Origin of the sequence: Maricaulis maris, from assembly GCF_003634045.1 — a bacterium.
Classification (GTDB): domain Bacteria; phylum Pseudomonadota; class Alphaproteobacteria; order Caulobacterales; family Maricaulaceae; genus Maricaulis; species Maricaulis maris.
On record NZ_RBIM01000007.1, the window covers coordinates 55600 to 111988 of the forward strand.

The window sequence follows — 56389 nt, forward strand, 5'->3', positions numbered from 1 at the left end:
CAGTGCGCAGGGCCGACTTGATCCGCCAGCCCTCGACGATGAAGTAGAAGGGAAACCAGGACAGGACTTCGCCAATCAGTCCCAGTTTGAGCGGAAGACGGGCACCGGTCTTCTTGACGGTGACGATACCGTCCTGGAACTCGAAATCTCGCCACCACAGCGCACTGTGCATGGATTGGCCTTTCTCGGTCGCCGCCACGCCGCATCCTAGGCATTCGCCGGATACTTGCAATTCACTCCGGATCACGGGCGGCGCGGAAATTGCGTGATCGGGGTGTGTCGTCTGATCACGGGAGGGGAATGTGAACGCGGGTCGTTTCCTAGGCAAGCGCATCTTGCGGCTGGGTTGGCTTATCCTGGCACTGATGTTGGTGCAGTTTTTTGTCAGTGAGGCGACACCCAAGCACACGCTGTCGCGGACGGCCCCCTTGCCCCCACTCGTCGTGCAGGATGCTGCATTACAGCAACAGAGCCTTCATTGACATCACACGTTCCGCATTGAAACTGCGCGAACCTTGGACTGAGCCGAAGATTTCATGCTTGGATTTGTACTCAGGCGCTTCAGTGTCGCCTTCCCGACCATATTGGTGATCATCACGGTCGCCTTTTTCATGATGCGTGTCGCCCCGGGCGGGCCGTTCGATCTTGAACGTCCGATGCCGGAAGAAACGCGTCAGGTGATCCTGGCCAGCTATGGCCTCGATAAGCCGCTGATATTCCAGTATTTCGACTATATGGGGAACCTGTTCCAGGGTGATCTCGGACCGTCGCTGAAATTGCGCGACAAGGATGTTGCGGAGATCATCGCGGAGGGTTTTCCGGTCTCGGCTACCATTGGCCTGTTCTCGATGTTGCTGGCCATCGGACTTGGTACGCTGCTCGGTTCGATCGCCGCGCTGAGACAGAATTCCGGCACCGATTTCTCGGTCATGACCTTTGCCATGGTCGGGATATCGATCCCGCCCTTTGTGATGGGGCCGATTCTGGCGCTGGTCTTTGGTCTCTATCTGGGACTCGTGCCGACCGGCGGGCTGGATCCACGTTATGGCATGACGCCCGACCGGCTGATCCTGCCGGTGATCACGCTGGCCCTGCCGCAGATCGCCATTATCGCGCGGCTGATGCGGGCCTCGATGATCGAGGTGGTGCGCTCCAACTATATCCGTACAGCGCGGGCCAAGGGTCTGTCGGCACCGGCAGTGATCATCCGCCATGCGCTGCGCTCGGCCATCCTGCCGCTGGTCTCCTATCTCGGACCGGCCTCGGCTGCGGTGATTTCCGGTTCGCTGGTGATCGAACGTGTTTTCCAGCTGCCCGGTATCGGCAAGCATTTCGTCGATGCCGCCCTGCAGCGCGACTACACCGTCGTGATGGGCGTGGTCATCGTCTATGCGACGCTGATCATCCTGCTCAACCTGCTGGCTGACCTCTTGTATGGCGTTCTCAATCCGAAGGTGAAGTACGAGTCATGACGACGCTTTACACTCCCAAGGAAAAGGCCGAGCTGATCGAGAAGGCGGCGGTCCAGGGCCGTTCGCTCTGGGATGATGCCCGGGTTCGCCTGATGCGCAACAAGGCCGCGGTCACCTCGATGATCGTGCTCGCCATTCTGGTCTTCCTGGCCACGATCGGCCAGCTGCTCTGGGTGCACGATTACGACACCATTTATCGCGACCGTGTCTGGATCGCGCCGACGATGGATAACTGGCACATCCTGGGCACCGACGCCCAGGGGCGCGACATGGTGGCCCGCATCCTGGTGGGGCTGGGTGTCTCGTTGATGGTGGGCATCGTGGCGACCTTCGTGTCGCTGCTGATCGGTGTGACCTGGGGTGCGACGGCCGGCTTCATCGGCGGCAAGGTCGACCAGGTGATGATGCGTTTTGTGGATATTCTCTATTCGCTGCCCTTCATCTTCTTCGTCATCATCCTGATGGTGACTTTCGGGCGAAATATCGTGCTGATTTTCGTTGCGATCGGCGCGGTCGAGTGGCTGACCATGGCGCGTATCGTGCGTGGTCAGACCATCGCCTTGAAGGGCATGGAATTCGTCGAAGCGGCCCACGCAGCCGGCGTGTCCCGTCCCAAGATCATCCAGCGACACATCATTCCCAACGTGCTCGGCCCGGTCGTGGTCTATGTCACCTTGATGATCCCGGTCGTCATCCTGGCGGAGAGCTTCTTGAGCTTCCTCGGCCTGGGTGTCCAGGAACCCCTAACCTCGCTCGGCCGCCTGATTTCGGCCGGCGCCCAGGACATGGAGCCGGCGCCGTGGACCCTGATCGGTCCGGCGGTGACGATGATGGTGACGCTGTTCTGTCTCAACTTCATCGGTGACGGGCTGCGCGACGCGATCGATCCGAAGGACCGCTAGCGGCGTCTCGCGCTCCTTATGACAACCAAAAAGGCCGCCAGATCACCCTGGCGGCCTTTCTCGTTTCTTATTGCAATGGCGTCGATCTAGCGTTCGCGCTCGACGCGGATGGCCCGGCCTTCACCATTGATCCGCAGCAGATAGCTGGACATCGCGCCGCGGCGGATTTCCGCCGTGTGGCCGTCGCCGCGCGGAATGCGAACGCGGCCCGTGTCGGTTTGGCGCCAGACCTGACCATTGGTCATGTGGAAAACAGTGGTGTTGTAGCCGACCGTCCGGGTGCGTTCGATCATCATCTCGACCCGGAAAACATCGCCGTCATCGGTGCGTTCCACGATCGCGACCGAGGTTTCGGCTGCCGCGGTGGTCGTCGCTGCGGCAGCGGGGGCCGCCGGCGCGGGCGCCGCCGCAGCCGGGCTGGCCGGGGCGTTGGCGGTGGAGGTTGCAGCGGGGGCCGCGTCGGTCATGTCCACCGTGGCGGCGCCCTCCAGCGCATCGTGTTGCTGATCGGCCGCGGCAATGGCCAGGCGCGGCATGCGCAGGCGCGGCAGGGACGGCATGGAGAAGCCGAAACTGTCTCCTTCCACGGCGGCGACGTCGCTGCGGGTGACCGTCATCAACTCACCGCTTTCGCGGTCACCGGCGAGGCGGGCGGCCGCACTGTCGAAACAGGCGAGGCGGGCTTCCGTCTCGTCGATGCCGCGGCAGGCCAGAATGCCGTCGACGGCATCGGCGTCCGACTGCGCCAGAGCGCTGGCCGGCAAGGCGGTTGTCAGGAAAAGCGCGGCAATCGCCGCGTGGCGTGAGACTGTCATGAGACCCTCGATTGATTACTCGACACGTTCGACCCGGAAACGGCGACCGCCATTATCCAAGCGCATGAAATGGGAACCCAGTGCGCCATTGGATATGGTCGCGGTGTAGTCCGTGTCGGCGCGGCTGCGCGTCAACTGGACATAGGTATCGTCGGTCTGACGCCAAACCTGGCCGTTCGCGAGGCGGACAATGGTGTCGCCAGACCGGTTCTCTGAAATCTCGGCCACGGCCAAGCCCTCAATACTCTCGATCTGACCGTTCGTGTCACGCACGATAACACGTTGCGGTGAGGCGCTTGCTGATTCGAGTTCGGCGAGCTCGGCATCCTCGCCGCCACCGGGCAGTGACAGGCCCGGCAGGCGGAATTGCGGGATGGTGAGCCCGTAAGTCGCTTCCTCGGCAGCCTCGATCTGCTCGCGGTCAACGGCGACGACCTCACCGCTCTCGGTCTCCGAGCGGAGGGCGTCCACAGCCGCATCAAGACAGGCCAATCGGGCACCGTCGTCAGCGATGTCCCGGCAGGTGAAGAGCGGGTCCAGTGGCGAGTCGCCACCCTGGGCCAGGGCCGGTGCGGTGATCAGGCTGGCCGGCAACAGAATCAGTAATCGCGCGTTCATGGTCACTCGTGTAAATCTGATAACTTGTTCGACTATGCGCGACCGGTCGGCCAGTGTCGACCGGCCGATGATGTTCGGTTAGAACATCGGCAACCGACTTGTCGTGCCGCTTCGGAGGGGAGACCGAAATCGTGATCCGCACAAAATTTTTCAACACCATCCTCATAACCGCCTCGGCGCTGGCGCTGGCCAGTTGTGGCGGTAGCAACGGGCCCGACTCGTCAAACGTCGTGCTGCACCGGGGGAACAATGCGGAGCCGCTTTCGCTCGACCCGCACAAGGCGTCTGGCACTTGGGAAAACAACATCATCGGTGACATGTTCCTCGGTCTGTTCACCGACGATCCGGACGGTGCGCCGATCCCGGGCATGGCCGAGAGCTGGGAAGTTTCCGAGGACGGGCTGACCTGGACCTTCACCCTGCGCGAGGCCTACTGGTCTGACGGCGAACCGGTGACGGCGGGTGATTTCGTCTTCGCCTGGCAGCGAATCGCGACGCCGGCGACCGGTGCCCAATATGTCTCGCTGCTGTACCCGATTGTCGGGGTCGAGGAGGCGTCGACAGGTGCCGCTGACCCGTCGAGTATCGGTGTGCGCGCCATCGATGACCGCACGCTGGAAGTCCATCTGGTCAATCCGGCGCCCTATCTGCAGGGGCTTTTGACGCACTACACCACCTTCCCGCTGCCGCAGCACGTGGTCGAGGTCTATGGTGATGAATGGGTGCGTCCGGCCAACATGGTCTCGAACGGTGCCTATACGCTCGAGGACTGGCGGACCAATAATTACGTCCACCTGACCCGCAACGCGAATTTCTACGACAATGCCAATGTCTGCATTGACGACGTGTATTATTACCCGACTGTGGACAATTCGGCCGCTGGCCGGCGGGTGCGCAATGGCGAACTCGACCTGAACATGGAATTCCCGGGCCAGCAGATGGAATTCCTGCGCCGCGAAATCCCTGACTTTGTCCGGGTCAATCCCTTCATGGGCACGATCTATTTCTCGATCAACACCACGATCGAGCAGTTCGATGACGTCAATGTCCGCAACGCGCTGGGCATGGCGATCGACCGGGACTTCATCGCCAATGAGATCCTGCGGGCCGGCCAGCAACCGGCTTATTCGATGATCCCGCCGGGCGTTGCCAATTATCCCGGCGGTGTCGAGGCTGAATGGGCCGATATCCCGGTCGAACAGCGCCGCGCCAATGCGCGCGCCTTGCTGGAAGCCGCGGGCTACGGTCCCGACAATCCGTTCGAGTTCGAATACACCTACCGTGCGACCGGCGATAATCCGCGGATCGCGCCAGTGGTGCAGAATGACTGGTCGGCGATTGCTGACTGGGTCCAGCCGGAGCTGATCGTCAACGACACGCAGATCCACTACGACAATCTGCGTGCCTCCGATTTCCAGGTTGCCGATGGCGGCTGGATCGCCGACTACAACGATCCCTACAACTTCCTCTTCCTCGGCGAATACCGTTCAGTGCCGATGAATTATGCCCGCTACAACAATCCGGAATTCGACGCGCTGGTCACCGAGGCCAATCGCGAGCTTGATCTGGAACTGCGCGGCGAGATGATGGCCGAGGCCGAGCAGATTCTGATCGACGACATGCCGATCATCCCGCTCGTCTTTTACGTCAACAAGAGCCTGGTGAACCCCCGGGTTACCGGCTGGGAAGACAATCTCACCAATATCCACCGCACACGCTATCTCTGCTTTGCGGATCTGGAAGAAAGCGACAGCGCAGCCGAATAGGCCCGTTGCGCTTGTCAGAAGCAGCCCTGCCGACCTAGCTTGTGTTCGCGCAACGCCAGGGGGCAGGGCTTTTTCATGACCGGAAGTGACCCAATCAGTGAAGCGGTGGTGGCAGGAAGTGCCGCCGGTGAGCTTGGCGACGCGATCCAGGCTTCCAGGCGCAAGAAGCGTGAGCGCTATTCCGCCTTCGAGGCACCGACGCCAGCGGGTGTCTGCTCCAATTGCGCGACCCAGCTGTCCGGTCCGGTCTGCCACAGCTGTGGCCAGACCGCCGACACCTACCACCGGCCGATCTGGGAATTGCTGACCGATATCCTCGATGGCCTCTTCGGTCTTGAGGGGCGTTTGTGGCGCACGCTTCCGGCGCTCATGTTCAAGCCCGGCAAGATCACCCAGAATTATCTCAGCGGCGTGCGCGCCCGCTATGTCATGCCCTTCCGTCTTTATCTGACGGCCAGCGTGCTCTTCTTCCTGCTTGTCTTTGCCTTTGACGGGATCGGCGGCGGAAGCGATGCACCGGAAACCCTTGACCCCGATGAGGTCGCTGACCTGGAAACCGGCCTGTCCGAACTGGATGCGCAGCTGGCCGCAACGGGACTGTCTGAGGAACAGCGTGCGGCGGTCACACGGAATGTCGAAGCCGGCCTTGAGCAGGCCCAGACCCCGCCGGACGTTCCGCCGGAGGTTCTTGCCATGCAGGAGCAGGCCAGCCGGGATGATATCAAGCTGACCTTCCGCCGCGCGCTCCTGCCGGAGGAATATCCGCTGGAACCGGGCGAAGTCGTCGCGACGGAGGACGGTCCCATTGCGATCGGCGATGGCATGATGGTCGACACGAACGGGTTGGAAGACTTGCCATTGTCGGTTCGCCGGGAACTGGCAGAGCGGACCGACCGCATCATAGATAGCGAGGGCGCCACCCTGGCGGCGGAGATGCAGCGCTGGGCGCCGACCATGATGTTCTTCATGCTGCCGCTCTACGCGCTGATGCTGGCCGGCATGCACTTCTACAAGAAGGGCTATTTCTTCTACGACCACCTTGTCGTGTCGCTGCACTTTCACGCCTTCATGTTCTTCCTGATCACCGGCCTGTCGCTCGCCGCGAACATCATTCCGGGCTGGATCGCGGTCTTCGTCGGCCTGGGTTGGTCGAACTGGTATCTCTACCGGCTGCACCGGACGGTCTATTCACACGGGCGTTTCACCTCGCTCCTGCGTGTGGGCATCCTGGATTTTGCCTATCTGGTCCTGCTCAGTTTCGGCCTGCTCGGCCTGCTGATCGTGGCCGTCATGATGTCCTGAGCAAACGGGGACGCAAAAAAAGGGCCCGCCGAAGCGGGCCCTTTTCATTTGTATCCGCTGTGCGGGTCAGCGCGGCAGGGCCGCATCCGAGCGCATCTGCACACCGGTCCGGGTCGCGGCCTCGCGGGCTTCCAGCGCGGCGCGGACTTCCGGCAGTTCCATCAGCGCGTTGAGGCGGGCTGCGGACTGCGCCGTGTCGGCAGAGACACCGAACAATTCCTGGAACACCTCGACCGGCGTTCTCTGCGCCGGGAAACGGCGCAGTCGAATCGCCTGGTCCGGATCAATGCCGGCAAACTCGCGTGCCGCATCAACGGCATCACGCAGGCCGCCGATCTCGTCGACCAGACCGAGGTCCAGCGCCTGGGCGCCGGTCCAGACGCGGCCACGGGCAATCTCCAGCACGCGTTCCAGCGGCAGGTCGCGGCCATCGGCGACGCGCTGGGTGAAGTCGTCATAGATGTCCGACATCTGGGCACGATAGGCGGCGCGCTGTGTTTCGCTCCATTCCTCCGACGCGGCGAAGGCGGTGGCGTATTCGCCGCCGACCGAGACCGTTTCGGCGTTGAGGCCAACCAGGCCGAACGTGCCGTCGAGCACGATCTTGCCGCCGAGCACGCCGATCGAACCGGTCAGTGTCGTTTCATGGGCCAGCACATAGTCGGCCGGAGCGGCGATATAATAGCCGCCGGATGCCGCGTAGGACGCCATGGACACAATGACCGGCTTGCCGGCTTCCCGGGCGCGGGTGACTGCATGCCAGACCTGGTCCGAGGCAATGGCAGACCCGCCGGGCGAATCGACGCGGATCACGATCGCACGCACCGACGGATCATCGGCGGCATCAAGGATGGCTTCCGACATGACGTCGCCACCGATCATGTCCTCGCCGCCAAACGGGCTGGCGGTCGGCGTGCCGGTGACAATGGCGCCCTGGCCCTCGATCAGCGCAATGACCGGGCCATTGTTCCAGGCCGGCACGGCCTGGGCGTGATACTGGCCGATTTCGACAAAGCTGCCGCCTGCGCCGACACGGGCGAGCGTCGCCTCACGGGCCTCGATGACATGACCGAGCTGATCGACCAGGCCAAGGGCCTCGGCCTCTTCAGCGGTGTGCGGCGCGGTTTCGAACACGTCGCGCAGGGCGGCCTCATCAAGGCTGCGATCGGTCGCGATACGGCGCACCGCCGTGTCGTAGATCGATCCCATATAGGACAGGGTTGCTTCGCGATGGGCTTCGGTGAAATCCGATTGCGTGTAGGTGTTGGCGGCGTTCTTGTATTCGTGGAACTGCTCGAATTGCGGCACCGCATCGAAATGTTCGAACAGGCCACCCAGGAAAGTCACTTCCGAAGCCAGGCCGGCCGGGGTGAAATTGGCGGTGTCCTGCAGCCAGATCTGGTCCGAACCGGAGACGGCGAAATAGCCGGTGACGCTGGTCCCCTCAAAACCCTGCGCATGGGTGACGACAAACTTGCCGGCGGCGCGGAAATCCGCAATGGCGTCGCGGATTTCTTCCGCCGCGCCCGGCGACATGCCGAATTCATTGGCGCGGATAAAGAGGCCGGCGACGCGGTTGTCGGTCTCGGCCTGTTCCAGGGTGCGAACCACATCGACCACCGCCAGTGGCTCGGCAAAGCCGAAGGGCGTGCGCGACGGGCTGTCGAGGCGACCGTCACGCAGGTCGAGTTCCAGCACCATGGCGGTCTGGGGCAGGGCGGTTTCGGTCCGGGCCCCTTCCATCATGGCCCCGATCATGGCGCCGATGAGAAAGACGCCGAGTACGACGGTCAGAAGTGATCCGACGACCACACCGACAATCGAGCCGAAGAATGTAATCCAGAACTGTTTCATAAGAGCCCTTTCGCCCCGCGCTTTCATGATGAGCTGCAGGTCCTGCAAGAAGCGGTCCTGTCCGGGCCATTATGTAGGCGTTCAATGCGATTGGGTCGAGGGACAGGACGTCGCGCGATCCCGCAACGTCCGGCAGGCAGACGCAGTGCGCCTGCGGGCGGACACCCTCAAGGGGCAAAGGGTCTGAAACGAGGCGGGAAATGAATGGTCGGAGTAGCAAGATTCGAACTTGCGACCCCCGCCTCCCGAAGACGGTGCTCTACCAGGCTGAGCTATACTCCGAACCGAGGCGCGGCTTATAGCCAACTCTTCTGCCCCGTGCAACGCGGCAAAGACAGGCTTGCACAGTGATCTGCACAAGGGCTGGTTTTACAGCCTGTCCGGGCAGGCGGGGGCGGCCTGGCCGGCGGTCGGGAACTGCAAAATTTGCGGGTTGAACTGAGATGAACCGCACAGGGCCGTTGCATCCCTCTCAGGGGTTATGTATTTACGCCGCTCGCCGTCTTAGACGGCTCCGGTTGGGGCGTCGCCAAGTGGTAAGGCACCGGTTTTTGGTATCGGCATTCCCAGGTTCGAATCCTGGCGCCCCAGCCATCTCTTCCAAATCCATTTGTCCTGAATCAGGAATTCGGGCGACGGTCATCACCGCAAGTCGGGTGGCTGCGCGCGAGCCTTGATGTCGGGCAGCCGCGATCGGCTCACCCTGTTGACCGATGGATGGTGCCGGCAAGATCCGGGCTGCGAGCCTGGTCACTATGCGCAGGGTCCCAATTCGTCGCGTATTCAGCGCCCGCACCGCACCGGATGCCGGATTCCAACCGACCCGTTGCATGCGGCAGGTATTTTCGGACCGGGAATGTCGAAATGGGCGCGAAAATCACCTAAGGGGTGTTCTGACGCCGCTATCACCGAAATGTGAGTATGTGTTTTTGCTGCGCGACAATTGTCAGCCATGGGGTCCGGCGATGCAACCGGATGGCGCCATCTGTGCTATCTTTGGGCGAACTGTCACACGCAGGTGATCCTGATAGGCGAATCTTGCCTTATTGTGCGCAGTTCGGGCCGCATTGCAGCCACAAAGATGTATTGATCGTAGTGTAACGCTGGTGTTAGCGTTCAACGGATTTTCAAGCGGCGCGCCTGCGCCGACGAGATGGCGGGGAAACCGTCACGGACCGGGTGGCCTGCAGTTGCGGTAACCACTCATGCAGACTTGGGAGGCTAAGCCGCTGTTTCAGTGGCTTGGCCAGGCCGCTTGAACCGAGGGTAGGGGCCAAGTCAGCTGGTTAGCTGACTCAGCATCGAAGTTTAATTGGGGCGGGGAGTCTTCCGGGACGAACCCGCATTGACCATTGTGAGGCGAGAAATGGTGAACTTGAAGAATTTGGTTCGCGCGTCGCTTATGGCGACAGTGGCGGCGGGCGCCTTTGGGGGGGCCGCCGTTGCGCAGCTGAACCAAACGCTCGAAGTCGCGCGTGGCGATACGGCGAACGGGGCTCAGACCCAGTCGCGTATCGAGCAGCTGGACGACCAGCGGACCGACATCGAACTGGAATATCGTGCGCTGCTCGAGCAGATCGAGTCGCAGCGTCTGTTCGTCGAGCAGCAGCAGGTCTTCCTCCGCTCGCAGGAGAATGAAATCGCCTCGCTCGAGCAGCAGATCGGTCGCGTGGACAATATCGAGCGCGACCTCGCGCCGATGATGCGCGAAATGGTCGTGCTTCTGGAGGAGTTCGTCACGCTTGACCTTCCCTTCCGTCTTGAAGGCGAAGCCGGCCGTCTGGCCCGCATCGAACGTCTCTACGAGTATATTGACGATCCGAACATCACGCCGGCCGAGCGCTATCGCCTGATCCTGAATGCCTACGACATCGAAGCCTCCTACGGTCGCGGTGTGAACACCTATGAAGAGGAAGTCCTCGAAGACGGTGTTCCGGTCCAGGTGACGGTTTTGCAGATCGGTCGCGTCGCGATGATCCGCCGCTATCCCGACAACAGCCTGACGATGCTGCACAACGACTCGTCTGACTGGGAAGCCCTTCCGGGCAGCTATCTTGCCAACGTGACCCGCGCCATTCGCATCGCCCAGGAAGTGACGACGCCGTCGATCTTCCTCGCGCCGCTGCCTGGCCCGACGGTCGCCCAGTAACGGCTTGGAACGGAGAGTTAAAATGAAGACCACCATGAAGATGCTCGCCGCTGCCGTTTCGCTTGGCGTGGCTCTTACCGCCGGTGCTGTGGCCCAGACCCAGCCGGCCGGTTCCCTCAATGAACTCCTCAACCGCGTGCGTTCCGACGCCCGTGAAGCGAGCGCTGAAAATGCCGCTCGCCTGCGTGAGTTCCAGTCCTCCACCAACACCCAGCAGGCCCAGCTCAACACGGCTCGCAGTGAACTGGCTGCTCTCGAGCGTCAGGCGACCCAGTTGTCGGCCGACTTCGAAGCCAACCAGGTGCGTATCGACGAACTCGACGCCGAGCTTCGCCAGCGCCAGGGTGCTTTCGGTGAAATGTTCGGTGCGGCCCGTCAGGCCGCCGGCGAATTCGCTGCGATCCTGAACCAGTCCGTCATCTCGGCCCAGTTCCCGGGCCGCGCCGATGCGCTGGAAACCCTGTCCAACAGCCGGACCCTGCCGACCCGTGCGGAACTCGATTTCATTCCGCGTCGCGTCATTGAAGAAATGATCCAGCAACAGCAGGTCGTCACCTTCAATGGTCGTGTCACCGGTCTTGGCGAAGGTGCGGCGGTTCCGATCACCCGTGTCGGTCCCTTCCTGGCCTTCACCAACTACAACAACAATCAGCGCTTCGCCCTCTGGGGTCAGAACGAGAATACCGGTGCCTACTCGCTGACGGACATGCCGGCCCAGCCGCCGGCAAACTTCATCAGCGCGGCGTCGGCCCTGTTCAATGCGGATCCGAACGAGATCGTCGAAGGTGTCGTCGACCCGTCGCGCGGCGCCCTGCTGGACATCTACAAGAATGTTCCGGACATCAATGAGCGCATCCAACAGTCGGGTAATGTCGGCCTGGTCATCATCGGCCTGCTCGTCATCTCCGCCCTGTTCGGTATCTTCCGCATGATCACCCTGCTGCTGACGCAGGCAGCGGTCTCCGGCCAGAAGCGCAAGTCTTCCGGTTCCAAGGGCAACCCGCTGGGCCGTGTCATGCTGGCCTATGAAGGTGCCAAGGACAAAGACGTCGAGACGATGGAACTCAAGCTCGACGAAGCCATCCTGCAGGAGACGCCGAAGCTCGAATTCGGTCTCAACTTCCTGAAGCTGGCTGCCGGTATCGCACCGCTGCTGGGTCTTCTGGGTACCGTCACCGGTATGATCAAGACCTTCACCCAAATCACCCTGTTCGGTACGGGTGACCCGCGCATCATGGCTGGTGGTATCTCCGAAGCCCTGATGACCACGGTTCTGGGTCTCATCGCGGCGATCCCGCTTCTGTTCATCCACAGCTTCGCGCAAAGCTTTGCGCGCGGCGTTCAGCAAGTGCTCGAAGAGCAGGCGGCTGGCATGATTGCCCGTCACGCTGAAGAACGCGCACAAGGCTAACCGGAGGAAGCGTTATGGATTTCCAGGCCGTACAAACCGGCCTTCAGGAGTTCCTCGAGCGCGGGGGCCCCGTCCTGGTTGTCATCATGGCAACAACATTTGTGATGTGGGCCTTTATCCTCGAGCGCTTTGCCTATTTCTACATGGCCCATGAGGGCTTTGCGAAATCGGCAAAGAGGGAGTGGAATGCGCGGGCAGACCGGCAAAGCTGGTATGCCCACGCCATCCGCGACCAACTCATCTCGGAGGTCAAATCGCGTTGCGATCAGAATGTCGAGCTGGTGAAAACCCTCGTCGCTGTCGCTCCGCTCTTCGGACTGTTGGGAACAGTGACCGGCATGGTCTCGGTTTTCGACGTCATGTCGATTTCGGGTTCTTCGGACGCCCAGGCCATGTCGGCCGGTGTTTCGCGGGCCACGATCCCGACCATGGCTGGCATGGTGGCGTCCCTTTCGGGGCTCATCTTCGCCAACCAGATCGAACTCCTTGCCAAGCGTCGCGTGTCGAAGCTGGCGGACGAGCTCGAGATTGGTGAGGGGGCTGTGACATGAGACGCCGTCAAAAGCATCAGGATGACCAGGCCGAAGTGAACATGACGCCGATGCTCGACATCGTGTTCATCCTGCTCATCTTCTTCATCGTCACCGCCACCTTCCTGTCGGAAGAAGGCATCGACATGCGTCCGCCTGCGGACAATCCGAACGATCCGCCGCCGGATGCGGCACCGCCGATCGTGATCCAGGTCGACGGGGACAATGAGATCTTCGTCAACCAGGTTCGGACCGATGTCGATCGCGTGCTGTCAGCCGTCAACCGCTTCCGGGCGGAAGAGCCGAGCTCGGCAGTGCTTCTCGAGGTCTATGACGAAGCTGATCACGGCATCATCGTTCAGATCTGGGACGAAATGGGCGCCAATGGCGTGCCGGTTTCGATCCAGCGTCAGACCGACGGATAGGGGAGGTTTTCATGGCTAGACGTGCAAGCCGCGTGAATACCGAAGAGGAAGATGTCGAGCTGAACATGACGCCCATGCTGGACGTTGTTTTCATCCTCCTGATCTTCTTCATCGTGACCTCCGTCTTCATCAAGGAGCCGGGTGTGGACACTGTCCGCCCCGACGCCGTGACCGAAGGGCGCGAGAACCCCTCCATGCTCGTTGCCGTGACTGCGGACAACGAGGTGTGGGTCAATCGCCGGGTCTATGAGATGAATGAGCTCCGCGGGGTTATCGAGCAGTTGCTGCAAGAAAATCCCAAGGGTGAAGCCATGATCCAGGGTGATGAAGGTGCCAATATCGGTCTGATCCTCGACGTCCAGGAGCTCCTCATGGAGATGGAAGTCGATGTGAAGATTTCGACGTTGCAGTAGCGAGAGGAAAGAAAATGGGAAGTTTCATTCGTCTCGTTATCGGCGTCCCGCTTGCGGCGATCATCACGGTGTTCCTGTTCTATGTGATGCAGGACCTGATCAAGACCGATGCCGTCGAGCAGGAGCAGGAAGCCGAGGACATCGTCTTCTCGATCAATGATGAAGTGGCCGAGGTGGAAGCCCGCCGCCGCGACACCACGATCGAGGATGTCCAGCAGGTCGATCCGCCACCCCCGCCGCCGCAGATCGAGCGGCAGCGTGCGGAACAGCCGTCGGAAGGTCTCGCCACCGTCATGGGTGCGATTCCGGACTTCGAGGCCCCGCAGCTCAACTCGGACAGCGTCAATTTCTCGGTCTCCGACCGTGATGCACAGCCGCTGGTCCGGATCGAGCCGCAATACCCGCTTCGCGCTGCGGAGCGCGGGATTGAGGGCAGCTGCTGGGTTCGCTTCGATGTGACGCCGGACGGAACGCCGACCAATATCGACATCTATCGCTGCGACAGCTCCTTCTTCGAGCGCGCATCGACCCGGGCTGTCGAGCGTTGGCGGTACAATCCGAAAGTTGAAAATGGTGTTCCTGTCGCCCGCCGTGGCGTGGAGACCCGCTTCGACTTCCGCTTGGCCGAATAGTGATCCGGGCGCGGCGGGCCTTGGCCTGCCGCGCCCCACTGGCCACCTGGGATGAACCAAGGACCAAGGCGGTCCGCATCCCGTGAGATTTTGGAAAGCCGACCCGGGGAGTTGGGGTCGGTATGAAGGAGCCATCGATGATCCGTTTCAACGGTTTCGATACATCGGGCCTGTTGCGCTCTGTCGCGACCCTTGCCCTCGCCGTTTCGCTGGCCGGGGTCATGATCTCCGACGCCGATGCCCAGCGCCGGCGGAATAATAACGAGGAAGACTCCGAGCAAAACCAGGCTGAGCGGGTTTTCTCGGCGGCGATCGGCCAGATTGTGCTGGAAGCCCAGGAATTCCAGGCCAATGACCAGTTTCAGGAATCGATCACAGCCCTGACGCGGGCCTTGGGCAATTCCGGGATTAACCCGTATGAGCGGATGATTTCGCTGCAGATGCGGGGGCGTGGATATTATGAGCTGGAACAGGTTTCACGCGCCATCCAGGACTGGGAAGCAGCCATCGCCACCGGCGCCATGCTGCCCCAGGAAGTCGCTGACCTGCGCATCAATATCGGCCAGCTTTACATTGCCGAGGGTCAATATTCGCAGGGCATCCAGGCACTCGAAGCTGCGGTCGCCGTGCTCGGCAATGAGGGCATCAATCCGCGCGTGATGCGGATGCTGGCGCAAGCCTATGCCCAGGCCGAGCGTTATCGCGAAGGTGTGGTGTGGGCCGAGCGTTTCTGGAACGCCCAACCGGCGTCCGAGCGGGTACGCGGTGACTATTCGCTGATGCTGTTCTTCTATCAGCAGCTCGAGCGCGTCCCGGATCAGTTCCGCATCATTGAAGAGATGGTGCAGCGCTGGCCGACCGAAAAGAGCAATTGGCGCTCCTATGCGTCGCTGCTGGCACAGACCGGTCGCGAGCAGGACGCGTTCGAAGCCAACAAGATCATGTATATCAACGGCATGCTCACCGAGAGCCGTGAGATCGTGGCGTTGGCCCAATACTATTCCTTCTATGAATACCCCTATCGCGGTGCCGTCATCCTTGAGCGCGAGCTCAATTCCGGCGCTGTCGAGCGGACCCGTAACAATCTCAACCTCTTGGCCAATATGTGGCGTCAGGCGCGCGAGTGGGAGCGGGCCATTCCGGTGTTGCGCCAGCTGGCTCAGCTGACCGGTGACGGGGATGACTTCCTCAAGTTGGCCGAAGCCCTGTGGCAGCGCCGCCAGCTGGATGAAGCTGAAGATGCCTTCACGGAAGCGCTCAACCGCGGCGGTCTCGACCGTCCGGGCGACGCATGGACCTTGCTGGGCAATGTGCGGGCCGAGCTGGGCCGCGAGGAATCGGCACTGGCGGCCTTCCGCGAAGGTGCGCGCTACCCGTATTCCCGCCGCACCGCCAATGGCTGGGCGACCTTCATCACCAACCGTCAGCGGGCGGCACGCGACCGCGTGCGGATTCGCGAGCAGGTCCGTCAGGACGAGTGCCGTTTCTCGATCAGCGATTTGCTCGAAACCGCCACCCTGCTGGGTGATGTCGACGAGAATGGTCGCATCGTGGTCGATGTACCGGAGCGTTGTTCCGACCTCTACAACGTCCATGGCGAGCAATTGAGTGAAGTGGCTGAAGCGGAAGCTTCGGAGGCCGACGCTGGCTGATCCCGACGTCCAAAACCAAAAATGATTGACGCCCCGGCTGCTGCAGCCGGGGCGTTTTTCATTGTGCGAAGAACGGTCCGGTCGCGCATTTCGCGCTTCGGGCCTTCAAAACAACCCCAAATAGCCACATTCCCGCCGTCTTGGCCGCCGAAGCTTTCATTACATGACGGTAATGACGGGCTGGGGAGTTCGCGTCATGACTTGGGGAGAAGCACATGGACAGATCGGATCGCCCGGCGTTTGACGCCGGATGGCCCCGCCTTGCAGTGGCGGCGCTCATTCTCGTTCTCACACTCACAACGACAGGCCTGCCGACCGCACTTGCGCAAGATGATGACCGACCGGCCGGCGTGTTGTCGCCGGGCGTGGGGAGCCGGTTGCTCGAACTGATCGAACTCGAGGGGCAGGAAGCCTGGAGTGAGGCCGTGGCGGGTTATACAGCCCTGATCGATGGCCGGGCGCTGAGCGCCTATGAACGTGCCGTCCTGCTGCGCCAGCGCGGCCGCGCCCGCTACGAACTGGACGACATGTCCGGCGCGATCAGTGATTGGCGCACCGTCATCTCGCTGGCTGTGCTGCCTGACGAGGAGGTCAATGCCCTGCGCATCAATACCGGCCAGCTGCTGATGGTCGATGGCCAATACCGGGCCGGGATCAACCAGATCGAGGCGGCGTTGGCGCGTGGTGTCACCCTGAATGCCGACCTCGCCATGCGGTTGGCCCAGGCCTATGCCCAGGACGAGGATCATGATGGCGGTCTGCCGCATGCCCGCAACTATTATCGCCTGGCCGAAGCTGAAGGCGCGGACGGGCGGCAGCATTTCTCGGTCCTGCTCTACTATTTCCAACAGCTCGGGCTCGTGACCGAGCAGTTATCACTGATGGAGGAGATGGTGGCCCGCTGGCCGGCCGAGAAAGCCAATTGGACCAGCTATGCCTCCTTGCTGGCCCAGACCGGCCGCGAGAGCGATGCCTTCGAGGTCAATCGCATCATGTATCTGGGCGGCATGCTGACCTCGAGCGAGGAGCTCGTGCGGCTGGCGCAGTATTATTCCTATTACGACTATCCCTATGGCGGTGCGGTGATGCTGGAGCGCGAGCTCAATGCCGGCCGTGTCGAGGCGTCGGTCCGCAATATGCAGCTTCTGGCCAATCTCTGGCGTCATGCCCGCGAGTGGGAGCGTGCCCTGCCGGTGCTGGAACGTGTGGCCACGACGTCCGGTATCGGGCGCGACTATGAGGCCTATGGCGAAGCACTCTACCGGGCGGCGCGGTTTTCCGATGCCGAGGCGATGTTCGTCCAGGCGATCAATCGCGGCGGCCTCGTCCGGCCCGGCGATACCTGGACCTATGTCGGCAATGCCCGCATGGAGCAGGATGACCTGACCGGCGCCACCCGCGCCTTCCGGCGCGCGCTGGAGTGGGAGTATTCCCGCGCCGCAGCGCAAGGCTGGCTGGAATTCATCGCCTCGAAACGGGAGATTCTCGCGGCCGGGGAGCGACTGGAAAGGCTGACCACGATCGAGACCTGCGAAATCGCGATCGAACGCGCCCGTCGGCAAGTGGTGGTGTCCGAAGATGAGTATGACAGCGAAGGGCGCCGCGTGCTCGATATACCGGCCATGTGCGAGCCCTGGTTCGACACTTATGGCAATCGCCTGCCGGCGTCTGAACGGATCTGACCGGCCGGACTTGCGGTCGGCGCGACGCCCGCGCATGACCCCGCAATCGCCCCAATTGACCGCGATTGCGCCCCGCTTCTGCCCCGACCGGGGGCGAGGCTGACAGTGCGGCGAGGCCTCGTGTTGTGAGGCCGACCCGCACCGGCCAACCCGACGCCGGTGGACGGCGCCGGGCCCCTGGCCGGGTCTTGGGGCATACCTCTGTGAGGCCATGCAGAACACGCCCGTGGGGAGGCTTGTTCAATGACAGCCATGATCCAGAATCTTCGTACCCCGATGGTCTTGCCGGTTGCGGCCGCGATCACCGTCGGACTTTTCCTGCTGATGCGCGATTTGATCGCCGTTCCGATGGTGGAGCGGGTGCAGCAAAGCGAGACGCCGCGCTTCGTGATCAACGACGTTCCCGACGACACCGAGCTGGATGTCCGCATCGACATCACCGAAATCCCGCCGGTCGAACCGCCGCCGCCGATTGAACGCCTGCCGGTGGATCGCGCGGTGCCGACCGATCCGGGCGATGGTGTCACCTACGCCCTGCCGCCGGTGGCGCCGACGGAGATCAGCCATACAGGTGGCCTGGTCACGCCGGATCGTTCGCCCATGCCCATTGTCCGTATCGAGCCGGTCTTCCCGGCGCGCGAGGCCTCCCGGGGCAATTCCGGCAGCTGCACCGTGATCTTCGACATCACGCCGCAAGGTCAGACCACCAATATCCGGTCCCTGGCCTGCGACAGCCGCGCCTTTGAACAGGCGACACTGAACGCCGTCAGCCGCTGGCGCTACAACCCGCAGATTGAAAATGGTCAACCCATCTATTTCCGCGGTGCGACGACAAGGCTCGACTATCGTCTTGATGGATAGGTAAGGGGCGTGGGGGGGCTGTGCCCCCCACGCAACCCATCCAATGTTTGTCATCCCCGCGCGATGTCCGGCGAAGGCCGGACGCACGGCGGGGATGACAAGGGTAGATGGCGTGGCAACGAAAAAGGCCCGGATCGATTGATCCGGGCCTTGCTCATTCACTCACACGCGCCGCTACTCCGCCGCGATCGCGTCCACTTCATCATCGGCGAGGCCGACGACCATCAGCGCAAACGCCCAGTTGAGGGCGGTTTCGCGCAGGCTGTCGAAGCGGCCGGAGGCGCCGCCATGGCCGGCCCCCATATTCATCTTCAGCAGGGTCAGGCCGTCATCGGTGCGGCGGTCGCGCAGCCGGGCGACGAATTTGGTCGGTTCCCAATAGGTGACGCGCGGATCGGTCAGCCCGCCCGTGGCCAGGACATGGGGATAGGCCATTTCCTGGATCTGGTCGTAGGGCGAGTATTCGATCATCGTCTGATAATCCTCGGCGCTTTCGATCGGATTGCCCCATTCCGGCCATTCCGGCGGCGTCAGCGGCAATTCCGGATCCGACATGGTGTTGATCACGTCGACGAAGGGAACCGCGGCAATGGCACCGGCAAACAGGTCGGGCTGCAGGTTGATCGCCGCACCGACCAAGAGGCCACCGGCCGAGCCGCCATAGGCGACGATATTGCCGCGGCTGGTATAGCCCAGCTCGGACAGAGCTTCACCGGCCGAGACAAAGTCGCGGAAGGTATTGATCTTCTGCTCGAGCTTGCCGTCCAGATACCATTGATAGCCATTCGCCATGCCGCCACGGATATGGGCGGTGGCATAGACCATGCCGCGATCCACCAGCGATAGCGGCGTGACGCGGAAAGCGGCCGGAATGGTGATGCCGTAGGAGCCGTAGCCATAGAGCATCAGCGGCGCGCTGCCGTCGATCGGCGTGTCGCGGTGGTAAAGGATGGTGACCGGGATCTGGGCCCCGTCATGACCCGGCGCCATGATGCGACGGACGACATAGTCTTCCGGATTGTGACCCGAGGGGACTTCCTGGCGTTTCAGCAGCGTGCGCTCCTGGCTGCGCAGGTTGAAATCATAGGTCTCTTCCGGCGTTGACGGGCTCTCATAGGAGAAACGCAGAATGTCGGTGGCGAACTCGTATCCGGCTGAGGCGCCCAGCGAATAAGCCTCCTCGTCGAAGTCGATATTGTATTCTTCACCGGTGGCGTATTCGTGGACGACGATACGCGGCAGGGCGTTCTCACGCTCGACGCGAACCTGCCAGTCGGCAAAGCCGATGACGCCATTGATCAGCGTGCCGGGGCGGTGCGGGACAAAGTCTTCCCAGTTTTCGCGGCCGGGATTGTCGAGCGGGGCCGACATGATCTTGTAGTCGACCGCGCCGTCGATATTGGTGCGGAAATAGAAGCGGTCACTGGCTTCGGTGAGATAGTATTCGACATCGTCCTCGCGTGCCGCGATCAGGACCGGCTCGGCGGCCGGATCATTGGCGTCGATCAGCCGCATCTCGTTGGAGGTGTGACCGCCGGCATTGATGATGATGTGGTTGTTGTTGTCGCTCAGGCCGACCGAGACGAAGAAGCCGTCATCGGGTTCTTCATAGACCAGTTCCGACGGGCCGCCATTGGCGGGCTGGCGATAGACGCGCTTGGAGCGGCCATTATCGTCGCGCCAGACCCAATACAGGGTGGCGCTGTCATTGGCCCAGGTGAAATCGCCCGAGCTTTCATCCGTCAGGGTCGCGACGATGGCGCCGGTGGCGACATCCTTGACCCGGATCTCGTAATACTCCGAACCGCGCACATCGACGCCGAAGGCGACATAGCGATGGTCGGGCGAGTGTTCCATGTCGGAAAAGTCGAGATAGTCGAAATCGGCCGCTTCGGCATCGCCATCGACCAGGACTTCTTCCTCACCCATCGGCTCGCCGGTTTCCGGATTGACCGGACGGCGGGCGAAGACCGGATACTGGCCACCTTCGCGGTAGCGCGTGTAGTAGGCAAAGTCGCCATCGCGCTCGGGCACCGAGCTGTCATCTTCCTTGATGCGGCCACGGATCTCCTGGAAAATCCGCTCCTGCAGCGCCTCGGTCGGTGCCATGACATTGTCGAGATAGGCGTTTTCCGCGTCGAGGAGTTCGCGGACATCGCTGTCCAGCACCTCCGGCTCGCGCATCACCTGCTGCCAGTTGTCATCCTTGATCCACTGATACTCGTCGACGCGGGTAAAGCCGACCTGTTCGATGGTGACCGGGCGTTGTTCGGCGCGCGGCGCCTCAAGGCCCTGGGCGCGGGTGATCAGGGCGCCATGGGTGTTGACGGCGGCGGTGGTCGCGGCCGGATTGTCGGACGTCATGTCAGTCTCCTGGCTGCAGGCGACGAGTGCGAGACCGGCAAGTCCCACGCCCATCCGCCTGGCAAGCGGCAAATAACGCATCTGTTTCCCCTCAAGTGTGTGGCCTACTTCTCGCCATCGCCGGGCTTAAAGTCCAGCACGCCGCCATTGGTGCAATAACGCTGGCCGGTCGGCTGTGGCCCGTCGGGAAAGACATGGCCGAGATGGGCGCCGCAATTGGCGCAATGGATTTCGGTCCGCGGCAGGCGCAGTTTGAAATCGGTCTTGGTCTCGACATTGTCGCCCTCGACGGGCTGCCAGAAGGATGGCCAGCCCGAGCCGCTGTCATATTTGTGGTCCGAGGCGAAGAGCGGGATGTCGCAGACCTTGCAGTGATAGCTTCCGTCGCGCTTTTCGGCGTTGAACGGGTGGGTGAAGGCGCGTTCGGTGCCTTCCTGGAAGGCGATGGCATGGGTGTCGGCATCGAGCTTGGCCTTGAGGGCCTCGATCTCGGCAGCACTCAGTCGTGGCATGGTTTACTCCGGCGTGGCAGGGGGCGTGGCAGCGGTATCGGGCGCCGGCAGGCCATGGGCCTCGCCGCGCTTCACCGACAATATGGGCGTGGTCAGGCAGATGACCAACAGCACCGCACCCAGCCCGACCATCGGGATCAGGGCTGACAGGTTCGGACCGAGCTGGCCGACCACGACGCCCATCAACACGGCACCGGCCGGCATGCCGCCGAACAGGCCGAGCTGGTAGACCGACATGACACGGGCCAGCTTGTCCGGCGGGGCCTGTTCCTGGACCACTGAACGCGACAGCGAGATGGCCACACCGGCACCCAGCCCCCAGCCGAACACCAGCAAATAGAGCGACCAGAAGGGCAGGTGGAAATAGAAGGCCCCGGTCGCCATCACGGTCACCGCCTGGGCCAGGATCAGCGCCCGTCCGGGCCGCTCGATCTGGCCGAATTTCACCAGCGCCACATTGGCGACCAGGGCGCCGACCCAGAAGGCGACCATCAGGCTGGCAATCTCCGGAAATCCGCCGCCATAGCTCTCGCGGATGATCAGCGGGATCAGCACCAGGAAGGAGCCGCCCACGACCAGAACGCCGAGCGCGATCATGATCAGCGTCATCGGCATCAGCACCGGAGAGGTGAAAACGGCCTTCACCCCGTCGGCCAGGTCTTCCATCGGGTGGGCGGTGGACTTGTCACGCTTGGAGCCCAAGCGCGGCAGGAAGGCGGCGGAAACGCCACCAATGCACAGGCCGGCGGCCTGCATCAGGAAGAGCGCGCCGGGGCCGGTGTAGGCGGCGAAATAGCCGACCGCCATGCCGGCGATCTGGGCCCCGAACTGGACCGCCGAGGCCATCACGACCGCCCGTTGCAGTTCGATCCCGCCATGGCGGGTGCGGGCCGAGATGCGGACCACCGGATTGATGGCGCTGTCGCGGGCCGGCATGACAAAGCCGCCGGCGACCCCGATCAGCAGGGCGAAACACACCATCACCCAATAGGTCAGATGGCCGGTCAGCAGCATCAGGCCCAGCGCGCCCGCCGACAGGCCGGCGAAGATGTAGAAGTAGAAGACAATGCCGCGCCGGTCCTTGCGCTCGGCTAGCACGCCGGCAAAGGGCAGCAGCAGCATCATCGGTGCCGTCAGCGCGGCCTGCGCCAGTCCGAGCCGTTCCGGGCTTTCCTGCAGGGTGAAGGTGATGACACCGGGAAACAGGGTGGTCTGCAGGCCGAATCCGAAAAACCAGCCGGCCACGAGGACCAGATAGGCGCCGAAGGGCGGCATGCGCAGTTTGCGATTGCCGGCGAGGGGACGAAAAACGGGCAAGGGGTGATCGGGTCTCGTGCGGACTGGGGATCGCCGTTTCTGTGATCCGGCGTGATTTGTATTGCGCCTTGTCTAGCAACATGTTGGCCTTAAGCAAATCGGACTGGTCCGAAACAGAGCCAAATGGGGCGAATAATGAAATTCATCAAACCCGGCCTCGGCCTCCTTCTCGCGGCCTTCCTGATCTTCATGGGGTTGCAGAAATTCGGTGATGCCAATCCCGTTTTCCAGTACATCGCGGAGCAGTCGGGCCTGGCCTTCTTTGAGCCACAGGTTCGGGTGCTGACCGGTGTGTTGGAGATTCTTGCCGCCGCGCTCCTGTTGGCCGGGGTTTTCCTCAAACGCTTCGAGGGTTTCGGCGCGGCCCTGTCGCTGGCTGTGATCGGCGGTGCGATCGTCTTCCACCTCTCGCCCTGGCTCGGCATCAATGCCCCGGTCGCCTTCACGGCAGATGGCGGCTATGAGCGCTCGCCCATGTTGTTTGGCATGGCGATTGTCTTTGCGGCTGTCGCGGCGGTGGTGACCTGGATGGACCGGGACAAGTTGCCGCTTGTCGGCAAGGGGTGACCGCGACGGCGCGATTGCGCCGTGCATCCCTACCATTCATTAACGCGCAGGCGTCATCCTGTCCGGCAGACTGGATCTGACAGGCACCCCCATGGCGAATGCCGAACCCTTTGAGCTCAACGAGCCCGTTGCATCTCGCACGCGTGCGATCCTGGCCAAGCGCCTCGCCGACATTGTCGGTCTGCCGTCGAGCCGGATCACGCCGCGCGAGCGCTGGATCGTGGGCGATCTCCTGTTTGATGTGATCCGCGCCAGCGATGTCGATCTGCGCAAGCGCTGCGCCAAGCGCCTGTCCGGTTTGAGCGATGCGCCGCACCGCCTGTTGCGCACGCTCGCCTGTGACGAATACGAGGTCGCCGCGCCGATCCTGGAAGATTGCCTCGCCCTGTCCGATTTCGACATGATGGAGGTCGCCCGGGTCGGCAAGCTGCAGCACCGCCTGGCCCTGGCCAAGCGCGAGAACCTGTCGGCGACCGTCTCGGCGGCCCTGGCCGCCGGTAGCGAAACACCGGTGATTGAACGCATCCTGCGCAACAAGACGGCCGTCCTCGCCATGCCCACGGTTGACCATCTGGTCGGCATGGCGGCGGATGAGAGCAATTTCGCGCATTTGCTGATCCGCCGCGAGGAATTGCGTCCGACCCAGGCCTTCCGCCTGTTCTGGACCTGCGAACATGTCGACCGCTACCAGATCCTCGAGCGCTTCGCCGTTGATCGCACCATTCTCATCGACGCCTCCGAAGACATCTTCCCGATGGCTGCCGAGGAGGGTTGGTCCGATCCGATGGTGAGCCGGATCCTGCGCTATATTGATCGCCGTCAACGCAATCGCGACGCCGCCGAGCTGAGCCCCTATGGCTCGCTGGAAGGCACGATGGAAGCGATGTCGATGGACGGGGCGCTGCCGGAAATCATCACCGAAATTTCGACCCTCGCCAATGTCGACCGCCGTCTGGTGTTGCAAATGGTCGACGACATGGCCGGCGAACCGGCCGCCATCCTGTGCAAGGCGACGGGCATGAAATGGGCCAGCTTTGAGCATTTCTGGCGCGGCCTCGGCCGTTCCTTGACCAGCGAACCGGTGGCCCAGGCCCGCAAGGTCTATGACAGTCTCTCTGTTGAAAAAGCCCAGACGGTGCTGCGCTACTGGAACCTGTCCATGGAAGACAAGGGCGGGAAATAGGGGGCTTCTTTGGGGCCTTCCCCTTGATGGGGAAGGTGGGCCGAGGCGGAGCCTCCGGTCGGAAGGGGTGAAGCGCGAGCGTGTTCTGTCACCGACCGCCTATCACCCACACCGTCTTGTCGCTGGCGCGACAATCCACCTCGCCCATCAAGGGCGAGGACCTTGTGACTATCGCCTAGCTCTGCCGCCGCTCCAGCTCCCAGACCTGCCCGGCCGCAAAGCTGCCGTCCGGCGCACTTTCCTGCCGGGTCATCCGGATCCCGTCCGCATTGATATCGATCAGGTTGAAGCTGGCCGTCTCCTGTCTTGTCCGGCGCGAGAAGGTGGTGCCGGTGCCGATGAACCAGCAGGTCTGATCCGGATCGGGCGCGGGCAGGACGAAGGTTTCGTGCAGATGACCGGTCAGGACCAGATCGCAGGCGGCTGACAGGCGCCGGGCGGCGGCAAGTCCGTTGCGGGTGGCCGCGCGTGGATCGTCGGGACGCGGCGCGATCAGCGGGTGGTGACAGGCCAGGACACGGACCCGGTCGCCGGCTTGGGCGAAACCATCGAGCGCTTGGGCGATATCTCGGTCGGCGGCGCGGCCCAGAGACCAGTCGGGGCGCCATTGTGCGCGGCGGGCGGTGTGCAGCGTCTCGGCCTGCAGGGCTTCGTTCCGCCAGGCAGGTTTGATCTGGTGACCCAGGGCACGCTCAAAGCGCCGCCAGGGCCGCAAGGCCCGTTCGACCGGGGCGTAGACCGGGACGTCATGATTGCCCGGCCGGCCCACGACCGGTTTGCCAATGCGTTCAAACATTGCCGCTGCCGCATTCAGTTCACGCCAGCGCGCCGCCTGGGTGAAGTCGCCGGCCGCGACGATCAGATCGGGCTCAAGCGCCGCGCAGGCCGCCTCGAAACCGGCCACCAGTTCCGCGTCCTCGGCGCCAAAATGCAGATCGGCGATATGGATGATACGGGTCATTCGGACGGCTTCAGCACGGTAACGGGGTCGGGAAGGCGGGCGATGCGGGCGTGGCGCCCGAGCGTCAACGGTTCGCCGTCAATCATGGCGGCAAGCGGTTTGCGCGAGCGTATCTCCGCGACATTGAATGCGATCGGTCGGGTCCGGGCATCAGGATTTTCGGTCCGGGTCAGCGTGTCGACGGGCGCAGCGGCCATGTCGCCGATATGCCGCCAGCGGGTCAACACCGCCGCGAAACTCGTGGCTTCACCCTGCTGGTCGGCCGTTTCCGGATCCGGCGCGATGGTCTCGTGCAGCGGATCGGTGGCGAGGGTGACATAGAGGCCGGAGGCGCGACCTTTCGCCGGGCGATCGTCAAAGCGGCAGGTCAGACGCGGCCGGAAAGCCTGTCCCAGCGAAGCGATGGCATTGCGCATGGCGCCGGCCAGCTTGTGGCGCCTGTCTTCATCACGCAGGCTTTCGCGGGCCCGGGCGAGGGCGGTCGGGAAACCGATCGCGGCGGCGATCAGGAAGAGATGGCCGTCCAGCGCGCCGGCGGTGAGGTCATGCCGCTCAAACCCGTCGGCCTCATCAAGCAGGCTCAGCGCATCGCGATCGCCGTAGAGCGCTCGCGGCAGGAGATTGGCGGTGCCCAGCGGCAGTGGGAGAAGGGGGAGCGGGCAGCGCGCCTCCATCGCCGCCGCCGTGACAGCGCGAATCGTCCCGTCCCCACCGGCGATGGCGAGCGCGTCGACACGGTCGAGCTTGATGGCGGACAGGGCCTTTGCCGCGTCGCCCTCCAGTGTTTCCACCTGCTGCACGCTGTCATGCGCCTTGAGCGCGTCCAGCAGCGGCGCGCCCTCACGGGCCAGCGTGCCGCCGCGCGGATTGATGATGATGGCAAGGCGAGGCATCGGGGCCTTTGTGTCTGCGTGGGTCTGACTCTGGGGCGATTGAGCCGTGGCGTCCAGTGCGGCGGCTGGACGGAGGCTTTGGTCCACAGGAGCCGACATTTGGATGGTGTCGTGGTGGTCTTGCCATTCGGGGTCGCGCCAGTGACGCCAGTCGCGGTCGGTACGCGCCACCAACCCGAATATCCCTACTGCAAGTGCGTCTGCATCTTCCCGGCCGCTTCGTCTGGTCAAGACTCGTCTGAGAAGCTAATTACCGGGGAAGCAGCGTTATCGCGCGGGGAGTTTCCATGTTCTATGGCATCAGCCTGACCGCCATTCTGGTGGCGCTCTGGCTCACCTTGTCCGGCCCGTTCACCCTGTCCGGGGATTATCCCATCGTGATGGGATTGGGCTTGCTCAGCATCATCGGCACGGTCGCCTTGACCTACCGTATGCGCATTGTTGATCGCGAGACCGTTCCGATCGGTCCGGCATTGGCGCTGTTCACCTATTGGGGCTGGCTGGGCGGCGAGATCGTCAAGGCCAACCTGGCGGTACTGCGTCTGGTGATGAAGCCGGAAATCGAAGTCGAACCGCGCCTGATCCGGGTGTCGGCAGAGCAACGCTCCGATCTGGGTCGCAGCGTGTTCGCCAACTCGATCACGCTGACGCCGGGCACGGTGACGGTGGATGTCGAGGATGATGGTTTCCTGGTCCACGCGCTGGACAATTCCTTCACCGACCCGGCCGGATTCGCGGAAATGGGCGCCCGCGCGGACGTCGCTTCCGACGGCCGCAAGACGGGTATGGCAACGGGAGAGGCGAACTGATGACCTTCCTGACGTTCCTTGTCGCCATCGGGATGGCCGTGGCGATGGCCATCATGCTGGCCCGACTGTTTGCCGGTCCGACGCTTTATGATCGCGTGCTGGCGGCCAATTCCTTCGGCACCAAGACGGTGCTCTTCCTGCTGGTCTTTTCGGCGCTGGTCGGGCGCCAGGATGCCATCGATATCGCGCTGCTCTACGCGCTGATCAATTTCGTCGCGACCATCGCGATCCTGAAATTCTTCCGCTATCGCTCGCTGGAAATCGCCCTGGCGCAAATGTCGCTGCGCCGGGCCCTGGACGGGGATTACGAGAAATGAGCGCCGCCGAGATCTTCCAGCATGCCCGCGACGTCTTTTCGATCGGAGCCCTGGCCGTCGGCCTGGTCTTCGTGATCGCCGGTGCGACGGGCGTGATGCGTCTGCCTGATTTCTACACCCGCATGCATGCGGCCGGCGTGACCGACACGCTGGGCGCCGAGCTGATCATTCTCGGCCTGATCGCCCAGGCCGGTGACTGGCAGACTGCCGCCAAGCTGGCCCTGGTCGGTCTTCTGCTCTTCCTGACCAGCCCGACCGCAACCCACGCGATCGCCAATGCCGCGCACCGGGCCGGACAGAAGCCGGACCTGTCGCATTTCAAGCCGAAACATCCGGCTGATACCGCCACGTCGGAGGGTCCGAAATGAACCATGCCGATCTGACCCAGTATCTGGATTATTTGCTGATCGCCATGTTGCTGGCGGTCGGTTTTGCGATCGTCCGCCTGCGCAACCTGTTCGCCGTGGTGATGCTGACGGGCGTCTACTCGCTGCTGTGCGCCGCCTGGTTCGTGTCGCTGGATGCGGTCGACGTCGCCTTCACCGAAGCCGCGGTCGGTGCCGGTATCTCGACCGTGCTGATGCTGGGCGCGATGCTGCTGACCGCCCGCGAGAGCGAGCCGGCCGGGGCGGGGCGTCACTGGGCCGCCTTTGCGGTGGTCGCCGCTGCCGGTGCGGCGCTGTTCTTCGCCATCCCGGACATGCCGGTCTATGGCGATGCCGAGAGCCCGGCCAACGCCTATCTCGGCCGTGACTTCATGGAGCGCACGCCGCAGGACATTCAAATCCCCAATGTGGTCACCGCCGTGCTGGCCAGCTATCGCGGCTATGACACGTTCGGCGAGACGGTCGTCGTCTTCACTGCGGCTTTGGGCGTGATGTTGCTGCTGGGCTTTGGCTCCGGCGCGCGTCGCAAGGATGAGGAGGAGGATTGATATGTCACCGCACCTGATCCTTCGGGTCATTTCCAAACTCCTGATCCCGCTCATCGTGGTGTTCGGGCTGTATGTTCAGTTTCATGGTGATTTCGGTCCCGGTGGCGGCTTCCAGGCCGGTGTCATCATCGCCGTCGCCGTCATCCTCTACGCGCTGATTTTCGGCATGGACGAGGCCCGCCGCGCGGTGCCGCCGACCGTCGTGCGTTACGGCGCCGCTGCCGGTGTGCTGATCTATGCCGGTGTCGGGATTGCGACCCTGCTCATGAACGGGGCCGGCGAGCCGCTGAACTTTCTTGATTATGACGCGCTGCACCCCGACCAGGGCCACCATACCGGCCAGCATTACGGTATTCTTCTGGTTGAGCTCGGCGTTCTGACCACGGTGTCGTCGGTCATGCTGGCGATCTTCTATGCCTTTGCCGGCCGGGTGCCGGATATCCCGGACGAGGAGTGGTAGCGATGCTGGAAATCCTCGCCGAACGTTTCAACTATATCCCCATTATCATCCTGATGATGATCGGGCTTTATGTGGTCATCGCCACCGGCAATCTGGTCAAGCGCCTGGTCGGCCTGTCGCTGTTTCAGACCTCGGTCTTCCTGCTCTACATCACCATCGGCAAGGTGTTTGGCGGCGGGCCGCCGATCATCGTCGATGACGGGCATCACGGCGAAGATGCCGGTCATGGTGCCGAGGCTGCGGCGTCGCATGGCGCCGAAACCGCTGATCATGCGGCGGCCGCCACCGACCACGCCGCCGAGGCGGCCGATCATGCCGTTGACGCGGCCCATCAGGCCGCAGAAGTCCTTTACTCGAACCCGCTGCCGCACGTGCTGATCCTGACCGCGATCGTGGTCGGTGTGGCGACGCTGGCGGTGGGCCTGGCACTGGTCGTGCGTATCCGCGAGGCCTACGGGACCATCGAGGATGATGCGCTGAACGCCGCCGACTATTCGCTTGAATCCGGGAGCGCCGAATAATGCAGTTTCTGGCTGACTTCCTGCCGGCGGGCCTCGCCGTGCACGCGCCTGCGCTGATTGTCGTCATCCCGCTGATCATGGCGGCTGTCGCAGCGCTGATGCCAAACGGGCGACTGGGCTGGCTGGTGACGCTGATCACCGCCGCCATCGTTGCCCTCTTCGCCCTCAACCTGCTCGGTCAGGTCGTCGAAAGCGGCGTGATTTCCTATCATCTGGGCGGTTGGGCGCCGCCGATCGGTATCGAATACCGCGTCGACATGCTCAACATTCCGCTCCTGCTTGTGGTCGGCATTGTCGGGCTTTTGTGCGTGATCTACGCCCTGCCGAGCGTGGGCGACGAGATCGCCGAGAACAAGCAGGCGCTGTTCTATTCCGCCTTCCTGGTGTGCTTTGCCGGCCTGTTGGGCGTGACCATCACCGGCGATGCCTTCAACGTTTTCGTCTTCCTCGAAATCTCCTCGATCGCCACCTACACCATCATTGCGATGGGGGCGGGCAAGGATCGGCGGGCGCTGACGGCGAGCTACAATTATCTCGTCCTCGGCACGATCGGGGCGACCTTCTTCGTGATCGGCGTCGGCTTCCTCTACATGGCCACCGGCACGCTCAACATGGCCGACATGGCGGCGATCCTGGAAGAGACCGGCCATAACCGGGTCACCCAGGCCGCTTTTGCCTTCATCGTGGTCGGGCTGGGCCTCAAGGCGGCGATGTTCCCGCTGCATGTCTGGTTGCCGAATGCCTATGCCTTCGCGCCGAATTTCGTCACCGCCTTCCTCGCCTCGACGGCGACCAAGGTGGCGTTTTATGCGCTGATCCGCTTCCTGTTCTCGGTCTTCCACCCCGATGTCAGCTTCGTGTCGATGTCCTTCACCTGGCTGTTTGCGGTCGTCGGCACCATCGCCATGGTGGTCGCCTCCCTGCAGGCCGTCTTCCAGACCGACGCACGGCGTTTGCTGGCCTATTCCTCGGTCGCCCAGGTCGGCTACATGATGCTGGGTCTGGGCATGGGGACGGCGGCGGGCCTGTCGGCCGGTATTCTTCACCTGATGAACCACGCCCTGATGAAAGGCGCCCTGTTCATGGCGCTGGGGGCGTTTGCGCTCAATTTCGGCGTTCGCCGGATCAAGGATCTGGCCGGGATGAGCAAGACCATGCCGGCGTCCGCCATGGCCTTCACCATTGCCGGCCTGTCGCTGGTCGGCGTGCCGCTGACCGTCGGCTTCACCTCGAAATGGTATCTCGTCACGGCTGCGCTGGAGCGCGGCTGGTGGTGGGCGGTGGCGGCGCTGATGCTGTCCTCGCTGCTGGCGCTTGCCTATGTCGCCCGGCTCCTGTCGGCGATCTGGATGGACGCTCCGCCCAGCCATCATGGCGAGCTGAGCCAGCGCCGCCTGGCGCCGTGGATGGTGCTGGTGCCGATGTCGGTGCTGGCCCTGGCCAATATCTACTTCTTCTTCCACGCCGACCCGCTGGTCTGGCTGGCCCGTGCGGCGGCGGATGCCGTGATGGGGGGGAATTGATCTGATGTGGACGCCTGAACTCTCCCTCGCACTCGCCCTTGCCATCCCGGCAATTGGCGGCGTTTTTGTCGCGCTGCTGGGCTCGCGCCCGAATTTGCGCGAAGCGGCGACCCTGATCGCTGCCGTGCTGCTGGCCTTCAATGTTGCCTATCTGGTGGAGGTGGCCCAGGGCCATCCGACGCTGAACCTGGCGACGCTGGCGCCGGGCCTGCACCTGGTCTTCAAGCTGGAGCCGCTGGGCGCCATCTTTGCGGCCGTTGCCTCGGGCCTGTGGATCGTCAATTCGCTGTATTCGATCGGATACATGCGCGGCAATAACGAGAAGAACCAGACCCGTTTCTATGTCTGTTTCTGTATCGCCATTGCCGGTGCCATGGGCGTGGCCCTGTCGGGCAATTTGCTGACCATGTTCCTCTTTTACGAGGTGCTCACCCTGTCGACCTATCCGCTGGTCACGCACAAGGGTGATGCCAAGGCCAAGCGCGGCGGGGCGATCTATCTCTCCATCCTGCTGGGCACCTCGATCGGCCTGCTTCTGCCGGCCGTGATCGCCACGCATTTCCTCGCCGGATCGACCGACTTCGTGGCCGGTGGCCTGCTGGCCATCAACGAGATCACGCCGGCGATCTCCAGTGTGCTGCTGGTCCTGTTCGCCTTTGGTATCGGCAAGGCGGCGCTGATGCCGGTCCATCCCTGGCTGCCCAATGCCATGGTTGCACCGACCCCGGTCTCGGCCCTGTTGCACGCCGTGGCCGTGGTGAAGGCCGGTGTCTTCGCGATGCTGAAAGTGGGCACCTATATCTTCGGACCGGGGCTGATCGCCATCACTCCCGCCGCCGACGCGCTGGCCTGGATTGCCGGTATCTCGATCGTGCTGGCCTCCGTGGTCGCCATGACCAAGGATGATCTGAAAGCCCGGCTCGCCTTCTCGACCGTGTCGCAGCTGTCCTATGTGACGCTGGGTGTGATGCTCGGTTCGCCGCTGGCCATGCTCGGCGGGGCGCTGCAGATTGTCATGCACGCCTGGGGCAAGATCACGCTCTTCATGAGTGCCGGCGCGATCTATACCGCCACCGGCAAGACCGAGATTTCGCAGATGGACGGGCTGGGTCGCTACATGCCCTGGCTGTTCATCGCCTATACGGTCGGTGCGCTGTCGATCATCGGCCTGCCGCCGCTGGGCGGCTCCTGGCCGAAATTCTTCCTGCTGCAGGGCGCCTGGGATAGCGGACATGGCTGGCTGATGGTGGCGCTGATTGCCTCCTCCATCCTCAATGTCGCTTACCTGCTGCCCTTGTCGGCGCGCGGTTTCTTCTCGCCGCCGGCCGAGGCCAAGCTGAAGAAACAGCCGCCCATGCTGGTCATCCTGCCGCCGGTCATCACGGCCGCCGGGGTGATCGTGCTCTTCTTCCTGATCGGACCGCTGCGTGACTATCTGGCGCCGGTCTTCCTGTCGTCGAACCTTGCTGCGGAGGCCGCACTGTGAGCGATCAAAACGGCAAACATGATGAATTGATCCACCCGGTCGCACGGCCCTTCCTGTGGCTCGACGCGGCGTGGCTGAAATCCTCGATGATCTGGATTTTCCTGGTCGCGACGCTTGGTTTCGTGGCCGTCGACTTTTTCCATCACCGCCATGAATACGTCCACCTGGCCGAGTTCTACGGCTTTTACGCCATGTGGGGGTTTGGTGCCTTCGTGCTGGCGGTCATGGTCGGCTGGTTCGCCATTCGCGGCCTGCTGGGCCGGGACGAGGATTATTGGGACGGCGATGACACAGATGAGGAGGGCCAGTCATGATTGAAGCCTTCTACGACGTCTCACCGGCCTGGCCTGTCATCATTGCCGGCCTGCTGGCCGCGGCTTTTCCGCTTTACCAGGTCCGCAAGGGCCTCGCCCTGTTGGCGCCAATCCTGGCGCTGGGCCTGTGGTTCAATGCCCCGTCCGGCGATCATCTGGGCGGTATCATCGAGCTGGGCGGGTTCAGGCTGGAAACCTTCCGCTTCGATGGATTGTCGCGGATCTGGGGCCTGATCTTCATCATCGCCGCCTTCATCAACGGGCTCTACGGCCTGCATGAGAAGGATCGCGTCGCCGATGCGTCCGGCCTGATCTATGCCGGTGCTGGCCTCGGTGCCGTCTTCGCCGGTGACCTCCTCTCGCTCTTCTTCTTCTGGGAGCTGACGGCGATCTCCTCGGTCTTCCTGATCTGGGGCGCGCGCAACCAGGCCGCCTACAAGGCCGGCCTGCGCTATCTGGCGATCCATGTCCTGTCCGGCGTGCTTCTGCTCACCGGTGCGGTGATCCGGGCCAGCGAGACCGGTAGCTGGGCCTTTGACGAGACCCTGTCGATCGAGACGCTGGGCGGTTTCCTGATCTTCATCGCCTTTGGCATCAAATGCGCCTTCCCCTTCCTGCACAACTGGCTGCAGGACGCCTATCCCAAGGCCACCATTACCGGCGCCGTCGTGCTCTCGGCCTTCACCACCAAGCTGGCGGTTTACGCGCTGGCACGGGGCTATGCCGGCACCGAGCAGCTGATCTGGATCGGCGCGATCATGACCGCCTTCCCGGTCTTCTTCGCCGTGGTCGAAAACGATCTGCGCAAGGTCTTGTCCTATTCGCTCAACAACCAGCTCGGCTTCATGGTTGTCGGCATCGGTGTCGGCACCGAGCTGGCGATCAATGGCGCCGCGGCGCATGCCTTCGTGCACATCATCTACAAGGCGCTCCTGTTCATGAGCATGGGCGCGGTTCTGATGCGGGTCGGGACGGTGAAAGCGTCCGAGCTGGGCGGGCTGTTCAAGTCGATGCCGGCGACGACCGTCTTCTGCCTGATCGGGGCGGCGTCGATCTCGGCCTTCCCGCTCTTCTCCGGCTTTGTCGCCAAGGCGCTGACCCTGGCGGCCGTCGCCCAGGACGGGCATTGGTTGGTGTGGCTGGTCCTCGTCTTTGCCTCCGCCGGTGTGCTCGAGCATTCGGGCATCAAGATCCCGTATTTTGCCTTCTTCAGCCATGATCGCGGTCATCGTGTCCGCGAGGCTCCGGCCAACATGCTGATGGCGATGGGGATCGCGGCCCTGATCTGCGTCTATCTCGGGGTGAATTACGGTGTGCTCTACGAGCTGGTGCCCTTCCCGGAGGCGGCGCTGCATTATGAGCCCTACACATTCGACCATATCGTCGGGCAGATGCAGCTCTTGCTCGGGGCCATGTTTGCCTTTGCCTTCCTGGTCCGGATGAAATGGTATCCGGACGAGAAGCGGGGCGTGAATATCGACACCGACTGGTTCTACCGCCGCTTCCTGGCCGACACGGTCAATTGGGGCCACGCCATGTTCGGCCGTTTGTGGGCCTCGCTGGGCAATCTGGTCACCGGATTCCGGACCCGGACAGGTGGAAAACTGTTCGAGGTATTCAGTCCTATCGGTGCCCTGAGCCGGGATATCCCCAGTGGATTGCTCGCCATCTGGACCAGCGCGCTGCTGGCGATCGTCCTGCTGATTGCCTATCTCGCACCTTAAGTCTCAAAGGCTTGCATGAAACAAGAGGGCGCAACTCGCAAGGGTTGTGCCCTCTTTCTTTGCAACAAAAATAGGAATATTATCCCCACCTGGGTGTAGCCATCTTAGCATCACGTCGGTCGCGGCCATCGGGGCGCCGCGTCAGAACGGGAGTGCACGGATGAGCCGTATCATGTGCAAATTGGAAGAGGATGTCGCCCGGGCCCGCCTTGCCCAGAGTGCCGTCGCCTACGCCTTCGGGATCTCGCAACGCGAGCTGGAAGCACCGACACGACGATCACGCGAGACCGCGCTGGCCCGCCAGGCCGCCATGTATCTCGCCCATGTTGCCTTTGAATTGCCGATCAGCCGGGTGGCGCTGGCTTTCGGGCGTGACCGCTCGACGGCGGCCCATGCTTGCCATCGCATCGAGGACCGGCGCGATGACCGGGCCTTTGACGACTATATGGACGCGCTGGAAGCGGCCTTGCGCACGGCACCGCGCTTGAGCGCCCTGCAACGCCTGGCCGGTCTGGAACGCTTCGAGCGCCCGGAGCGACTGACATGAGCGCGCCGCGCTGGATGCGGGCCCTGGCCCGTCCGGGTGCCCGGATGCTGCCGCCGGGAGAGGTCGAGGCGCGGGCGGTGGTGTTGCCGAAAGGCGACCGGCGACGTCGGCCGACGACATACCTGTCCGCCAGCCGTTTCGAAGAGGCGATGCGCTGTGGCTGGCTGGCGCGTCGCGAGAATGGTCTGGGCCTGTCGGCGGACGGCCAGGCGGCGCTGAAAGCCGGCACGCGCGGTGAGGACCCGGACCCGGCGGCACGTCATCGCGAGATGGAGGACCGGTCGCTGATCACGCCGGACGGTTCACTCAGGACCGCCCGCGCCAATCGCCGTGAAGGCCCGCTCGGCCCTTGGCTCGATGGTCTCGAACCGCACCAGCGCCAGGCCGGCGAACGTTTCATCAGCGATTATCACCAATCCACCCTGATGAGCCCGGTCACCCGCAACTGGTCTCCCACCGCCCAGCGCCGCAGCGAGGGCCGCCGCAAGGGTCCGGAAGACGCGGCCGTCTCGGCGCTTGCCGCCAAGGACAGGGTCATGGACGCTCTCGACACCCTCGGCCCCACCTTTGCCCGCGTCATCGAGGCCGCGCTCGTCCATGAAGACAGTGCCGCCGCGCTGGAGCGCCGTTTTGGCTGGGCGGCGCGGTCGGGCCGCACAGTGCTTGGCCTGGCGCTGACGCGGCTGGCAGAGATCTATCGGCTGGTTTGAGGGAGGCTTCACCCTGTTGCCTCTCCACTTGATTTTTCCCGGGCGTAGACCCGGGACCCACGAAACGATCCGGCAAGCGATAAGTTTCCCGTAGGTCCCGGATCGCGCCAGGGCGCGTCCCGGAAAAATGGAGTGTGGGGTTAAGGTGTGGCGCTCGTGCGCTCACCCCGTCATTCATCCCTTGCCGAGATGCGGCCTGCTTGCCGACAAGTGATGTATGGATGCTTGCGAGCGACGGCTCGGCTGTTGGAAATCTCACCTTCCCTGGTACGCCCGCGGGACATCGCGCGCCGGCAGCAAGAAGAGCGCTCTGGCCTTTTCTTCCCCGCAATGCGGGGAAGTGGGCCGACGCGGGAGCGTCGGGTCGATGGGGCTGAGCGAAGCGAGGGGAAGTCCATGCCGCCTGCGGCGTCACCCCTCCGCCACGCCCTCGCGGGGCGTGGCACCTCCCCACGGGATGGGGAGGAAAAATCATCGAGCCCCTAAAGCGCTTCCGCTTCACCCCGTATCCGCCCGATCATCGAGGCCAGGCCATTCGAGCGTTGCGGGGAGAGGTGTTCGGCGAGGCCGATTTTGGCCAGCACGTCGCGGGCATCGACGGACAGGATTTCTTCGCCTGTGCGACCGGAATAGAGGCGGACCATCAGGGCGGCCAAGCCGCGGACGATATGGGCGTCGCTGTCGGCCCGGAAGGTGAGCGTGTTGCCGGCGGTCTCGGTGACCAGCCAGACCTGGCTGACACAACCTTTGACGCGATTGCCCTCGGTGCGTTCGTCCCCGGGCATGTCCGGCAACGCCTTGCCCATGTCGATGAGATAGCGGTAGCGCTGCTCCCAGTCGTCCAGAAGGTCGAACTCGTCCACGAGGTCGTCGATTTCAGTTTGGATATCTTGTGCCGTCATGTCAGCGCCGACGTAGTGCGGGCGGGGCGGCGTGGCAAGCCGGAGGTGCGGTTTGCAGTCAGTTCGGGCCGGTTGGCGCGGTGATCACGGGGAAACGGTCAGGATTTGGCCCGGGCCGGGGTGGGCGCATGGGGCGTCGGAGACGTCGACGAGGCCGTCTGGCGTTCCTGATGGTCCTCGATGGCGTCACCAATGCGCGACACGGCCATCTCACCGAGGAAGCTGCCAAGTCGGGCGGCTTCGGAACCGGCTTCACAGATCACTTCGTTTTCGGCGCACCAATCCGAGACCTTGGCGGTTGCGTCAAGGCGGGTCTCGGCGGTGTTGAACGGCAAGTCGATCGCGTCGCCCGCAAAATCCTGCGGTACGAAGAAACTCACGACTGCCAGCCAAAACGCGGCGCGCAGTAAAAACATCATGTTCGACCTCACTCATGACCGAAACCGGGTGTACCGATCTCAATGCAGGATAGAGGCTAGGGAGAATTCTCAGTAATAGCGAGCGATTACGGGCTTTACCGAAAACGGTGTGCGAATTCGATCCGCGAATTTTGTGTAAAATTGTCGATAAATTCGATCTTGTCTCTGATCGGGACACGTTTCGTTAACATTTGGCGGGATTCAGCGAAAACCAACGTTCAAATTTGACTCAATTCGCGCTGCTTCCCAGACACCGGCTGACGTCCATCAGGGCATGTTCGGCGATGCAGAAACTGTCTTCATACATGAAATGCCCGGCGGCGACGCATTGCTGCAGGTCAAGACGGACCCAGGCGAGGCAGCGTTCGACCACCGGATCGGCCAGCAGGGCGTCAACCACCTGGTCGGTACGGGCCGGGTCGCCATTGTTCAGTGATTGCAGGGCCGCGACCGAGAGAATGCGGCCGATCCGGCTGCGGTCCGGGTCGGGCACGGCTTCACCGACGGTCAGCGTCAGCTGCGGCGCCACCGAGGCGCGGTCGGACAGGGGCGCGGCATCCATGTGTTCAAACAGGGCGGAGGCCGGCAGGCCATTGTCGAAACCGCCGGACAGCGTCATCAGGACTTCGTCCGTCATGTTGATCGGCTGGCTGCCCATCACCGACAGCTCGGCCAGACGGTCAGACCGGTCGCCATAGCTGCGATTGGCCCAGCGTTCACTCTGCAGGTCGTAGGCGGCGGCGCGATAGCGTTCGGAGACTTCGCGGATCTCGGCATTGTCGGCGGCCATGGCGTCGACGACCGAGGCCTGGGCATCCTCCGACGACGCGAAACTGGTGGCATAGGTCGGGTCGTACATCAGGCCGGTCATGGCCGCTTCCGGACCGTAATAGTCGGCCAGCTCGCGGACCTCGTCGAGATATTCCGGGTGGCGGGCGGCAATGATGGCAGCATAGGCGATCCAGGCCCGTACCAGGCGTTCCTCGCCATAAAAGGCGGTCAGCCGGTTCATGGCGGTATCGAGATCCTGGCTCGAGGCGATGGGAGCCGAATGCAGGTCTGCGATCACACCGTGATAGGCGGCGTATTCGCCGGCCGAGCGTTCCACCAGTGTCGGATTGCGCGGTTCAACCTGGCCAAGCTGCAGCACGGGCGCGGCCGGTGCAGCGCTGGTCGCATCGGCCGGCGTCTCCGGCACGGTCGACGCAGATGGCGCCGTGCCGGACGGTTCACTGGCAGGCGGTGTGGCGTCTTGGAGTGTCAGACTCATGCTCATGCTCAGCGCGCCAATGGCGAGGAGAGACGTCAACATTACACAATACTCCTTTGAACCCGGCTCATACTGCCTTGCCTTGAACCCGCATCCAAGGGGGGTAGCGTGATGAATTATCACGACGCTTACCGCATGGGATGCGTAAACGAACAAAGTTTAAGATTCAGTATTTGTTAACGTCGAAGGCGAAGATTCCATTCAGCAATAAAAGCGAGTCGCACCGGTTCGACATGAAGCCGAAAACGCCTGCCATAGCAGCCTGGTTCGCACGCCAAGGCGGAACGCTTGTCAGCCTGATCTGGCTTGGCACGCTGGCGGCTGCCTTGCCGCGGCTCTGGCCAATCCTTGACGGCGGACCGCTGGAGAAAACACTGCTGGTCGCCGGCATCGCCGCGCCTGCCCTTGTCTCCTTCCTGCTGATACCCCGCATGGAGCGCGCGTTCGAGCGTTTCCTGCTGGCCTTGGTGTGGACCGGCTTCGCCGTCGGCGTCACCCTGACCGGCGGCGGCGTGACCGGTATAGGCGTGCTGGCCTTCCTGCTGGCACCGGCGATCGCGTCGGCCTGCGGTGAGCGTGATGGGGTCGTCAAAGCCGCGGCCCAGTCGGGGCTGGCGGCGCTGGTCGTGGCCGGGCTGCAGTTGACGGGTTTCGTTGCGCCGGCCCCGATGTCGGTCGAACTCCATCTGCCCTTCGTGCTCGGTTGCGTGCTCACCCTGTCGACCGGTTTTGCCTTTGGCGCCCTGCGCGCCGTGCATGATGCCGACAAGGCCCGGGCCGAGGCCGAGCGTGGCCGGGTTCGCGCCAAGGCGTTTGATGCCTCGCCGGTACCACTCATTGCCTGCGATGCCGACGGCCATATCCTGGCCGCGTCGAAAGGTCTGCGCGACCTGTCACCCGGCCTGCCGCGCGAGCTCAAGGGCCTGCCGCTGGCCGATCTCGGTTTTGACGAGGATGACCGCGCCCAATTGGCCGCCTCCGGTCGCCGTGCCGCCCTGCGTGATATTGACGGCCAGCTGGTGGTGCGGGGGACTCGGGGGTACAGCGAAGATGTCCGCGTCCAGTCGCATCCGATCCATGGCGGTTCGGTCATCGCGCTGGCCAAGGATAGCGGCCCGGCGCTGGAAGCCGCGCTCAGCCAGGCCCGTCGCGATCGCGAAGCGGCCGAAGAAGACGCCCGCGCCAAGTCACAATTCCTGGCCTCGGTCAGTCATGAGCTGCGCACGCCGCTCAATGCCATTATCGGCTTCTCCGACGTCATGAAGGCGCGCCTGTTCGGGCCGCTGCCGGCGCGCTACGCCGAATATGCCGACCTGATCCATGAAAGCGGCCAGCACCTGATGGAGCTGATCGGCGACGTGCTCGACATGTCCAAGATCGAGGCCGACCGCTATGAACTGGTGCGCGAGACCTTCGATATCAGCGAAGTGGTCAACCTGTCGGCCAAGATGATGCGCCTGCAGGCAGAAGAGGCCGGCATCAATCTCAAGATCAAGCGCCATGACGGCCCGGTCCTGGTCGATGGCGACCGCAAGGCGCTGCGCCAGATCCTGCTGAACCTGTTGTCCAATGCCGTGAAATTCACGCCCAAGGGCGGCGCGATCGTGGTCATGGCCCGCCCGTCCGGCGGCCAGCTTGTGCTGGCGGTCGGTGATAGCGGTGTCGGCATTGACCCGGCCGAAGCCGGCCGTCTCGGCCAGCCCTATCAGCAGGCGGCCAATGCCCGTGACATCGACAAGCGCGGCACCGGTCTTGGCTTGTCACTGGTGCGCGCCTTGTCGGAACTGCATGGCGGCTCGATGAATATCGCCAGCCGCAAGGGCGAGGGCACCACGGTGACCATCTCCCTGCCCATCCTCGCCGAGGACACGGCCGATGTGGAACCCCTGCCGGGCCTCGACGTCCGCCAGCAAATCCAGCGCGCCCAGGAAGCCAGCCAGGACATGACGGTGGCGAAAGCGGACGTGGCTTAGGGGCTGAGGCGGCAGTAGATGATTTAACGCGTCTGCCCCTTTCCAAGTTCTACTCGGTTTGCCGCGCGCCGATCCCGTTCTCTTTTAGTTTTGCGCAATCACTCAACTTAGGGTAATGTGTGTCAAGTCAAGCAGCCTAGGGGGTGGGTGTGTCACTCGACTTGGACGTTCTGATTGGGACACTCGCCGTAGGGGCATTCGGCTGGTTCGTGTGCCTGATGGCCGCCCGAATCTATGGCGTCCGCTTGTCTGCCCTCATCGATCGGATACCCCAGGTAGCGGGAAGCCGAATCGCGGCGGCCTTGCTGGCCTCATACGCGGTGGGTTTGGGATTCGAGAATCTCTCTAACTACGTGTTTTCTCACGATAAATTAATGGTTACCGTGAATCTGGACACGGATGCGTCGCTGCGCGCGAAGGCTTTGTTTGGTCGCGAGGTAGTTCCGTTTTCCAGCGCGTCGGTGGTCACGCATGGCTGGGATGATATGGCTCGGAGTTATGTGCGCCTTGATTTAACGGAAGCGCTTGGCGACGAGCAGGCGGTCTGTTTGCGCCGGCTTTTAGAGGCAGTGGTGATCTGCGGTGCCGAGAGTGGCGTATCAAACATGGATCAGGTGCTGGAACGGATTGCCTCCAACCTTTACTATCACGCCAAGAACATTGTGTTTCTCTCAGAAGGTTATCGCGAAGAACTTGTTAATCTACAGCATCGATCGGACTTGGCGCGCTCGATCGCTTTCCTGTCCGCTATTCTCTTTGTTGGGGTCGCGCTGCACTTCGTCGCGTATATGGCATCGATGATGGTGGCCAAATCGGTCACGATGGCTGGATGGTTGCCACTTGCCTTGCTTTTGGCACTCTTGGCGCTCGTCGCATTTTCTGGATACCTGACTTATACGCAGGAGGAGTGGGAGATAAACAGGCGCGTGTTCGGCTATTTCCGGTCGCTGCGGTTGATTGGCGAATACCCATCCGCACACTAGGAGGTAAGCCCTTGGTTGGGTACCGATCTTGGAAAGTGCGCGGATCAATCCATGTATTACGTGTCTGCCAGCGGGCCGTATCGGGTTCTTGAGGTCAAGGGCGGCGCAGCCGCCGCTTCGCGGTTTCACCGTTGAGCTGAAGACCCGGATACGGCTTACTCTTGGCAAGCGCTATAGGGATGGGCGCGCGCCGGGGGCGCCGCCCCAGGAGAATCCACAACGGGGTCATCCCGGACATATGCCCGGCCTCGAGCCGGGCGGAGATCTGGGACCCATTGTTGCGAATGCTGGCAGCATTGGGCGTATGGGGCCCTGACTTTCGCCCGGCCTTCGCCGGGCGTCCATCAGGGATGACGAGCGGCCCGGATCAGCCTTTCGGCTTGCGCTTCAGCGTTGCGCCCTTCTCAAACGGTTTGGCGCCGTCCTTCTTGAAGCCGGGCTTCTTGCCGGCCGGCTTGTCATAGCCGCCGGCCTTTTTCTTGAAACCGCCCGGCGCCGGTTTGCGCTTGCGGGCCCAGGAGCTGTCCTCGCCCTTGTCGGGGCGGGCATTGGGATTGGTCAGGTCGCCAGCGGGGCGAGCCTTGGCGGCCGGACGGTCATCGCGGGATGCAGCCGGCTTGTCGGCCCGCGGACGGCGGGGCTTGTCGTCCTTTTTCCAATCGGACTTGTCGGCCCGGGGCTTCTTTTCCCAAGGCTTGTCGTCACCGCCGACCGGTGTGTCAGCGCGGTCAAAATCCGGCTTCGGCTTGCCCTTGAAGGGGCGGTCACCATCAGCCTTCTTGCCGTAGGGCTTCTTGTCGCCGAACGGTTTCTTCTCGTACGGCTTTTTGTCGCCATAGGGTTTCTTGTCCCAATAGGCCTTCTTCGCATACGGTTTTTTCTCGTAGCGCGGCTTGTCGCCGGAGGTCTCGCCATCACGCTCGCGCTGGTCATGCGGCTTGCGGTCCTCATAGGAGCGCGGCGCGCTGTCATCGCGATTGCGGCTGACCGGATAACCGTCGCTGTCGGTCTCACGATGGCGGGACTTTTCGCGGTGACGCATTTTCGGCGTGCGGGCATCGGTCGGCCCGTCATTCGGTCCGGCGCGCTCCATCTGCGAGCCGTCATCCGGGGTGACACGAATATTGTTCTCGCCGCCGCCGTTTTCAGCCAGGGCCTTGGCGAAGCGGTCGGCATGTTCGGCGTCGATCTCGAAACGGGTCTCGCTCTCGCCAATCTGGATCGAGCCGATCTCGCGCTTGGTGACATGACCGAGGCGGCAGATCAGTGGCAGCAGCCAGCGCGGCTCGGCCTTGGCCTTGCGGCCGGCCGACATGCGGAACCAGACGCTGGCCTTGAAGTTCTCGCGCGGCTTGCGCTCGGGACGCTCATTCTGCGCCGCCGGGCCGGACAGCAAGTCTTCGGCTGAAGGCAGGGTCGCCAGACGGGCGCGCAGGAAGGCGGCGGCCAGTTGCTCGGCGGTGAATTTTTCCAGCAGGGCGTCGGTGTCGACCTTCATCGCCTCGTCGACCTCCTCGGTGAGGATCGGATCGGCCATCAGGCGTTCGCGGTCTCGGGCGCGGACATCGTCCGAGCTCGGCGCCTCGGCCCATTCGGCCTGCAGCTTGGCATCGCGCAGGAGGCGATTGGCGCGGCCGCGGCGGGTGTGCGGCACGATGATCGCGCAGACGCCCTTGGCGCCGGCGCGGCCGGTGCGGCCTGAGCGGTGCAGCAGCACGTCGGAATTGGTCGGCAGGTCGGCATGGATGACCAGTTCTAGACCCGGCAGGTCGATACCGCGGGCGGCGACATCGGTGGCCACACAGACACGGGCACGGCCATCGCGCAGGGCCTGCAGGGCGTGGGTGCGTTCCTTCTGGGTCAGCTCGCCGGACAGGGCCACGGCGGCAAAACCACGATTGCCGAAGCGGGCGGCCAGACGGTTCACCGCCTCACGCGTGGCGCAGAAGATGATGGCGCGCTCGGCGTCGTAATAGCGCAGCACATTGATGATCGCATTCTCGCGATCCGACGGCGCCACCGACAGGGCGCGGTATTCGATATCGGCGTGCTGACCGCGCTCGGAGACTGTCGAGATGCGCAGCGCGTCCTTCTGGAAGCGGCGCGCGATGTCGGCAATGGCGCGTGGCACGGTGGCCGAGAAGAGGAGGGTGCGACGGCTCGCAGGCGCGGCGTCGAGGATGTATTCGAGGTCCTCGCGGAAGCCGAAATCGAGCATCTCGTCGGCTTCGTCCAGAACCACGGCCTTCAGCTGCGACATGTCCAGCGCGCCACGCTCGATATGGTCGCGCAGGCGGCCCGGCGTGCCGACCACGATGTGACAGCCGCGCTCCAGCGCCCGGCGTTCGGTGCGCGGATCCATGCCGCCGACGCAGGAGGCGATGCGGCCGCCAGCCTCGCCATAGAGCCAGGACAGTTCACGCTCGACCTGCAGCGCCAGTTCGCGTGTCGGGGCCACCACCAGCGCCATCGGCAGGTCGGGCATGTTGAAATTGGTGTCGTCGCCCAAAAGCGTCGGAGCCATCGCCATGCCGAAAGCGGCGGTCTTGCCGGAGCCGGTCTGGGCCGAGACCAGCAGGTCGCGCCCGTCAGCATCTTCCGCGATCACAGCGGACTGGACTTCGGTGAGGGCGGCATAGCCCTTCTTTTCAAGCGCAGCAGCAAGGGCCGGCGCAATGCGCGGATTCAGAGTCATATGGTGCTTTTCCAGTGCCAAAATGCCGGCCACACCCATCAGCGGCCGGGTTCCATCAGTGTCCCGGTAAGGACGCCGAGAGGGCGACTGGCCGGAATATGCGGGGCTTTAGCACAGGATAGGCGGCAAAGGCCAATGGTGTGGCAGCAGGGCGGGCATGCAGATGTGGGGGTGAGGCGCGAACGGGTGATCGGCAGGTCATGAGAGCGGGGCACAGGTCCTCGGATGAGTGTGCCAGGTGTCGTCCGATGTTTCGGAACCGTGTCCGGTCAGCTTGCCGCCTATCATGGCGAATCTGCGCATTGGCTGATTTATTGTTTTGCGACAGGACCGTTCTGTGGTGGACTATCAATTCGCATGACATTTTTGCTGTGTCGGTTCGACTGCGTGATCGGCCCCGCAACCGGAGCATTCGCGTTGGAGAGACAACCCGCCGGCTCGGAGCCCAGACGCTTCCTGATCATCGATGATGACGATCTCGATCGGATGGTGATCGAGCGCAAGCTGGGTCAGCTGGAGCCGGGTGCAGTGTGTTGCCACGCGGCGACCGCCGAAGATGCGCTTCGCCAGGTGGCCCGGGGTCCGGCCTTTGACGCTGCATTCGTTGATTTTGCCATGCCGGACGAGGACGGGCTGAGCACCATTCGCGCGCTGCGGCGGCAAAAATCGCTTGAGCTGGTGCCGGTGATCATGGTCACCGGGAGCGCAGACCCGGTGCTGGCCGCGTCGGCCATCATCGAGGGCGCGGATGCCTATCTTGGCAAGGAGGACATGACCGACTCGCGGTTTGCCTGGGCGCTCGTCAGTGCGACCGAGCGGGCGAGATTGCGCCGCGAGGCCCGGGCCAAGGAGGTCGCGATGCGTGAATTTGCGTTCAACGCGGCCCATGATCTCAAATCACCGCTGAACGGGATTACCGGATTTGCCACGCTGCTGGCGAAAGCCGTCGACGGTGTCTCGCCCCAGGCCCGGGAGTTTGCGGCAAAGATCCGGACACAGGGTTTCAAGATGGCGGAATTGATCGACTCGATGCTGGACTACGCGATTGCCGGTGAAGCGATCGGCGAGACCCCGGTCGTCGCCCTGCAGGATGTTGTCGACGATGCCGTCGCATCAACCCGGGCCGCGTTGGACGCGGTCGACGCGACCGTGCATGTCAGCGCGGCCGGACGGGCGCCCATGGATCGCCTGCAGGTCGAGCGGGTCGTGCGCAACCTCATCCTCAACGCGGTCAAATACCGCTCGTCCGCACCTCTTGAGATAACGATCCGGACCCGCGAAGAGGCCGGTGGCGTGGCGGTCGAAATTACCGATAACGGGCTGGGCGTTCCGGCTGATCTCCAGGACCGGATTTTCGAGCCCATGCAGCGCGCGCACCAAGAATCGGCAGACGGTCACGGTCTGGGCCTGGCGATTTCCCGCAAGATCATCAATGCCCATGGCGGCCGGATCTGGTGCGAGCCACGATCTGCCGGCGGCAGCCTGTTCACTTTCACCCTGCCGGAGGCCTGACCGAATGGCGCAGACCCCGCCCACACGCCTCGCTGCCCTCGTCGCCCGGGCCGGACCCCATCGCGGGCATATTGCGCTGGCGCTGGTGTCGATCGCGATCTGCGTCACCGTCATGATCGGCTGGAAGCTGGGTCTGGAAACGGTGGTGCGGTTGTCGCCGACCCTGTCTCCGATGCAGTTCAACACAGCCCTGGCGCTGGCGCTGGTGGGCATCGGGGCGATTGCCGGGAGCCTGCGGTATCGCCTCGTAGCGGGCGTGCTGGCAGGAGCGGGGGCAGGCATTGCCGCCCTTAACCTGCTTGAAATCGCGACCGGTGTCCGACTGCCGCTGGATGAGTTGTTCCACGCCCATCAATTTGTCGAACCCGGCGCCATTGCCGGCCGGATGTCGCCCAATTCTGCATTGGCGATCCTGTTGATGGGGCTGACCGTCTTCGTGCCCCAGATCCGATTGTCGGGTCGACCAATACGAGGCGCGGCCATTGCCGCCTTCATGTTCAGTGCGGCGGCGATCGGCGCGATCGCGGCGTCGGTGATCGGCTATTTGATCGGCGCCGCGGAAGTCTTCGGGTTCGTGCCGGAAACGCGGATGGGTGTGCTGACGACAATCGCCGCAACCTGTCTGGCGGTTCCGATCTGCGAGTCGATGCTGGCGGCCCTTCTGCGTCGGCGCCGTTTGCCCGTGGCGGGCCTGCTGGCCGGTTTCGGCCTCGCACTGGGGATTGTGCTCGCGTCCGCGCATGGTGCCATTCGCGAAGATGCCCAGAATGCACGACGCGCCCAGCTCGACCTGGAACTGGGATATGTCGCGCGCCAGCTTTCGGGCAGCATTGCCGACCGGGTCCTGGCGATGGAACGCATGGCGCAGAGATGGGGGCGGGTCGGCGGCCTGTCAGAGGAGAATTGGCGTGCCGACGCGCTGCGCTACGCCTCAGACTATCGGATGATTCAGGCTGTCAGCTGGGCCGGGACCGATGGCATTCTGGCCTGGGTGGAACCCCTTGCCGGCAATGAGGAGGCGGTCGGCCTTGATCTGTTCAGTTTTCCGGACCGGCGCGCCGTCTATGAGCGTGCCCGCGACAGCGGCCGCACGGTTGCAACGCCCGTTCTCGATTTCGTGCAGGGCGGCAGGGGCTTCATCACCATGTCACCGGTTTACGTGCGCAATGGTGAGTTCGACGGCGTCATGAATGCCGTTTTCGTATTGTCTGAGGTGGTCTCGGCCATGCCGGTTTCGCCGGTATTGGGTGAGGCGGAGCTTCTGCTGGCCGACACCACAACCGAGATGATTATGTGGGACCAGGTCCAAGTCTTGGATGGGACTTTCTTTGTCGGCATCGGGCAGGACGCCGCAGCCGTGCTCCAGCCCCGACAGGTGATCGCTGACCTGGTGCTTGTCCTCGGTCTCATTTCCGGCGGACTGGCCCTGCTGGCCTCGGCTGCCCTGCTTCGCTCGCTGGCGCAGAACCGGCAGATCGCGCAGACCAATCGGGACCTCGAACAAGCCAATTCCGAACTCGACAGCTTTGCCTATCTGGCCTCGCACGACCTGAAATCGCCGATGCGTGGCATCCGGCAATTGGCCGACTGGCTCGAACAGGACATGGCGGCGAACCTGTCAGAGGAGGCGCGGCGCTATCTTGGCCTGATCCATTCGCGGATCGGTCGCTTGCAGGACTTGTTGGATGCCCTGCTTGAATTTTCCAGGGTCGGGCGGAATGCGATGGTGCTGCAGAGCGTCGACGTGCTGGAGGAGGTCCGGCGCGCCGTTGCCCTGCAGGATCTTCCCGAGACGTGGACGGTCGATATCCGCGGCGACCGGCTGGAGGCGAGGGTCGACAAAAATCTGCTTCTCGTGATCGTCGCCAATCTTGTCCGCAATGCCGTCAAGCACCATGATCGGGAGGCCGGGCATTTGCAGGTGGTTTTGACCTGTGATGTGGATGACTGGACACTGGCCGTGATTGATGACGGGCCGGGCATACCTCGTGAGAAGCAGGAACGGGTGTTCGAAATGTTCCAGACTCTCAAGGCCAAGGATGTTGTTGAGGGCAGCGGCATGGGATTGGCGATTGTGTCCAAGGCCGTTGCGCGTTTGGATGGCGATGTCCATGTCGAGTCGGATCCATCCGCAGGGCGCGGGTCCCGTTTTATTGTTCGCTGTCCGCTTGTGGTGAGGGAAGCTGATGCATCTCAATCGTGAAGTTTCCATCCTGTTGGTCGAGGATGATGATATCGACGCCGAGGCTGTTTCGCGGGGCCTGCAACAGGCCCGGGTTGCCAATCCGGTTGTACGGGCCCGCAATGGCGAGGAAGCGCTCGCGATTTTGCGGCGGGAGGACGGGGCGTCGGGCATCCGGCCTCCCTATCTCGTGCTTCTCGATCTCAACATGCCGGTGATGAACGGGATTGAGTTCCTGGGCGAGCTGCGCGCCGATCCGGCGCTGACCCGGGCCGTGGTCATGGTGTTGACCACCTCGAACGCCGACAGGGACCGGCTTGCGGCGTTTGATCACCATGTCGCCGCCTATATCCTCAAAGCCCGGGCCGGGGCCGAGTTCGAGGCCGCGATCAAGCTGATCGGGCATTATTGGCGCTACGTCGAATTTCCCGACTGATGCCGGCCACTGGCGGGCTTGCGGCCGTCGGTCAGGCCTTCGCCTTGGCCTTGTCGGCCTGCAGGATCAGCTTCCGGTAGTCATTGAGATCGCCATCATAGCGCGTCGCGCGGCCATCCTTGACCAGCCAGAGCTGGTCGGCCGTGCCTTCGGCGAGATAGACGTCGTGGGTGATCAGGACGACGGCGCCATTATAGTCGTTGAGGGCGTAGATCAGGGCTTCGCGGCTGTCGATATCAAGGTGCGAGGTCGGCTCGTCGAGGATCAGGATGTGCGGCTTTTCCAGCGCCATCAGGCCGAGCAGCAAGCGCACCTTCTCGCCGCCGGACAGTTTCTCGATATTGGTTTCGACCTTCTCGTAGGGAAAGCCCATCCCCGCCGCCACGGCGCGGCAGCGTGACGGGATTGTGCCCTCGGGCAGGGCGTCGCGGACATGGTCGAGCACGGTTTCGCCGGGGCGCAGCTCATCCATCTGGTCCTGCGAGAAATAGCCGATGCGCAGGGAGCGCGCCGCGGTGCGTTCGCCGGACATCAGCGGCAGGCGGCGAGCGATGGATTTGACCAGCGTCGTCTTGCCCTGGCCATTGGCCCCGACAATGGCGATGCGGTCATCGGGATCCAGCCGCAGTTCGACACCTTTGAGAATTTCCGCGTCCTTGCCGTAGCCGACCGAGGCGCCGCGCAATTGCAGCAGCGGGGCGGCCAGCTTGTCGGTCGAGGTGGGGAATGAAAACGGCGTCGTGCGTTCGGCGATCGGGATGGAGATGTCCTGCATCTTCTGCAGCCGTTTCACGCGTGACTGGGCCTGGCTCGCCTTGGAGGCCTTGGCCCCGAAACGATCGACGAAGGATTGCAGGTGGGCGCGGTCGGCTTCCTGCTTGGCGCGCTGGCTTTCCAGCAGCGCGGTCTTGGCGGCGCGCAGTTTCAGCCAGTCATCATAACCGCCCGGCGAGATGGAGAGCTGCTTGTGTTCCAGCGCCAGCGTGTGGGTGACGCAGCGGTTCAGCATTTCCCGGTCATGCGAGACGATCAGCACGGTGTGGGGGTATTTCTTGAGATAGGTCTCCAGCCAGGCGGCGCCTTCAAGGTCGAGATAATTGGTCGGCTCATCCAGCAGCAGAAGGTCGGGCTGTGAGAACAGCACGCCGGCAATCGCCGCCCGCATCCGCCAGCCGCCGGAGAACTCGCGTGTCGGACGCGACAGGTCGGCATCGGTGAAGCCCAGACCCATCAAGACTTCCGCCGCCCGCGATTCCGCCGACCAGGCGTCGATATCGGCCAAGCGCATGAAGATCTCGGAGATGCGGTCCGGATCGGTCGCGGTTTCCGACTCCTGCATCAGGGCATGCCGTTCGGCATCGGTAGCCAGCACCACGTCCAGGATGGTCTCGTCGGACGGTGCGACCTCCTGCGCCACCCAGCCCATGCGGGCACCGCGATTGAGGCGGATCGAGGCGTCGGAGGAGGGCTGGTCGATCTCCTCGCGGATCAGCTTCAACAGGGTCGACTTGCCGGTCCCGTTGCGCCCCACCAGCCCGACCTTCCAGCCGGAAAAGATCTGTGCCGAGGCATTCTCGAACAGCGAGCGTTCGCCGATGCGATAATCGAGGTTTGAAATCGTCAGCATTGACGGGGTCCAACGGGCGTTGAAGTGGCCGGAAAAAGGGGTGGTGAGGGCCGGACTTCAACCGCGCCGCATCACCCGCCGGACATCACGCCCGTACTCTTGGCCGGGGTCATAGCGGCTGAAGGGCGATCCGGCCAGTGCTGGCTGCGGTGAGGGGAAATTCGAACCCTTGTCATCCCCGCTGGATGTCCGGCGAAGGCCGGACGCAAGGCGGGGACCAACATGTTGCTATCAGCTGGGTCCCTGACTTTCGCCCCGCCTTCGCGGGGCGTCCATCAGGGATGACAACAGGGGAGAGCCCCGTGCCCTAACTCCGCACCTCACCGCGGTCAGCCCCGCGCAGAAACGCCAGCGCAGCAGCGAAGTCGCCGATTTCGATGTGGTGGCGGGCGACGATATGGCCGTGGCGGTCCATCAGTTCGATGCGGGCGGTTTCGCGCGGGTCTCGTGCAGCCAGCGCGTCGGCGGCCGAGATCGGGAAGTCGAACAGGGTGGCGCGGTCTTCACCGGCCAGGGTGGCGGCGGTACGACCGGCATCGCGGGCGCTGGCCCAGACGCGTGTCTCGGCAAAGCGGGGCGGGGTCCAGCGAGCCCAGGGGGCGTCGGTCGGGCCGGTATAGGTGCCGCCCATCGTGGCATCATACAGCGTCGGCTGGCGCTCCATGTCGCGCAGGACGAGAATGGCCGAGGTGGCCCGCTCATTGCCGGGCAGGGTGAGGCTGAGCTGGCGCTGACCGCTGCGGGTCGAGACCCCGATCTTCAGATCGCCCTGGTCCTGCACGATCGACCAGACCGGCATGTCCGGCATGACACCGCGGCTGGAGGTCCAGGTGAAATGGGTGCCGGGGAAATCCATCGCCGGAATGCGGACCCAGCCGGCAAAGGCGTCGACGACGCGGTTTTGCAGATCACCGACGGCGGGGTCGTTGCAGGCAATGCCGGACGCTTGTTGTTGCAGCTCACGGGCATAATCGTCGAGGGCGTGCAGCGAGATGCCTTCACGCAACAACAGGCCGCGGGCTTGCAGGCGGGCAGCGTCAAGGGCGTTGCGCTGACCGGCCGTGAAGAGGTCGCAGCGGGCATCGACCGCGAGGGCGAGTTGACGCTCGCCATAAATGGCGGCGGTCGCATCGTCGGCCAGGGCCGGTGCGGCCAGACTGGTCAGTCCCAATCCGAGGCAGATCGTTTTGATGATCGCGTGCATGACAGATCCCGCTTGCATGGGACCTGTCTAGCAGGCGGGCTTTGATGCCACGTGAAGAAGGGTGGTTAATGCTTAGCGAATTCAATCACTAAGTTTTGCCACACTAGGCTTGGGCCCGGGCCTGTTTGCGGCGACCGAAGAAACCGCGCACCAGCAGGAGGAACGCCGCTCCGAACAGCAGGAAGGCGGCGTCGCGGGTATGGTCGACGGCGAATTCCTGGACCCGTTCGACCAGGCTTGGTGCGACCACGGTGTAATCCAGTGCGGTGACCCCGCGGGCACTCCAGACCGCAGCCCGGCCTTCCAGTGCCGTCCACAGGTCGGACCGGGCCAGCGAGCGACCGGCGGCCTCGAAGGAGGCAATGTCCGGTGCGGTCAGCGTGCCGATCCAGCGACCATTATTGGCCTGGTCGCGGAACAGGGAGGCGACACCGATCCCCACTTCATTACCGGCTTCCGCATCCGCGGCGTCGGCATAGGCGGCGGCGGCGAGGCGCATCAGGCCGCGTTGTCCGCGCGAGCGTTCGGCAGCGCGCAAGGCGGCGCGCAGCTCGGGCGGGGCATTGCGGTCAACGGCGGCGATCTCGGTCGAGCCGGGGCCGATGACCAACAGGTTGTGATTGGCCGGGGCGGTCTCGCTGGCATCGCCATACCAGGCATAGAGCCAGGCCTCGCCGGAGATCAGCGCGGCGCGGGCGAGGACGGACAGGGCACCATGGCGGTCGGCGTCGAACTGGGTCGAGAATTGTACCGCAGTGCGAGACCCCTGATCGGCACTGAAGGGCAGGCCGCTGTCGGCAAAGGTGCGCAGGTCGGCATTGGCGTGCAGCGTGCGGGCATCGCGGATCTGACGTGTGCCGAGACGGGTTGCCGTCATCGCATCGGCGGCGAGGAAGCCGCGGCGATAGCCGATGAAGGAGCGCGCTGCCATCAGGCGGGCCGCGGCGGTCGCCTCGTCGAGATTGCGGCCGGTAACGACCAGATGCGGCAGGCCGCGTTCATTGCGGAAGGCGATCTCCGGACCGGTCGAGCGATCACCCGAGCGCAGGGCGGCGCGGTCGTCGGCGGCGAGACGGTCATTGTCGGCGATGCGGACAATCAGGTCGGCCTCGTCGGCATTGGCGGTGAAGAGCGGGACCTGGCCGGCGCGCAGGGCGAGACCTTGGGCGACCAAGGCTTCCAGCGTCACTCGTTCACGACTGGCATCGGTGATGAGGGCGATCCGGCGCGGCGCGGCAAAATCGGCAGCCAGCGCCTGTTCCAGGCTTTCCAGCGTGTCGATCGGTGCCACCGGCTCCAGCGTCAGCCGCATTTGCGAGCGACGGGCATCGACAATCCAGCCGGCGGCCGAGGTGTCGGTGGAATAGGCGATCTCGAGCGTGTTGCTGCCGGGACGGAAATCAGCGGAGAAGAGCGCGAAACGGGCTTCCATCGGCCGTGCCTGCGGCCGGATGGTGATCGCTTCACCGCCATTGACCGAGACATGGATCAGGCCGGCCGTGCTGTCGCTGGCCGGGCGGGCTGCCAGGCGCAGCCAGGCTTCCGAGGTCTGGACATGCGGCGGCAGGGTGAAATCGATCCGGGCCAGCCGGCGCGTGGTGGAGAGGATGAAGGCATCGGCGCCGCCATCGAGATCCGACAGGCTGCGCTCTTCCGTGTTGACCGGAATTGTATCAACCTCTGCCGCAGGCGTTTGTCCCGCCGCCGCGTCGGTCGATCCTGTACTCTGGCCCCAAACGGCAAATGTGCCGGACGCAACGATAGCCAAAGCGGCAACCGCAGACGACAATACTCGTACCAACATAGAACGCTCCCTCACCCGTTTACAGATTATTAAGCAATTGGGCGGCCAGCAACGAAAATGAGTGCTCTGAAATCAAAATTCTGGGTCGACGCCTTGATTCGCAGGGCTGAATTGGGGTTGGCGGCGATTTATGTGATTCGCCGGGGAGACGAAGATGCCGGGGCAGTGCTCGTGAAGGTGGTAAGTGGGCCGTCGCTGGCACAGCTTTATGTGCCGTCGCGGGACGAGGAGGGCAGTCGTATCTGGACCTGCCGGCGCGAAACCGACGAGGCCGAGCTCGACGCCTGGTGCCGCAAGCGCATCGACCAGGACCCGGATCTCTGGCTGATCGAGATCGAGGACCGGCAGGGGCGGCATTTCCTGACCGAGCCGGTAGACAATCCTTAACGTCACCGCGCTAGGGTCAGTGCGGTTCCAACAGCTCAACAAGGTTCGAGTTTGCGATGTTGTTTCTTTTCAACGATGTCGTCTTCGACCTGGGTGATCTGAAGAGCGTTTTGCGCTCCGGCAAAATTCCGCTTTCGACCGCCCAGATCGAGACTTTGACGGCCGCCCAGCTGAATTCCCTGGTGCGCGAGGCCGTGTTTGCTGACCCGCATATCGCCCATAACAAGCCGGAACATGTCCGCCATCTGGTGGCGCTGATCAGCTTTGTCGCGCCCGGCGCGAATGCGCTGCTGGCGGTCCGGCCGGACGACGCCACCGGCTTTCAGGAGGTCGGCCTGCGCTATGCCAATGTCTCGATCACGACGCTGGCTTCGCTGTGGCGCGATCAGACCAATGGCGATCTCACGGCGCACCAGATCAATGACCAGGTCTGGCTGGCCGCTTGAGGTGGCTTGCCTAGCGGCCCGGTAACAGGGTAACCGAACGCCCTGCATCACCTGTGAGTCCATCATGACGACCCCGACTTCAGACGCTCCGGAATGGGCGCGCCGCCGCTCTTTCGCGATCATCTCCCACCCGGATGCCGGTAAGACCACGCTGACCGAGACCCTGCTCCTGTCAGCCGGTGCCATCCGGCTGGCTGGTCAGGTGCGCGCCCGCGGCGAAAACCGCCGGACCCAGTCGGACTGGATGAAGATCGAGCAGGAACGCGGGATTTCGGTCTCGGCCTCGGTGATGACCTTCGAACACCGCGCCTTGCTGTTCAACCTGCTCGACACGCCGGGCCACGAAGACTTCTCCGAAGACACCTATCGAACGCTGACTGCGGCTGATAGTGCGATCATGGTGCTTGATGCGGCCAAGGGCGTTGAGCCGCGGACCTTGAAGCTGGTCGAGGTCTGCCGCCTGCGCGACATTCCGATTGTCACCTTCATCAACAAGATGGACCGCGAAGCGCTCGATCCGGTCGACCTGCTGGAAGACATCCAGGACAAGCTGGCGCTGGACACGGTACCGATGCAATGGCCATCCGGTTCCGGCAATCGTTTCAAGGGTGTGCTTGATCTGCGGACCAAGAATTTCGTCGGCTATCAAAAGCCTGGCGATGATCGCGACGACACCGCCGCCAGCCCGCGCTGGGCGCTCGATGGCGACGAGATCCGCGCGCATGTGTCCCAGGACGAGTTGGCCGAGCTGGAAGAGGGCGCGGAAGTCGCGGCCGAGCTGTGCCCGGCCTTCAAGATGCAGAGCTTCCTGGAAGGCCATATGACGCCGGTCTTCTTCGGCTCGGCCCTGCGCGGCTTCGGCGTGCGCGAGTTACTGGATGGTCTCGCCGACATCATTCCCGGACCGGGGCCGATGGCGGCGATCAAGGGCGGCCAGGCAGTGGAACTCGAGCCGGGTGGCAAGGAAGTCGCCGGCTTCGTGTTCAAGGTGCAGGCCAATATGGACCCCAATCACCGCGACCGGGTCGCTTTTGTGCGCCTGTGTTCCGGCACGTTCAAACGCGGCATGAAACTCAAGACCGAGGCCGGTAAGCAGCTCACCGTGTCATCGCCCATCCTGTTCTTCGCCCAGGATCGCGAAATCGCCGACGAGGCTTTCGCTGGTGACGTGATGGGTGTGCCCAACCACGGCACGCTGCGGGTTGGTGACAGCCTGTCCGAGAGCGGCAAGCTGCGCTTCTCGGGCATCCCGAACTTCGCGCCGGAAATCCTGCGCCGGGCCCGCTTGGCTGATCCGCTGAAAGCGAAACACCTCAAGAAGGCCCTCGAGAGCCTCGCCGAAGAAGGCGTGACCCAGCTCTTCCGGCCGACGCTTGGCGGTGATTTCATCGTCGGTGCGGTCGGCGCGCTGCAGATTGATGTGATGCGTGAACGGGTCGCGGCGGAATACGGTCTCGAGGTCGATTTCGAGCCGGCCCCCTATGATACCGCGCGCTGGTTGTCGGGCGATCGGGACAAGATCGAAGCCTTTGCCGACCGCCACAAATCGGCCATGGCCGAGGACATCAATGGCGATGCGGTCTTCCTCGCCAAATCCGCTTGGGAAGTTTCCTATTCGGAGGAGAAATTCCCCGACCTCACCTTCCATCGCGCCAAGGAGCGTTCGGCATGATGACAGCCGCACCGGCAGTGACGCCGGCCAGCCCGACGATAGACGACAGCCTGCCCGAACAGGCGCAGGAGCTGTGGGGCATCGCGATCGAGGTCTGGAATACCTCCTTTCTTGGCGTCAGTGTCGGACAGGGTCTGGCCGCGCTTTTGATCGTGGTGATCGGCCTGGTCGCCCGCGGGCTGATCGCGCGCTGGCTGATCGCCGCACTCAAGCGCCTTGCCGAACGCACGGAGACCACCTTCGACGATGCCGTCGTCGATGCCTTGAGCGGCCCGATGAAACTGGTGCCGGTGATTGTCAGCCTCTTCTTCGCGCTGAACATTCTCCAGATCGGCGCCGAGGGCGCCCTGCGGGGCCATCAATTCGTCCAGTCGCTGGTCGTGATTGCCCTGTTCTGGTCGCTGCATAATGCGGTCGGCCCGCTGGCCCATGCCCTGCAGGGCCTGCGCAATGCGCTGACCCCGGTCATGGTCGATTGGATGACCAAGGCGCTGCGCATTGTTTTCATCATCGTCGGCGCGGCCGCCGTTCTGCAGGTGTGGGACATTCCGGTGGCGGGCATAGTCGCCGGTCTCGGCCTGTTCGGCGTTGCCATCGGTCTGGGCGCCCAGGACCTGTTCAAGAACCTGATCGCCGGCATTCTCATCCTGACCGAAAAGCGCTTTCTGCCGGGCGACTGGGTGAAGGTGGATGGCGTTGTCGAAGGCACGGTGGAGGAAATCAATTTCCGCTCCACCGTGGTGCGCCGCTTCGACAAGGGGCCGGTCTATGTCCCCAATTCGAAACTCTCCGACAATGCGGTCACCAATTTCACCCGCATGACCCATCGCCGCACCTATTGGATCATCGGCGTGCGCTATGACACCACCGCTGAGCAATTGCGCGAGATCCGCGACAAGGTGCTCGGTTATGTCGAGAGCCATCCCGAATACGCCCAGGCGCCGGAGGTTTCGACCTTCATGCGGGTCGACAGTTTCGGCCCGTCCTCGATCGACTTCATGCTGTATTGCTTCACCAAGACCACCAATTGGGGCGAATGGCTGCGCCTGAAGGAAGAGCTCGCCTTTTTCATCAAGGAGACGGTTGAAGCCGCCGGCACCGAATTCGCCTTCCCCTCGACCAGCATCTATGTCGAAAGCGGCGCGGAAGTGTTTTCGCCGCCGGGCGATGACGCGGCGAAGGCCGTGCTTGCGGGTGAGGCCGGCAAGGGCTGAGGCGGACTTTTCCTCCCCACAAAGTGGGGAGGTGGAT

52 protein-coding genes and 2 tRNA genes (1 of these 54 cut by a window edge) are annotated in these 56389 nt (G+C 63.4%); 37 read left to right on the plus strand and 17 right to left on the minus strand.

What is annotated here, in order from left to right; translation table 11 throughout:
• Nucleotides 1–199 carry the start of an ATP-grasp domain-containing protein gene (locus tag C7435_RS14200; protein WP_233350789.1) on the minus strand. The gene continues 779 nt to the left of window position 1, outside the view, so the window shows 199 of its 978 coding nt (coding positions 1–199); the start codon lies at nt 197–199; the stop codon falls past the left edge of the window.
• A gap of 337 nt (nt 200–536) precedes the next feature.
• Here C7435_RS14200 and C7435_RS14210 point away from each other — a divergent pair, with 337 nt between their 5' ends.
• Together C7435_RS14210 and C7435_RS14215 are read left to right on the plus strand one after the other, a co-directional pair.
• Nucleotides 537–1472 carry an ABC transporter permease gene (locus C7435_RS14210; protein ID WP_121212208.1) on the plus strand — a complete coding sequence of 312 codons (936 nt, stop codon included), beginning with the start codon at nt 537–539 and terminating at the stop codon, nt 1470–1472.
• Nucleotides 1469–2374 (plus strand): ABC transporter permease subunit, encoded by a 906-nt coding sequence (locus tag C7435_RS14215; protein WP_121212209.1) that lies wholly within the window; start codon nt 1469–1471, stop codon nt 2372–2374. The genes C7435_RS14210 and C7435_RS14215 overlap by 4 nt, the downstream gene beginning before the upstream one ends.
• A gap of 86 nt (nt 2375–2460) precedes the next feature.
• Here the strand turns inward: C7435_RS14215 and C7435_RS14220 are convergent, their stop codons facing one another.
• Together C7435_RS14220 and C7435_RS14225 are read right to left on the minus strand one after the other, a co-directional pair.
• Nucleotides 2461–3189: a hypothetical protein gene (locus C7435_RS14220; protein WP_075191079.1), complete on the minus strand. Its 729-nt coding sequence runs from the start codon at nt 3187–3189 to the stop codon at nt 2461–2463.
• A 15-nt stretch (nt 3190–3204) separates the two neighbouring features.
• Nucleotides 3205–3807 carry a hypothetical protein gene (locus tag C7435_RS14225; RefSeq protein ID WP_121212210.1) on the minus strand — a complete coding sequence of 201 codons (603 nt, stop codon included), beginning with the start codon at nt 3805–3807 and terminating at the stop codon, nt 3205–3207.
• A 131-nt stretch (nt 3808–3938) separates the two neighbouring features.
• On the opposite strand from C7435_RS14225, the gene C7435_RS14230 reads away from it, so the two are divergent.
• On the plus strand, nt 3939–5573 hold the full coding sequence (locus C7435_RS14230; protein ID WP_075191077.1) for a peptide ABC transporter substrate-binding protein: 1635 nt from the start codon (nt 3939–3941) through the stop codon (nt 5571–5573).
• Nucleotides 5574–5648: 75 nt separating this feature from the next.
• Nucleotides 5649–6875, plus strand: coding sequence for a DUF3667 domain-containing protein (locus tag C7435_RS14235; RefSeq protein ID WP_075191076.1), 1227 nt, complete (start codon nt 5649–5651; stop codon nt 6873–6875).
• Nucleotides 6876–6941: 66 nt separating this feature from the next.
• On the opposite strand, the gene sppA is transcribed toward C7435_RS14235, so the two are convergent.
• A complete protein-coding gene (gene sppA, locus C7435_RS14240; protein ID WP_075191075.1) occupies nt 6942–8729 on the minus strand; it encodes a signal peptide peptidase SppA in 1788 nt (595 codons plus the stop codon).
• Nucleotides 8730–8934: 205 nt separating this feature from the next.
• Nucleotides 8935–9011, minus strand: a tRNA-Pro gene (locus tag C7435_RS14245).
• 237 nt (nt 9012–9248) lie between these two features.
• Here C7435_RS14245 and C7435_RS14250 point away from each other — a divergent pair.
• The 10 genes from C7435_RS14250 to C7435_RS14295 all read left to right on the plus strand — a co-directional run bounded on the left by C7435_RS14250 (nt 9249) and on the right by C7435_RS14295 (nt 18484).
• Nucleotides 9249–9323: transfer RNA gene (locus C7435_RS14250), tRNA-Gln, on the plus strand.
• Between the two features lie 772 nt (nt 9324–10095).
• Nucleotides 10096–10878, plus strand: coding sequence for a DUF3450 domain-containing protein (locus tag C7435_RS14255; RefSeq protein ID WP_083635208.1), 783 nt, complete (start codon nt 10096–10098; stop codon nt 10876–10878).
• A 22-nt stretch (nt 10879–10900) separates the two neighbouring features.
• Nucleotides 10901–12289, plus strand: a complete 1389-nt coding sequence (locus tag C7435_RS14260; RefSeq protein WP_075191074.1) for a MotA/TolQ/ExbB proton channel family protein — start codon at nt 10901–10903, stop codon at nt 12287–12289.
• Nucleotides 12290–12303: 14 nt separating this feature from the next.
• Entirely contained in the window at nt 12304–12840 is a 537-nt protein-coding gene (locus C7435_RS14265) for a MotA/TolQ/ExbB proton channel family protein (protein ID WP_121212211.1), read from the plus strand.
• Nucleotides 12837–13244 carry an ExbD/TolR family protein gene (locus tag C7435_RS14270; RefSeq protein WP_075191072.1) on the plus strand — a complete coding sequence of 136 codons (408 nt, stop codon included), beginning with the start codon at nt 12837–12839 and terminating at the stop codon, nt 13242–13244. Before C7435_RS14265 ends, C7435_RS14270 begins: the two co-directional genes overlap by 4 nt.
• A gap of 11 nt (nt 13245–13255) precedes the next feature.
• Nucleotides 13256–13657: an ExbD/TolR family protein gene (locus tag C7435_RS14275; RefSeq protein WP_075191071.1), complete on the plus strand. Its 402-nt coding sequence runs from the start codon at nt 13256–13258 to the stop codon at nt 13655–13657.
• Nucleotides 13658–13671: 14 nt separating this feature from the next.
• Nucleotides 13672–14289 carry an energy transducer TonB gene (locus C7435_RS14280; RefSeq protein WP_075191070.1) on the plus strand — a complete coding sequence of 206 codons (618 nt, stop codon included), beginning with the start codon at nt 13672–13674 and terminating at the stop codon, nt 14287–14289.
• A 137-nt stretch (nt 14290–14426) separates the two neighbouring features.
• On the plus strand, nt 14427–15941 hold the full coding sequence (locus C7435_RS14285; RefSeq protein WP_075191160.1) for a tetratricopeptide repeat protein: 1515 nt from the start codon (nt 14427–14429) through the stop codon (nt 15939–15941).
• 215 nt (nt 15942–16156) lie between these two features.
• Nucleotides 16157–17623: a tetratricopeptide repeat protein gene (locus C7435_RS14290; protein WP_121212212.1), complete on the plus strand. Its 1467-nt coding sequence runs from the start codon at nt 16157–16159 to the stop codon at nt 17621–17623.
• A 243-nt stretch (nt 17624–17866) separates the two neighbouring features.
• On the plus strand, nt 17867–18484 hold the full coding sequence (locus C7435_RS14295; RefSeq protein ID WP_083635206.1) for an energy transducer TonB: 618 nt from the start codon (nt 17867–17869) through the stop codon (nt 18482–18484).
• A 174-nt stretch (nt 18485–18658) separates the two neighbouring features.
• On the opposite strand, the gene C7435_RS14300 is transcribed toward C7435_RS14295, so the two are convergent.
• Genes C7435_RS14300 through C7435_RS14310 form a run of 3 tightly spaced genes read right to left on the minus strand, consistent with a single transcriptional unit; the run spans nt 18659 to nt 22677 of the window.
• The gene (locus tag C7435_RS14300; protein ID WP_121212213.1) at nt 18659–20929 is read right to left on the minus strand and encodes a S9 family peptidase; all 2271 of its coding nucleotides are present in this window, start codon (nt 20927–20929) and stop codon (nt 18659–18661) included.
• 23 nt (nt 20930–20952) lie between these two features.
• Nucleotides 20953–21360, minus strand: a complete 408-nt coding sequence (gene msrB, locus C7435_RS14305) for a peptide-methionine (R)-S-oxide reductase MsrB (RefSeq protein ID WP_121212214.1) — start codon at nt 21358–21360, stop codon at nt 20953–20955.
• Nucleotides 21361–21363: 3 nt separating this feature from the next.
• The gene (locus C7435_RS14310) at nt 21364–22677 is read right to left on the minus strand and encodes an MFS transporter (RefSeq protein WP_075191065.1); all 1314 of its coding nucleotides are present in this window, start codon (nt 22675–22677) and stop codon (nt 21364–21366) included.
• Between the two features lie 135 nt (nt 22678–22812).
• Between C7435_RS14310 and C7435_RS14315 the strand changes: the two genes are divergently transcribed.
• Together C7435_RS14315 and C7435_RS14320 are read left to right on the plus strand one after the other, a co-directional pair.
• Nucleotides 22813–23244 carry a DoxX family protein gene (locus C7435_RS14315; RefSeq protein WP_075191064.1) on the plus strand — a complete coding sequence of 144 codons (432 nt, stop codon included), beginning with the start codon at nt 22813–22815 and terminating at the stop codon, nt 23242–23244.
• 91 nt (nt 23245–23335) lie between these two features.
• Nucleotides 23336–24427: a DUF2336 domain-containing protein gene (locus C7435_RS14320; RefSeq protein ID WP_075191063.1), complete on the plus strand. Its 1092-nt coding sequence runs from the start codon at nt 23336–23338 to the stop codon at nt 24425–24427.
• Between the two features lie 175 nt (nt 24428–24602).
• Here the strand turns inward: C7435_RS14320 and C7435_RS14325 are convergent, their stop codons facing one another.
• Nucleotides 24603–25388, minus strand: a complete 786-nt coding sequence (locus tag C7435_RS14325; RefSeq protein ID WP_075191062.1) for a metallophosphoesterase family protein — start codon at nt 25386–25388, stop codon at nt 24603–24605.
• Nucleotides 25385–26281 carry a diacylglycerol/lipid kinase family protein gene (locus C7435_RS14330; RefSeq protein ID WP_170150483.1) on the minus strand — a complete coding sequence of 299 codons (897 nt, stop codon included), beginning with the start codon at nt 26279–26281 and terminating at the stop codon, nt 25385–25387. Before C7435_RS14330 ends, C7435_RS14325 begins: the two co-directional genes overlap by 4 nt.
• Nucleotides 26282–26568: 287 nt before the next feature.
• Here C7435_RS14330 and C7435_RS14335 point away from each other — a divergent pair, with 287 nt between their 5' ends.
• The 12 genes from C7435_RS14335 (at nt 26569) to C7435_RS14390 (ending at nt 35626) form a co-directional block, all read left to right on the plus strand.
• Nucleotides 26569–27090 carry a Na+/H+ antiporter subunit E gene (locus tag C7435_RS14335; RefSeq protein WP_121212216.1) on the plus strand — a complete coding sequence of 174 codons (522 nt, stop codon included), beginning with the start codon at nt 26569–26571 and terminating at the stop codon, nt 27088–27090.
• Nucleotides 27090–27407, plus strand: a complete 318-nt coding sequence (locus C7435_RS14340; RefSeq protein WP_075191059.1) for an MrpF/PhaF family protein — start codon at nt 27090–27092, stop codon at nt 27405–27407. Before C7435_RS14335 ends, C7435_RS14340 begins: the two co-directional genes overlap by 1 nt.
• Complete coding sequence (mnhG, locus tag C7435_RS14345) at nt 27404–27775, plus strand: monovalent cation/H(+) antiporter subunit G (RefSeq protein WP_075191058.1); 372 nt, start codon at nt 27404–27406, stop codon at nt 27773–27775. Before C7435_RS14340 ends, mnhG begins: the two co-directional genes overlap by 4 nt.
• A complete protein-coding gene (locus tag C7435_RS14350) occupies nt 27772–28341 on the plus strand; it encodes a DUF4040 domain-containing protein (RefSeq protein WP_075191057.1) in 570 nt (189 codons plus the stop codon). Before mnhG ends, C7435_RS14350 begins: the two co-directional genes overlap by 4 nt.
• Before the next feature lies 1 nt (nt 28342).
• Nucleotides 28343–28801 carry a Na(+)/H(+) antiporter subunit B gene (locus tag C7435_RS14355; protein ID WP_075191056.1) on the plus strand — a complete coding sequence of 153 codons (459 nt, stop codon included), beginning with the start codon at nt 28343–28345 and terminating at the stop codon, nt 28799–28801.
• Between the two features lie 2 nt (nt 28802–28803).
• Nucleotides 28804–29322: a cation:proton antiporter subunit C gene (locus C7435_RS14360; protein ID WP_121212217.1), complete on the plus strand. Its 519-nt coding sequence runs from the start codon at nt 28804–28806 to the stop codon at nt 29320–29322.
• The gene (locus C7435_RS14365) at nt 29322–30845 is read left to right on the plus strand and encodes a monovalent cation/H+ antiporter subunit D family protein (RefSeq protein ID WP_121212218.1); all 1524 of its coding nucleotides are present in this window, start codon (nt 29322–29324) and stop codon (nt 30843–30845) included. Before C7435_RS14360 ends, C7435_RS14365 begins: the two co-directional genes overlap by 1 nt.
• Before the next feature lie 4 nt (nt 30846–30849).
• Nucleotides 30850–32331 carry a proton-conducting transporter transmembrane domain-containing protein gene (locus tag C7435_RS14370; RefSeq protein WP_121212219.1) on the plus strand — a complete coding sequence of 494 codons (1482 nt, stop codon included), beginning with the start codon at nt 30850–30852 and terminating at the stop codon, nt 32329–32331.
• A complete protein-coding gene (locus C7435_RS14375; protein WP_121212220.1) occupies nt 32328–32645 on the plus strand; it encodes a hypothetical protein in 318 nt (105 codons plus the stop codon). The genes C7435_RS14370 and C7435_RS14375 overlap by 4 nt, the downstream gene beginning before the upstream one ends.
• On the plus strand, nt 32642–34369 hold the full coding sequence (locus tag C7435_RS14380; protein ID WP_075191052.1) for a Na(+)/H(+) antiporter subunit D: 1728 nt from the start codon (nt 32642–32644) through the stop codon (nt 34367–34369). Before C7435_RS14375 ends, C7435_RS14380 begins: the two co-directional genes overlap by 4 nt.
• Nucleotides 34370–34529: 160 nt before the next feature.
• Entirely contained in the window at nt 34530–34916 is a 387-nt protein-coding gene (locus C7435_RS14385) for a helix-turn-helix domain-containing protein (protein ID WP_075191051.1), read from the plus strand.
• Complete coding sequence (locus C7435_RS14390; RefSeq protein ID WP_121212221.1) at nt 34913–35626, plus strand: DUF6456 domain-containing protein; 714 nt, start codon at nt 34913–34915, stop codon at nt 35624–35626. Before C7435_RS14385 ends, C7435_RS14390 begins: the two co-directional genes overlap by 4 nt.
• Before the next feature lie 482 nt (nt 35627–36108).
• Here C7435_RS14390 and C7435_RS14395 read toward each other — a convergent pair whose 3' ends face one another.
• The 3 genes from C7435_RS14395 to C7435_RS14405 form a co-directional block, all read right to left on the minus strand.
• Entirely contained in the window at nt 36109–36528 is a 420-nt protein-coding gene (locus C7435_RS14395) for a SufE family protein (RefSeq protein ID WP_075191049.1), read from the minus strand.
• A 98-nt stretch (nt 36529–36626) separates the two neighbouring features.
• Nucleotides 36627–36947: a hypothetical protein gene (locus tag C7435_RS14400; protein ID WP_075191048.1), complete on the minus strand. Its 321-nt coding sequence runs from the start codon at nt 36945–36947 to the stop codon at nt 36627–36629.
• 229 nt (nt 36948–37176) lie between these two features.
• Complete coding sequence (locus tag C7435_RS14405) at nt 37177–38259, minus strand: hypothetical protein (protein ID WP_121212222.1); 1083 nt, start codon at nt 38257–38259, stop codon at nt 37177–37179.
• A 191-nt stretch (nt 38260–38450) separates the two neighbouring features.
• On the opposite strand from C7435_RS14405, the gene C7435_RS14410 reads away from it, so the two are divergent.
• A complete protein-coding gene (locus tag C7435_RS14410) occupies nt 38451–40190 on the plus strand; it encodes a PAS domain-containing sensor histidine kinase (RefSeq protein WP_170150484.1) in 1740 nt (579 codons plus the stop codon).
• A gap of 161 nt (nt 40191–40351) precedes the next feature.
• Entirely contained in the window at nt 40352–41173 is an 822-nt protein-coding gene (locus C7435_RS14415) for a hypothetical protein (protein ID WP_147422713.1), read from the plus strand.
• Nucleotides 41174–41540: 367 nt separating this feature from the next.
• Here C7435_RS14415 and C7435_RS14420 read toward each other — a convergent pair whose 3' ends face one another.
• Complete coding sequence (locus C7435_RS14420) at nt 41541–43868, minus strand: DEAD/DEAH box helicase (RefSeq protein WP_121212354.1); 2328 nt, start codon at nt 43866–43868, stop codon at nt 41541–41543.
• Nucleotides 43869–44285: 417 nt separating this feature from the next.
• Here C7435_RS14420 and C7435_RS14425 point away from each other — a divergent pair, with 417 nt between their 5' ends.
• The 3 genes from C7435_RS14425 to C7435_RS14435 are packed head-to-tail and all read left to right on the plus strand — an operon-like array spanning nt 44286 to nt 47998.
• A complete protein-coding gene (locus tag C7435_RS14425; protein ID WP_170150485.1) occupies nt 44286–45380 on the plus strand; it encodes an ATP-binding response regulator in 1095 nt (364 codons plus the stop codon).
• Nucleotides 45381–45384: 4 nt separating this feature from the next.
• On the plus strand, nt 45385–47583 hold the full coding sequence (locus tag C7435_RS14430) for a sensor histidine kinase (protein ID WP_170150486.1): 2199 nt from the start codon (nt 45385–45387) through the stop codon (nt 47581–47583).
• Complete coding sequence (locus C7435_RS14435) at nt 47567–47998, plus strand: response regulator (protein WP_121212227.1); 432 nt, start codon at nt 47567–47569, stop codon at nt 47996–47998. The genes C7435_RS14430 and C7435_RS14435 overlap by 17 nt, the downstream gene beginning before the upstream one ends.
• A gap of 31 nt (nt 47999–48029) precedes the next feature.
• Here the strand turns inward: C7435_RS14435 and C7435_RS14440 are convergent, their stop codons facing one another.
• The 3 genes from C7435_RS14440 to C7435_RS14450 form a co-directional block, all read right to left on the minus strand.
• On the minus strand, nt 48030–49625 hold the full coding sequence (locus C7435_RS14440; protein ID WP_075191042.1) for an ABC-F family ATP-binding cassette domain-containing protein: 1596 nt from the start codon (nt 49623–49625) through the stop codon (nt 48030–48032).
• Nucleotides 49626–49932: 307 nt separating this feature from the next.
• On the minus strand, nt 49933–50829 hold the full coding sequence (locus C7435_RS14445) for a hypothetical protein (protein ID WP_121212228.1): 897 nt from the start codon (nt 50827–50829) through the stop codon (nt 49933–49935).
• Nucleotides 50830–50932: 103 nt separating this feature from the next.
• Nucleotides 50933–52633 (minus strand): cellulose biosynthesis cyclic di-GMP-binding regulatory protein BcsB, encoded by a 1701-nt coding sequence (locus C7435_RS14450; RefSeq protein WP_147422714.1) that lies wholly within the window; start codon nt 52631–52633, stop codon nt 50933–50935.
• 57 nt (nt 52634–52690) lie between these two features.
• On the opposite strand from C7435_RS14450, the gene C7435_RS14455 reads away from it, so the two are divergent.
• From C7435_RS14455 to C7435_RS14470, 4 genes are all read left to right on the plus strand, one after another.
• Nucleotides 52691–53020 (plus strand): DUF1491 family protein, encoded by a 330-nt coding sequence (locus C7435_RS14455; RefSeq protein ID WP_121212230.1) that lies wholly within the window; start codon nt 52691–52693, stop codon nt 53018–53020.
• 56 nt (nt 53021–53076) lie between these two features.
• Nucleotides 53077–53466, plus strand: coding sequence for a hypothetical protein (locus tag C7435_RS14460; RefSeq protein ID WP_121212231.1), 390 nt, complete (start codon nt 53077–53079; stop codon nt 53464–53466).
• 64 nt (nt 53467–53530) lie between these two features.
• The gene (locus C7435_RS14465) at nt 53531–55138 is read left to right on the plus strand and encodes a peptide chain release factor 3 (RefSeq protein ID WP_121212232.1); all 1608 of its coding nucleotides are present in this window, start codon (nt 53531–53533) and stop codon (nt 55136–55138) included.
• Nucleotides 55135–56352: a mechanosensitive ion channel family protein gene (locus C7435_RS14470; RefSeq protein WP_233350791.1), complete on the plus strand. Its 1218-nt coding sequence runs from the start codon at nt 55135–55137 to the stop codon at nt 56350–56352. The genes C7435_RS14465 and C7435_RS14470 overlap by 4 nt, the downstream gene beginning before the upstream one ends.
• Nucleotides 56353–56389: the final 37 nt, after the last annotated feature.

What these genes read in the sequence shown, in the direction of transcription:
- C7435_RS14210 (WP_121212208.1), top strand. Translation starts at nt 537, where the DNA reads ATGCTTGGATTTGTACTCAGGCGCTTCAGTGTCGCCTTCCCGACCATA.
- C7435_RS14215 (WP_121212209.1), top strand. Translation starts at nt 1,469, where the DNA reads ATGACGACGCTTTACACTCCCAAGGAAAAGGCCGAGCTGATCGAGAAG.
- C7435_RS14220 (WP_075191079.1), bottom strand. Translation starts at nt 3,189, where the DNA reads ATGACAGTCTCACGCCACGCGGCGATTGCCGCGCTTTTCCTGACAACC.
- C7435_RS14225 (WP_121212210.1), bottom strand. Translation starts at nt 3,807, where the DNA reads ATGAACGCGCGATTACTGATTCTGTTGCCGGCCAGCCTGATCACCGCA.
- C7435_RS14235 (WP_075191076.1), top strand. Translation starts at nt 5,649, where the DNA reads ATGACCGGAAGTGACCCAATCAGTGAAGCGGTGGTGGCAGGAAGTGCC.
- sppA (WP_075191075.1), bottom strand. Translation starts at nt 8,729, where the DNA reads ATGAAACAGTTCTGGATTACATTCTTCGGCTCGATTGTCGGTGTGGTC.
- C7435_RS14255 (WP_083635208.1), top strand. Translation starts at nt 10,096, where the DNA reads ATGGTGAACTTGAAGAATTTGGTTCGCGCGTCGCTTATGGCGACAGTG.
- C7435_RS14260 (WP_075191074.1), top strand. Translation starts at nt 10,901, where the DNA reads ATGAAGACCACCATGAAGATGCTCGCCGCTGCCGTTTCGCTTGGCGTG.
- C7435_RS14265 (WP_121212211.1), top strand. Translation starts at nt 12,304, where the DNA reads ATGGATTTCCAGGCCGTACAAACCGGCCTTCAGGAGTTCCTCGAGCGC.
- C7435_RS14270 (WP_075191072.1), top strand. Translation starts at nt 12,837, where the DNA reads ATGAGACGCCGTCAAAAGCATCAGGATGACCAGGCCGAAGTGAACATG.
- C7435_RS14275 (WP_075191071.1), top strand. Translation starts at nt 13,256, where the DNA reads ATGGCTAGACGTGCAAGCCGCGTGAATACCGAAGAGGAAGATGTCGAG.
- C7435_RS14280 (WP_075191070.1), top strand. Translation starts at nt 13,672, where the DNA reads ATGGGAAGTTTCATTCGTCTCGTTATCGGCGTCCCGCTTGCGGCGATC.
- C7435_RS14285 (WP_075191160.1), top strand. Translation starts at nt 14,427, where the DNA reads ATGATCCGTTTCAACGGTTTCGATACATCGGGCCTGTTGCGCTCTGTC.
- C7435_RS14290 (WP_121212212.1), top strand. Translation starts at nt 16,157, where the DNA reads ATGGACAGATCGGATCGCCCGGCGTTTGACGCCGGATGGCCCCGCCTT.
- C7435_RS14295 (WP_083635206.1), top strand. Translation starts at nt 17,867, where the DNA reads ATGACAGCCATGATCCAGAATCTTCGTACCCCGATGGTCTTGCCGGTT.
- C7435_RS14300 (WP_121212213.1), bottom strand. Translation starts at nt 20,929, where the DNA reads ATGCGTTATTTGCCGCTTGCCAGGCGGATGGGCGTGGGACTTGCCGGT.
- msrB (WP_121212214.1), bottom strand. Translation starts at nt 21,360, where the DNA reads ATGCCACGACTGAGTGCTGCCGAGATCGAGGCCCTCAAGGCCAAGCTC.
- C7435_RS14315 (WP_075191064.1), top strand. Translation starts at nt 22,813, where the DNA reads ATGAAATTCATCAAACCCGGCCTCGGCCTCCTTCTCGCGGCCTTCCTG.
- C7435_RS14320 (WP_075191063.1), top strand. Translation starts at nt 23,336, where the DNA reads ATGGCGAATGCCGAACCCTTTGAGCTCAACGAGCCCGTTGCATCTCGC.
- C7435_RS14325 (WP_075191062.1), bottom strand. Translation starts at nt 25,388, where the DNA reads ATGACCCGTATCATCCATATCGCCGATCTGCATTTTGGCGCCGAGGAC.
- C7435_RS14330 (WP_170150483.1), bottom strand. Translation starts at nt 26,281, where the DNA reads ATGCCTCGCCTTGCCATCATCATCAATCCGCGCGGCGGCACGCTGGCC.
- C7435_RS14335 (WP_121212216.1), top strand. Translation starts at nt 26,569, where the DNA reads ATGTTCTATGGCATCAGCCTGACCGCCATTCTGGTGGCGCTCTGGCTC.
- C7435_RS14340 (WP_075191059.1), top strand. Translation starts at nt 27,090, where the DNA reads ATGACCTTCCTGACGTTCCTTGTCGCCATCGGGATGGCCGTGGCGATG.
- mnhG (WP_075191058.1), top strand. Translation starts at nt 27,404, where the DNA reads ATGAGCGCCGCCGAGATCTTCCAGCATGCCCGCGACGTCTTTTCGATC.
- C7435_RS14350 (WP_075191057.1), top strand. Translation starts at nt 27,772, where the DNA reads ATGAACCATGCCGATCTGACCCAGTATCTGGATTATTTGCTGATCGCC.
- C7435_RS14355 (WP_075191056.1), top strand. Translation starts at nt 28,343, where the DNA reads ATGTCACCGCACCTGATCCTTCGGGTCATTTCCAAACTCCTGATCCCG.
- C7435_RS14360 (WP_121212217.1), top strand. Translation starts at nt 28,804, where the DNA reads ATGCTGGAAATCCTCGCCGAACGTTTCAACTATATCCCCATTATCATC.
- C7435_RS14365 (WP_121212218.1), top strand. Translation starts at nt 29,322, where the DNA reads ATGCAGTTTCTGGCTGACTTCCTGCCGGCGGGCCTCGCCGTGCACGCG.
- C7435_RS14370 (WP_121212219.1), top strand. Translation starts at nt 30,850, where the DNA reads ATGTGGACGCCTGAACTCTCCCTCGCACTCGCCCTTGCCATCCCGGCA.
- C7435_RS14380 (WP_075191052.1), top strand. Translation starts at nt 32,642, where the DNA reads ATGATTGAAGCCTTCTACGACGTCTCACCGGCCTGGCCTGTCATCATT.
- C7435_RS14385 (WP_075191051.1), top strand. Translation starts at nt 34,530, where the DNA reads ATGAGCCGTATCATGTGCAAATTGGAAGAGGATGTCGCCCGGGCCCGC.
- C7435_RS14390 (WP_121212221.1), top strand. Translation starts at nt 34,913, where the DNA reads ATGAGCGCGCCGCGCTGGATGCGGGCCCTGGCCCGTCCGGGTGCCCGG.
- C7435_RS14395 (WP_075191049.1), bottom strand. Translation starts at nt 36,528, where the DNA reads ATGACGGCACAAGATATCCAAACTGAAATCGACGACCTCGTGGACGAG.
- C7435_RS14400 (WP_075191048.1), bottom strand. Translation starts at nt 36,947, where the DNA reads ATGATGTTTTTACTGCGCGCCGCGTTTTGGCTGGCAGTCGTGAGTTTC.
- C7435_RS14405 (WP_121212222.1), bottom strand. Translation starts at nt 38,259, where the DNA reads ATGTTGACGTCTCTCCTCGCCATTGGCGCGCTGAGCATGAGCATGAGT.
- C7435_RS14410 (WP_170150484.1), top strand. Translation starts at nt 38,451, where the DNA reads ATGAAGCCGAAAACGCCTGCCATAGCAGCCTGGTTCGCACGCCAAGGC.
- C7435_RS14420 (WP_121212354.1), bottom strand. Translation starts at nt 43,868, where the DNA reads ATGACTCTGAATCCGCGCATTGCGCCGGCCCTTGCTGCTGCGCTTGAA.
- C7435_RS14430 (WP_170150486.1), top strand. Translation starts at nt 45,385, where the DNA reads ATGGCGCAGACCCCGCCCACACGCCTCGCTGCCCTCGTCGCCCGGGCC.
- C7435_RS14435 (WP_121212227.1), top strand. Translation starts at nt 47,567, where the DNA reads ATGCATCTCAATCGTGAAGTTTCCATCCTGTTGGTCGAGGATGATGAT.
- C7435_RS14440 (WP_075191042.1), bottom strand. Translation starts at nt 49,625, where the DNA reads ATGCTGACGATTTCAAACCTCGATTATCGCATCGGCGAACGCTCGCTG.
- C7435_RS14445 (WP_121212228.1), bottom strand. Translation starts at nt 50,829, where the DNA reads ATGCACGCGATCATCAAAACGATCTGCCTCGGATTGGGACTGACCAGT.
- C7435_RS14450 (WP_147422714.1), bottom strand. Translation starts at nt 52,633, where the DNA reads ATGTTGGTACGAGTATTGTCGTCTGCGGTTGCCGCTTTGGCTATCGTT.
- C7435_RS14455 (WP_121212230.1), top strand. Translation starts at nt 52,691, where the DNA reads ATGAGTGCTCTGAAATCAAAATTCTGGGTCGACGCCTTGATTCGCAGG.
- C7435_RS14460 (WP_121212231.1), top strand. Translation starts at nt 53,077, where the DNA reads ATGTTGTTTCTTTTCAACGATGTCGTCTTCGACCTGGGTGATCTGAAG.
- C7435_RS14465 (WP_121212232.1), top strand. Translation starts at nt 53,531, where the DNA reads ATGACGACCCCGACTTCAGACGCTCCGGAATGGGCGCGCCGCCGCTCT.
- C7435_RS14470 (WP_233350791.1), top strand. Translation starts at nt 55,135, where the DNA reads ATGATGACAGCCGCACCGGCAGTGACGCCGGCCAGCCCGACGATAGAC.